The organism is Streptomyces sp. NPDC001634 (assembly GCF_040298185.1).
Taxonomy (GTDB): Bacteria; Actinomycetota; Actinomycetes; order Streptomycetales; family Streptomycetaceae; genus Streptomyces.
In genome coordinates this window covers 3,304-58,656 of sequence record NZ_JBEOZU010000001.1, presented here as the reverse complement: position 1 = coordinate 58,656, position 55,353 = coordinate 3,304, and the positions used below count along the sequence as shown (strand labels likewise).

The following is a 55,353-nucleotide window of genomic DNA, read 5'->3' as shown; positions in this document are numbered from 1 at the left end:
TCACGCTGGGGCGAGGTCTCGAATGGTCGGCGGACCCGTTCTTCCTCGTCGCCTGCCTGGCCGGTCTCGGGCTCTACGGGTGGGGTGTGGTCCGGCTCGTCCGGCGTGGGGACAAGTGGCCGGTCGGCCGGATCGTGGCGTACGTCGTCGGCGTGCTGACGGTGATGCTGGTGATGTGCACCAAGCTGAACGACTACGGCATGGTCATGTTCAGCGTGCACATGGTGCAGCACATGGTGATCAGCATGCTCTCCCCCATCCTGCTCCTGCTCGGCGCCCCGATCACCCTGGCACTGCGGGCGCTGCCCACCGCGGGCCGCGGCCGCAAGGGGCCGCGCGAACTGCTGCTGATGCTGCTGCACAGCCGCTACATGCGGATCATCACGCATCCGGCGTTCACGATCCCGATGTTCATCGCGAGCCTCTACGGGCTGTACTTCACCCCGCTCTTCGACTTCCTGATGGAGTCCAAGGCCGGGCACATCGCGATGATGGTGCACTTCCTCGCCGTCGGCATGGTGTTCTTCTGGCCGATCATGGGCGTGGACCCGGGACCGCACCGCCCCGGCTATCTGATGCGGATGCTGGAACTCTTCGCGGGCATGCCGTTCCACGCGTTCTTCGGCATCGCACTGATGATGGCGTCCACGCCGATGGTCGGCTCCTACCAGCACCCGCCGGCCTCGCTCGGGATCGACGCCCTGTCGGACCAGACCTCGGCGGGCGGCATCGCCTGGGCGTTCAGTGAGGTCCCGTCCGTACTGGTGCTGCTCGCGCTGCTGTTCCAGTGGTACAGCTCGGAGCAGCGGCAGGCCAGGCGGAAGGACCGGGCCGCGGACCGCGACGGCGACAAGGAACTCGAGGCGTACAACGCCTATCTGGCCTCACTCAACGCACGCGGCCGCTGAGTTCTGCCACACCGCTGAATTCCCTTTCTTTTCAGGTCGCCCGAAATGCTCCCCCATTCGGTAATCTGGAGCATGCCGCCCTGCCTCCGCTCGGCAGGGCGAGGGGGACCGCCGGGGGGAGCGGTGATGACGTCTCACGCATTCATGCAAAGGGCCGGGAAATCAGTAGTCCGGAGGATCGGCGTTCTGCTGGTGGCTGCGCTGATCCTCAGCGGCTGCAGTAAAAACGCACACTTGTTCGCAGTGAAGGCCATAGCCGCCGGAGTTCCGTCGCTCGCACCGTTCTTCGACGAGCACAGCGGTCTCGGCCACGACGCCGCGGTCCAGGCCCGGCAGGCGCCCGGTGGCCTGCAGGCGGGCAACACGCCCGGACTCTACGGCGGTTCGCGGAAGCCGACCATCTGTGACGTCAAGCGGCTGAAGGAATTCCTCACCGACCCGAGGAACGACCCGAAGGCCAAGGTCTGGGCGCAGGTCGAGGGAATTAAGCAGGCGGAGATTCCGGATTATCTGGACCGGCTCACACCCGTCCTGCTGCGTCACGACACTCTCGTTGAGAACCACGACTACAAGAAGGGCGAAGCCACCCCCTTCAACTCTTTGCTCCAGGCCGGAATCGCGGTATTGGTCGACGCGCAGGGGCAGCCCACCGTGAAGTGTTCGTGCGGAAATCCGCTGCGCCCCTTCCAGGGCGACACCACACGGATTTCCGTCAAGTTCGAGGAGGGCAACAAGAAATGGGCCGGGTACGACCGTGCCTCCGTGGTGGCGGTCAAGCCCGCGCCGCGGCAACTGACCCGGCTCGCACTCGTCGACGTCGACGACCCGCACCGTGGGATCGACCGGCCCGTCGGCACAACCGGCGGGCATGACAAACCCTTCGACGCCCGGGTGCGGCACAAGGTGCCCGAGCTGACGGGGATGCGGTTCGCCGACGCCAGTCAGCGGCTGGCGGACGAGGGGATCGCGGTCGCCTACGCCGGCCAGGGGGCACCGCCCGACGAGGCCGCGGTCACGGGCTCGGACCCCGGGCCGGGCACGAAACTGGCCTTCGGGCAGTACGTGACGCTGTCGGTGGACACCGGCGAGACGGACGGACCGGGCGGGGGCGGCCCGGGCAAGTCGAACGGGGGCACCGGCAGTGGGACGAGCGGGGGCCCGCACGGCGGGACGTCCACTCCCCCGCCGCCGGGCGGTACGACACCCGGGAAGACTGGTACGTCTCCCGCCACGCCGAGCGACAGCGGAAAGGCCTCCTCCCCGCCGGCGTCGAGCGCGTCGAGCGGCTCGTCGTCGCCCTCGGGAAGCGGTGGAGGAACCGCATCGGGCGGCTCCTCGGCGCCCAGGAGTTCCCGCCCGCCCACATCGAGCGGTGCTCCGACGACCGGTTCACCGCCCACGAGCAAGCCGCCCGCGTCCGGTTCGGCACCCGGCGTAACCGGCTCACCGCCCACGAGCAAGCCGGCCACCAGCCGCGCACCCGTGACCACGGCGCCCGTGACGTCGGCACCCGCGACCAGCGCACCGGCGACCGGCAAACCGGCCACGACCAAGCCGGCAACCGGCGAACCGGCCACCAGCAAGCCGGCAACAGGCAAACCGGCCACCAGCAAGCCCGCCACAGGCAAACCGGCCACCAGCGAGCCGCCGGTCACGCGTGCACCCGTGACGGGCTCACCCACCACCGGCACCACCTAGACCGGGGAGCGACCGGATGGCATCAGGAACACCGCAGTCGGGAGTGGGCCGGGTCATCGCCGGCCGCTACCTGCTGCTGAACCGGCTCGGCAGTGGCGCCATGGGCCATGTCTGGCTCGCCCATGACCAGCGGCTGGACTGCGAGGTCGCCCTCAAGGAAATCGTGTTCCGCGATCCCGCCGAGGCGGCGGAGGAACGGACCGCCCGGGTGGCCCGCGCCCGCGCCGAGGCCCGGCACGCCGCAGGGCTGCGCGGTCATCCGCACGTGGTGACCGTGCACGACGTGCTGGAGGCCGAGGGCCTGCCGTGGATCGTCATGGAGTATGTGGCGGGCGCTCTCGACCTGCGCGACCTGGTGCGCGGGCGCGGCCCCCTCGCCCCCGCCGAGTGCGCCCGCATCGGCCTGGCCGTGCTGGACGCGCTCACCGCCGGGCACGAGCGGGGTGTCATGCACCGGGACGTGAAACCGGCGAATATCCTGCTGGCCCCGGACCGCACGGGGGCACCGTACGCCCGGGTCCTGCTCACCGACTACGGCATCTCGGTACAGCCGGACACGGGCGAGACCCGGTACACGCTGACGTCCGCCCTGGTCGGCACGTCGGGCTATCTGGCGCCGGAGCGCGCAAGGGGCGGACCGCCGACCGCGGCGGCGGACCTGTTCTCGCTGGGGTGCACGCTGTACTTCGCGGTGGAAGGGTGCGGTCCCTTCGAACGGGACACGCATCTCGCCGAGGTCACCGCGGTGGTGCTGGAGGAGCCGCGGCCCATGGAGCGGGCCGGGGCGCTGGAGCCGCTGCTGGCCGCCCTGCTGGTCAAGGACCCGTCACTGCGGATCACGGCGGCGGACACCGCGGCCGCGCTGGCGGCGATCGTCATCCCGCAGTCGCACCCTCGGACCCGGGTGGACCTGGGGTCGCAGCCGCCCTGGGAGCGGCCCGGGGAAGCGACGGAGACCTCCCTTCTGCGGACGGCGAACGGATTCGGCACCGCCACCGGACACGGCGGACCCCGGGAGACGCCCCCCGCCGCGGAGACCACGCCCGGCGCCTGGGCCCAGCCCGCGGCCCCGGTCGTGTCCTCCCCGGCGCACGGACAGGACGTCCTCGCAGGCCCGGCAGCAACGGGTTTCGGCCGGCCGCCGCTCAGCGCCGACGAGCGTCATCCGCGGCGCTCGCACATCCTGCGCGCCGTCGCCGCCTGCGCCCTGGGGCTGCTCCTCGCCCTGGGCGGCGTCTGGTACGCCATGGCGCACCGCTCCTCCGGCGGCACGGCGAAACCGTACGGGGACGCCGTCACCCTCGCCCGGCCCCTCAAGGACGGGGACTGCGTCGTCGCCGACTGGTCCGGGCACCCCTTCCAGGGCGGCACCCCGCGGCTGACCGTGGACCCGACCTGCGCGGAGAAGACCCCGGACGGGCAGGTCATGGCGGTTGTCCAGAGTGCCTCCGCCGACGAGGCGCGTCGGCTCGGGCCCACCGAGTGCGAGCAGCGCACGCAGGAGATCCGCGAGAGGCTCGCGGACGTCCGCAGTTACGCCGTGGTCCCGACCCCGGCGGGCTTCGAGGCGGCCGGGCGGCGCACCGCCTGTCTGGTGCTGGGCGCGCACGGGCCGGTGTACGGGCCGCTCGGGGACCACCGCAAGCCGGGCATGCCGTTCGTCGACACGGCCAACATGCAGAAACGGGACTGCCTGGACGCGCCGTCGCTGCGGGTCGCGCGGCTGGTCTCCTGCTCCGGGACGCACGATCAGCAGGTGCTCGGCTTCACCCGGCTGAGCCGGGCCACCACCCTCACCGAGGCGAAGAGCCTGTCGGACGCGGCGTGCGCACGGAATGTGCCGCCGAAGGACTACGGCTACGCCCCTGCGCGCTACGAGGCCGCCTCGTGGACGGGCAAGGGCGCGTGGACGTCCGGAACTCATCTGGTCGTGTGCACCGTACGCAAGCAGAACGGGGGCACCATGGGAAAGGACGAACCTTGAGGAGGGTGTTGCGATGCCCGGTTCCACGAAGACGATGGGGGTGCTCACCGTGGGTGGGCTCGTCGTGGTGACGGCCTACACGGTGGCGCTCGGCAGCAGTGGCTGGCTGTGGTTCGGCTGGGTCCTGCTCGGCCTGATCACGCTCGGCATGGTGCTCTCCCGCAACACCTGACGCTCACTGCCGGGGCAGCCGTCCCGCCGAGTGCACTCCCGGCTGGTACTTCGGCACCCGGGCGGTGATCTTCATGCCCGCTCCCACCGCGGTCTCGATGACGAGGCCGTGGTCGTCGCCGTAGACCTGGCGCAGCCGGTCGTCCACGTTGGACAGGCCGATACCGCCCGACGGGCTCACCTCACCGGCGAGAATGCGGCGCAGCAGTTCGGGGTCCATTCCGGCGCCGTCGTCCTCGATGACGACCAGTGCCTCGGCGCCCGCGTCCTGCGCGGTGATGCTGATGTGCCGTTTGTCGGTGGTGCCTTCCAGACCGTGCTTGACGGCGTTCTCGACCAGCGGCTGAAGGCAGAGGAAGGGCAGGGCGACGGGGAGCACCTCGGGCGCGATCTGCAGGGTGACCGAGAGGCGTTCGCCGAAGCGGGCCCGGACGAGCGCCAAGTAGTGGTCGATGGCGTGGAGTTCGTCGGCGAGCGTGGTGAAGTCGCCGTGCCTGCGGAACGAGTAGCGGGTGAAGTCGGCGAACTCCAGGAGGAGTTCGCGGGCGCGTTCGGGGTCGGTGCGCACGAACGAGGCGATCACGGCGAGCGAGTTGAAGATGAAGTGCGGGGAGATCTGGGCGCGCAGGGCCTTGATCTCGGCCTCGATGAGCCGGGTACGGGACTGGTCGAGGTCCGCCAGCTCCAGTTGCACGGAGACCCAGCGGGCGACCTCGCCGGCGGCGCGGACCAGGACGGCGGATTCGCGGGGCGCGCAGGCCACCAGCGCGCCGTACACCCGGTCGTCGACGGTGAGCGGGGCGACGACGGCCCAGCGCAGTGGGCAGTCCGGCTCGTCGCACCGGAGGCGGAAGGCCTCGCCACGGCCGGAGTCCAGCGGACCGGCGAGCCGCTCCAGTACCTCCTCGCGATGGTGCTCCCCCGCGCCGTCCCAGGCCAGCACGGCCTCGCGGTCGGTGAGGCACAGCGCGTCGGTACCGAGCAGGCTGCGCAGCCGGCGCGCGGACTTGCGGGCCGTCTCCTCGGTGAGCCCGGCACGCAGTGGGGGTGCGGCCAGGGAGGCGGTGTGCAGCGTCTGGAAGGTGGCGTGCTCGACGGGGGTGCCGAGTCCGCCGAGGCTCTCGGGGCGCGCGGTGCGCCGGCCGAGCCAGAACCCGGCCGCGAGCAGCGGGAGGACGGCCACGCACAGACCGGCGAGGAAGCCGCTCATGCCTTCACCTCCGCCCGCAGTTCCTCGGGCAGATGGAATCGGGCCAGGATCGCCGCGGTCCCGGCCGGTACCCGCCCGGGCGTGGCCAGGGAAACCAGCACCATGGTCAGGAACCCGAGCGGCACCGACCAGAGCGCGGGCCAGGCGAGCAGGGCGTGCAGGGCGCCGGTGCCGGGGTAGCCCGCCATGGTCGCCGCCACCGCGACGAACGCCGAACCGCCCCCGACCAGCATGCCCGCAGCCGCCCCCGGCGGGGTAAGCCGCCGCCACCAGATGCCCAGCACGAGCAGCGGGCAGAACGACGAGGCGGACACGGCGAACGCGAGTCCCACCGCGTCCGCGACCGGTAGCCCGCCCACCAGTACGCTCGCTGCCAGCGGCACCGTCATCGCCAGCAGCGTGCCGAGCCGGAAGTGCCGTACGCCGCGCGACGGCAGCACGTCCTGGGTGAGCACTCCGGCGACCGCCATGGTCAGTCCCGACGCCGTGGACAGGAACGCGGCGAAGGCCCCGCCCGCGACCAGCGCGCCCAGCAGGTCCCCGCCGAGCCCGCCGATCATGCGGCCGGGCAGCAGAAGGACGGCGGCGTCGGCGTCACCGGTGAGGGTGAGTTCGGGGGCGTAGAGCCGGCCCAGCGCGCCGTAGACGGGCGGCAGGAGGTAGAAGGCGCCGATCAGGCCGAGCACAGCGACCGTGGTGCGGCGGGCCGCGACGCCGTGCGGGCTGGTGTAGAAGCGGACGACGACGTGCGGCAGGCCCATGGTGCCGAGGAAGGTGGCGAGGATGAGTCCGTACGTGGCATACAGCGGGCGTTCCTCCCGGCCGGAGGCCGGCGAGGTCGACATGCCGCCGTTGCTGCCGCGGTCGGCGGCGGGAACGGGGTCCCCCTTGGCGAAGGTCAGCCGGGTGCCGCGTTCGACGCGATGGACACCGGCGGCGAGGCCCAGGCGCTGCCCGGCATACCGTCGGCCGTCGACCGTGCCCGTCGCCGTCACGTCGAGCGGGCGCGACAGCTTCAGGTCGAGGCTGTCGTCGATCCGTACGACACGGTTCTCGCGGAAGGTCGTCGGTTCGGCGAAGGCGTCGCGCGGCGCGCCGTCGCTCTGCCAGGCCAGTACCAGGAAGAGAGCGGGGACGAGCAGGGCGGTGAGTTTGAGCCAGTACTGGAAGGCCTGCACGAAGGTGATGCTGCGCATGCCGCCCGCGGCCACGGTCGCGACCACCACGACCGCGACGATGACCCCGCCGAGCGAGTCGGGCGCGCCGGTCAGCACGGCCAACGTGAGCCCCGCGCCCTGGAGTTGGGGCAGCAGATACAGCCAGCCGATCCCGACGACGAAGGCCCCGGCGAGCCGGCGCACGGGCTGCGAGGCGAGCCGGGCCTCGGCGAAGTCGGGCAGGGTGTAGGCGCCGGAACGGCGCAGCGGGGCGGCCACGAACAGGAGCAGGACGAGATAGCCGGCGGTGTAGCCGACCGGGTACCAGAGCATGTCGGGGCCCTGGACGAGGACGAGCCCGGCGATACCGAGGAAGGAGGCGGCGGAGAGATACTCGCCGCCGATCGCGGCCGCGTTGAGTCGGGGTCCGACGGTGCGGGAGGCGACGTAGAAGTCGGAGGTGGTGCGGGAGATGCGCAGGCCGAAGGCGCCCACGAGGACGGTCGCCAGGACGACGAGGGCGACCGCGGGGACGGCGTAGTTCTGGTTCACGAGCGGGCCTTGGCGGTGTCCTGGTTCACGAGCAGGCCTCAGCGGTCCTCGACGAGGCGGACGAAGTCCTTCTCATTGCGTTCGGCGCGGCGCACGTACCAGCGGGCGAACAGGACCAGCGGCAGGTAGAGGCAGAAACCGAGCACGGCCCATTCCAGGCCCTTGTTCCGGGTGGTGGCGAAGACCAGGGGAAGGGGTCCCACCAGGAGCACCAGGACCGTGAACACGGCGAGTGCCGCTCTGAGCTGGCTGCGCATGAGCGAGCGGACATAGGTGTGGCCGAGCGTGGTCTGTTCGTCGATCTCGGTGCGGGGCCGGTAGTAGCCGAAGGACCGGCGGGTGTGCCGGGGCGGCCCGGTGACGACGACACGGCGTTCGCTGGGGTCCTGGGGCACGGCGTCCTCCCCTAGCCCGCGGTCCGGCGCATCAGCAGGTCCCGCAGCTCGCGGGCGTGCCGTCGGCTGACCTGGAGTTCGACGGAGCCGACGAGCACGCTCACCGTGCCCGCGTCCAGGCGGAGTTCGTCGATGTGGCGCAGGGAGACGAGGTGGCGGCGGTGGATGCGGACGAAGCCGCGCGAGCGCCAGCGCTCCTCCAGCGTGGACAGCGGGATCCGTACGAGATGGCTGCCCTGGGGAGTGTGCAGGCGTGCGTAGTCGCCCTGCGCCTCCACATGGGTGATGTCCTCGACGGGCACGAACCGCATCACGCCGCCGAGTTCGACGGATATGTGGTCGGGGTCGGGTTCGTGCACGGGAATCAGCGATGAGGTCTCCCGTAACCGGTCGGCGCGGCGCACCGCTTCCGCGAGCCGCTCGCGGCGCACGGGCTTGAGGACGTAGTCGACGGCCTTGAGGTCGAAGGCCTGTACGGCGAAGCCCTCGTGGGCGGTGACGAACACGACGAGCGGCGGCCGGGCGAACCCGGTCAGCAGCCTGGCCATCTCCAGCCCGTCGAGCCCGGGCATATGGATGTCGAGGAAGACGACGTCGAGCGCGTCGGGGCCGTCGGGCCCGGACACCAGGGCACGGTTGATACGGCGCAGGGCCTCGGTCGCGTCGCCCGCGCCCTCCGCGCTGTCGATCCGCGGGTCCGCGTTGAGCAGATAGAGGAGTTCCTCGAGCGAGGGGCGTTCGTCGTCGACGGCGAGGGCGCGCAGCATGAACGTGGAGTCTAGGAGCAATCCGTACGTCTGGACATGTGCGCAACATGGACGTTCTCGCTGGATACGGTGGTCCCGCCGCTCTGGATTACAGTGCCCGCATGAACAGCAGGCCGGCCATGTTCGACGAGCTCGACCGCAAGATCATCACAGCGCTCACCGCGAACGCGAGGAGCAGTTTCGCGGAGATCGGCGCGGCGATCGGGCTGTCCGCGACCGCGGTCAAGCGCCGGGTGGACCGGCTGCGCGAGACGGGCGTGATCACCGGGTTCACGGCCACGGTGAAGCCGTCGGCGCTGGGCTGGCGCACGGAGGCGTACGTGGAGGTGTACTGCGAGGGCGCGGCGCCGCCCCGGCGGCTGGCGGAGGTCGTGCGCAACCATCCGGAGATCACCGCGGCGATGACGGTGACCGGCGGGGCGGATGCGCTGCTGCATGTGCGGGCGACGGACGTGGAGCACTTCGAGGAGGTGCTGGAGCGGATCCGCACCGAGCCGTTCATCCGGAAGACGATCAGCTACATGGTGCTGTCCCACCTCCTCCCGGAAAGCCCGGAAGCGGGCGCCAGCCAGCCCGCGCCGGAAGACCCCCAAGGGAACGCACCAGACGTGCGCTGACCCCGGTTACGACGCAGCAATCCTGCGCACACACGCAGCCTTCGTCGCTTGTCGCGCGTCTCGGCCACTTTCTACCGTGGTGTCACCCCTCTTTGACACCGCAGGAAGCGGAGGAGCCTTTCTGTGCCCGAAAGCCGTGTACCGCGTCTGAGGCGCTTTCTCGTCTGCGAACCCAGACACTTCGCCGTGCAGTACGCGATCAATCCCTGGATGCACCCCGATACCCAGGTGGACATCGATCTCGCCCAGGACCAGTGGCGGGCGCTGATCAGCGCCTACCGCGCCCACGGGCACACCGTGGACAACGTCGATCCGGTGGCCGGACTCCCCGACATGGTGTTCGCGGCCAACTCCGCGCTCGTCCTGCAGGGCCGGGTCTTCGGCTCCCTCTTCCACGCCCCGCAGCGCCGCCCCGAGTCCACCGCGTACGACACCTGGTTCAAGACGGCGGGCTTCGACGTGTACCGCCCCGAATCGGTGTGCGAGGGCGAGGGCGATCTGATCCCCACGGGACGGTACGTCCTGGCCGGCACCGGATTCCGTACGACCCGGGAGGCGCACCGCGAGGTGCAGGAGTTCTTCGGGGTCCCGGTGATCAGCCTCCAGCTGGTGGACCCGCTGTTCTACCACCTGGACACGGCGCTGTTCGTCCTCGACGACGACAACATCGCGTACTACCCGGACGCGTTCTCGCCGGGCAGCCGCGAGGTGCTGGCGCGGCTGTACCCGGACGCCGTGCTCGCCACCCGCGAGGATGCGATGGCCTTCGGCCTCAACTCCGTCTCGGACGGCCGGCACGTCTTCATCGCGCCGGGGGCGACCGCCCTCGCCGACCAGCTCGTACGCCACGGATACGTTCCCGTCCCCGTCGACCTCTCCGAGTTCCACAAGGCCGGCGGTGGCATCAAGTGCTGCACCCAGGAGATCCGTTCATGACCGCTCCCGTCCGTACGCGTTCGTCCGCCGAGCTGATCCGCGCCGAGGAACCGGTCCTCGCGCACAACTACCACCCGCTGCCCGTGGTCGTCGCCCGCGCCGAGGGCACCTGGGTGGAGGACGTCGAGGGCCGCCGCTACCTCGACATGCTCGCCGGCTACTCGGCCCTCAACTTCGGGCACCGCAACCCGGTGCTGATCGAGGCCGCCCACCGCCAGCTGGACCGGCTGACCCTCACCTCCCGGGCCTTCCACAACGACCAGCTGGCCGAGTTCGCGGAGTCCCTGGCCGAGGTGACGGGCCAGGACATGGTGCTGCCGATGAACACCGGCGCGGAGGCGGTGGAGAGCGCCGTCAAGGTGGCCCGCAAGTGGGCGTACGAGGTCAAGGGCGTACCGACCGACCAGGCGACGGTCGTCGTCGCCTCCGGCAACTTCCACGGCCGTACGACGACGATCGTCAGCTTCTCCACGGACGAGACCGCACGGTCCGGCTTCGGCCCGTTCACGCCCGGTTTCCGGATCGTCCCGTACAACGACCTGGCAGCGCTGGAGGCGGCCGTCGACGAGACGACGGCGGCCGTGCTGATCGAGCCCATCCAGGGCGAGGCCGGTGTGATCATCCCCGACGAGGGCTATCTCACCGGGGTCCGCGACCTCACCCGCCGTACCGGGTGCCTGTTCATCGCCGACGAGATCCAGTCGGGCCTCGGCCGCACGGGCAGCACGCTGGCGGTGGACCACGAGGGCGTCGTACCGGATGTCGTGCTGCTCGGCAAGGCACTCGGCGGCGGGATCGTGCCGGTGTCCGCGGTGGTCGCGCGCCGGGAGGTGCTGGGCGTCCTGCGGCCGGGCGAGCACGGCTCGACCTTCGGCGGTAACCCGCTTGCCGCGGCCGTCGGCTCGGCGGTCGTCGGACTGCTGAAGACCGGCGAGTTCCAGCGCAGGGCGGCCGAGTTGGGGGTCGTACTGCGGGACGGACTCGCCTCACTCGTCGACAAGGGCGTCGTAGGCTTCCGCTCGCGCGGGCTGTGGGCGGGCGTCGACATCGACCCGGCGATCGGCACGGGCCGCGAGATCAGCGAACGCCTCATGCGGGAGGGGATCCTGGTCAAGGACACCCACGGCTCGACGATCCGGCTGGCTCCGCCGCTGACGATCACGGGTGAGGAGCTGGGGGCGGCGCTGGAGGCGCTGGAGAAGGTGCTGGTGGCGTGACCACGATGGTGCGGCGGGGTTGATTCGCCCCCGCCGCCCCTACCCTTCCCGTCCCCAGGGGCTCCGCCCCTTCAACCCCGCCTGGGGCTCCGCCCCCGGACCCCGGCGGGGACTACGTCCCCTGCACCCCTACCCGGGGCTCCTGCCCCCGGACCCCGGCGGGGACTGCGTCCCCTGCACCCCTACCCGGGGCTCCGCCCCCGAACCCGGGGCGGAGACTACGTCCCCTGCACCCCTCGCGGACTCCGCCCAACCCCGGCAGGGACAGCTTCGCACCCCCGCGGGCTCCCCGTAACCCCGGCAGGGACGGCTTCGCAACCCTCGCGGGCGCCCCGCAACCCCGGCAGCGACTCACCCCTGCCAGGGGATCCACCCGCGAACCCAGGGCCGGGACTACGCCCCCGCCCCCCCCTCGCGGAACTCCACCCCACCCCCGCAGGGACTACGTCCCCTACACCCCCTCGCGGACTCCGCCCAACCCCGGCCGGGACTGCCTCGCACCCCTCGCGGGCTCCCCGCAACCCCGGCAGGGACTGCGCCCCCTGCACCCTGCCAGAGGCTCCACCCCCGAACCCAGGGCCGGGACTACGCCCCCCGCACCCCTCGCGGAGTTCCCCCACCCCCCCGGCAGGGACTACCTCCCGCGCACCCCTCGCGGAACTCCCCCGCAGGGACTACGCCCCCTACACCCCTGCCAGAGGCTCCACCCCCGAACCCAGGGCGGGCGCTACGTCCCCCTCCCCCTCGCGGTGCTCCACCCCGCCCCCGCGGGGGCTTCGCCCCAGATCCCGTTCGCGGTGCCGGCCTCCGCGCCCCCGCTCCGCAAACGCCGGACGGGCTGGATTCCCCCGGGCCAGGGCTGGTTTACGACGCCGGACGGGCCGAATCCTTCAGCCTGTCCGGCGTTTGAGGACGCGGCCGTCAGGCCGATGCCGGGCGGCAGCCCCCAGCCCGGTCAGCCCCACAACCCCGTGAGGTCCAGCGCCTCGGCGGGTGTCCGTGCATGCCGTACGCCGGGAAGTTCCTGTCCGTCGGGGCCGACGGGCCGCCAGCCGTCGCCGAGCTGGACCACGGGCACGCCGCCCCGGCGCATGGCGAGGGCCAGTTCCGAGAGCGTGCCCCAGGATCCGCCGACCACCACGACGGCGTCCCCGCTGTGGACGATGACGCTGTTGCGCGCCTGCCCGAGGCCGGTGGCGATCGCGACGCTCAGATCCACCCCTGCACCGGCGCGATCGGCGCCCGGCAGCACCCCGACGACGAGGCCGTCACGAGACCGGGCGCCCGCCGCCACCGCGGCCATCACCCCGCCGTGCCCTCCGCAGATCACCACGGCACCTCGCTCCGCAAGCAGCCGGCCCAGCTCGTACGCGAGGGTCCACTCCGGCTCGCCGCACTGCGCCGGCCCGCACACCGCCACCTGCACCGCCATGCCGGCCCACCTCCGGCGTGGAAATTACCGCGTCGCGTCGGGCGCCGGTCGTCAACCTCGCCGTATGCCCACTCCCGCATTCGTCCCCGACGACTTCGAGGTACCCCGAGTCCTCCTCGGCGACGGCTTCCGGCTGGGGTGCGTGTACATCTATCCGTCCCGTGAGGACGAGCGCACCACGGACGTGCGTTCCTGCGTGAGCGCGGACCGCGCCGAGCTGGACGGCCCCCTGCGCGAGACGGTGGCCGCCCGGCTGTCGGCACACTGGCCGTTCGCGCCCCTGCGCTACCGCTGACCGGCTGTCGTTCCACCCGTTACCGGTGCCGGCGTTCGTGCTCTTGCAGACTGCGCTGGGCGTCCTGCCGGGCGAGGAGGGCGAGCAGATCGGAGACGGTCAGGTCACCCTCCGCCGGGTGGCGCAGGAGCGTGTCCGGCTGGATGCGGTACATGTTGGAGCGCCCCTCACGGGTGTGAGTGAGATATCCGTCCTGCTCGAGATCGGCAATGATCTTCTGGACCGCGCGCTCCGTCAGCCGGCAGCGGGCCGCGATATCACGGATACGGGTGCTCTGGTCCTCGGCGATCGCAGCCAGCACCCGTGCGTGGTTGGTGAGGAAAGTCCACCCCGTATGCGACTCAGGCACTCCACCCATGGATCGAGATTAGGCGCTGGAGTTCATGAATACAAAAGGGTGAAAGACGATTCATGCATCCCTTGACATAGGAGTATGACGGGCTGAGTCTGGCCTGGGGGGCGCGTACGAGCGGATGAGCTCGGGAGGCTGCCATGGAGAAGTGCGTACCTCCCGAGCCCGAGAGCCCGGACGGTGTCGTTCACGTGGCCTGGGCGCATTCGTCGCAGAACCTTCTGCCGCCCTGTCTGACGGTGGACGCGAACCGCGACGGGGACCGGGTGACCGTGACGGTGTCGGGCGAGCTCGACATCGACACGGAGGAGGCGCTGCTCGACGCTCTGCGCGACGCCCTGCGCAGCTCGGTGAGCGGTGTCGATCTCGATCTGGGTGGAGTGGACTTCTGCGACTGCTCGGGGCTCAACGTCCTGCTCTGCATCCGCCGCCGAGCCCTGGAGGACGCCAAGACCGTCCTCTTCAGCGCGACCGCACCCGCCGTGGACAGGCTGCTCACGCTGACCGGCACCCGGCCGCTGTTCGGCCTGACCGGCTCCGCCGCCGCGACCACGGTGAACGGCTACGCCAAGCCGACTCAAGGGGAGCCCGGCGCCCTGCCGGAGGACGAGCGGCCCGACGGTATCGCCCCGGATCTGCACATCGAACTCGTCCAGCTCCGGCGGGCCATGCAGACCCGGCCGGTGATCGACCTGGCCCGCGGGGTCCTGATGGCGTCCTTCGCGCTGAGCGCCCAGGACGCCTGGAGCGTGCTGGTCACGATCTCCCAGAAGACCAACACGAAGCTGCACCATGTCGCCGAGGACCTGGTGGCGGCCGTCAACGGCGACACCCCGCCCGGACCGGTGCAGCGGGAGCTGGCGGAGGCGGTCAGCGCGGTCAGCGCGGTCAAGGAGCCCTCGGCCGCACCTCCCGGAACCGCCGGGTAGCCCCCCGCCGGCATGCAGGGAAAAGTCACTCATGCCACGCTGATCAGGGGCGGAGCCGCGCCCCTGACTCAGCTCATCGAGGAGTGAGCCGACATGACCGACCGGGGACATGACCGGTACGCGGACGATTCGGGCCACCTCAAGGACATGACCGAGGAGACCCTCGGCGCCCAGGAACAGGCGCGCCAGGAGCGCCAGCACCGGCAGGAACAGCAGCAGCGTGGCCGTCAGAAAAAGGAGGAGGACGAGTCCACCTACCCGAAGCAGGAGGACGAATACTACCTGTGACCATCGCCATCAGCAGTGTTACTGCGCCCTCCTTCGTGCGGTCCGCCCCCATGGACCGCACGAGGCGTTCGGAGGCATCCGGAGCAGTCCGGCGCATCTCAGTCCCTGGCGATCCGTCAGGATCGTTGTGATCAGGCCGTGTCGGCTCGCGCCCGGTTCCGGCCGACCGCGCCTGACCCTACACTGGCACCCCACGACATGCCGGTTGAGCTGCTGGAACGCGCGGTTGAGCCGATCCACCGGAGCGAGGAGCGACCCCTTGTTCTACTACTTGCTCAAATACGTCATTCTTGGACCGCTCCTGAGACTGGTCTTCCGGCCGCGAATAGAGGGTCTTGAGCACGTACCGGCGGAGGGGCCGGCCATCGTCGCCGGCAACCATCTCTCCTTCTCCGACCACTTCCTGATGCCCGCGATACTCAAGCGGCGCATCACTTTCCTGGCGAAGGCCGAGTACTTCACCGGTCCGGGCATCAAGGGCAGGCTCACGGCCGCGTTCTTCCGCAGTGCCGGCCAGATCCCGGTGGACCGTTCCGGCAAGGAGGCGGGGCAGGCCGCGATCCGCGAGGGCCTCGGCGTGCTGCGCAAGGGCGAGCTGCTGGGCATCTACCCGGAAGGCACGCGCTCCCACGACGGCCGCCTCTACAAGGGCAAGGTCGGTGTCGCGGTGATGGCTCTCAAGGCCCAGGTACCCGTCATCCCCTGCGCGATGATCGGGACCTTCGAAGCCCAGCCGCCGGGCCAGGTCATCCCCAACATCCACCCGGTGGTCATCCGCTTCGGCAAGCCCCTCGACTTCTCCCGCTACACCGGCATGGAGAACGAGAAGGCCGTTCTGCGCGCCATCACCGACGAGATCATGTACGCCATCCTGACCCTCTCCGAGCAGGAGTACGTCGACCAGTACGCGGCGGTCGTCAAGGCGGAGGAGGCCGCGGAGGAGAGGGCGGAGAAGGCCCGCAAGTTCCCGAAGATGCCGTTGAGTTGAGCTGACGAGGGGAGCACCCACGACAGGGGGGCGGCCGGAACCCGGCCGCCCCCCTCGCGCGTACGTACGGCTACGGCTTCGGCGTGGCGTGCGGCGTGCACGTCACATCGCTGCCGTCCGTCTTGCCGGTCAGCAGGTACGTGTCCACCCGGCTGTTGATGCACGGGTTGACCAGACCGGTCACGCCGTGGGAGCCCGCGTCCTTCTCGATGATGAGACGGGAACCCTTGAAGCGCTTGTGGAGCTCGACCGCGCCGTCGAACGGCGTCGCGGCGTCACGCGTGGACTGCACGATCAGGACGGTCGGCAGGCCCTTGCCGGTCTTCACGTTCACCGGGGTCTGCTGCTTGACCGGCCACGTGGCGCACGGCAGGTTCATCCATGCGTTGGCCCACGTCATGAAGGGGTAGTTCTTGTTGAGCCGGGTGTTGTCCCGGTCCCACTTCTGCCAGCTCGTGGGCCACTTGGCGTCGGTGCACTCGACGGCCGTGTAGACGGCGTTGCCGTTCTCCGACGTGATGTTGCCCGCGGTGTTCGACATATCGGGCGCGGCAGCGTCGACGAGCGCCTTGGTGTCACCGGCGAAGTACTTGCCGAAGACGGTGGCGACCGGCACCCACGAGGAGTCGTAGTACGGGGCGCTCTGGAAGAAGGAGATCAGCTCGGCCGGGCCGACGACGCCACCGATGGGGTTCTTCTTCGCCGTCGCGCGCAGCTGGAGCCACTTGTCCTGCACCGCGGCGCGGGTGGTGCCCAGGTGGAACGAGGCGTCGTTCGCCGCGACCCAGTCCTCCCAGTCCTTCCAGCGGCCCTCGAAGGCGACGTCCTGGTCGAGGTTGGCCTGGTACCAGATCTTGTCGCGCGACGGGTTGACGACGCTGTCGACGATCATGCGGCGGAGGTGGCCCGGGAAGAGCGTGCCGTAGACGGCGCCGAGGTAAGTGCCGTACGAGACGCCCAGGTAGTTGAGCTTCTTCTCGCCCAGCGCGGCGCGGATGACGTCCAGGTCGCGCACGGTGTTGACCGTGGTCATCTGCTGCAGCATCGCGCGGCCGGAGCGCTCGAGGCAGCCCTTCGCGTACTCCCGGGCGAGCTTGCGCTGGGCGAGCTTGTCCGCCTCGGAGTCCGGGACCGGGTCCGCCTTGGGCGCCTTCACGAACTCCTGCGGGTCCTCACAGGAGATGGGCGCCGAGTGGCCGACGCCGCGCGGGTCGAACCCGACGAAGTCGTACGCCTTCGACACATTGGTCCAGAGCGGGTTCTTGGTGGTGACCCGGCGCGGGAAGCGGAGGCCGGAGCCGCCGGGACCGCCCGGGTTGTAGACGAGGGCGCCCTGGCGCTCTTGCTTCGTGCCCGTGTTCCCGATGTGGTCGACGGCGAGCTTGATCTGCTTGCCGTTCGGGTGGGCGTAGTCGAGCGGAACGGTCACCCAGCCGCACTGGATGGGCTTCTCGAACCCCCAGTCGGCCGGGCAGTCCTGCCAGTCGATCCCGGCCTTGGCGGCCCGCGCGGCGGCGATCGCGACGCCGCGGGCCTCCCGGTCCTGGCCATGGCGCGTGTCGGCGGTGGCCGACGGTGCCGCCACGGCGCCGGCTATCAGCGTCGCCGTGACGAGCGCCCCCGCAGAGCCGAGCGCGGTCGCCCGTCTCGTCGGTCTGATTCCCCTCAAGTGGGTCCTCCCCGTACATCGTTGCGATAGGTCACGGGGATCCTGTCGGCTGTGAGGGGCCTGAGAACAGGGGGTACTTGACTTTCTTTACCAATCCGATAACCGGTCACGACTCTCCGTTGAGCGGAGCGAGCCATTCAACTTAGCTCGTACAGCGCCTCGTTGAGCACGCGGCGCAACCGCAGCGCGTCGGGCGCGACGGCCGTGACCAGCACGGCGGGCCCGGCGAGCGGGCTGAGCGCGGCGCATTCGCCCAGCATCCGCGGCTCGGCGGGCGCCTGGTCGAACTCCGGCCGTACGACGAGCAGTTGCCCGAGTGCCCGGTGTCCCGCCAGTACGGCAGGACCGTCCCAACCGCCGGGAGCGCCGGGTCCGCAGGCCACCTCCTGGTCGAGCAGCGGCCGACCGTCCAGCCGTACGGTGAGACGGCTGCCGAGCCTCCCGGGTTCCTCGCCGGCGCGCCCGAGTACCTGCTCCTCCCGGTACACGAGGCGCGCACCCGGCGCGAGGTCGATGCGTGAGGAAACGTACAGCTCACTGCCCCGGGCCGAGATCAACTGCTCGGGCAGCCAGTGCAGTTCGCCCCCGGCGGCGACGTCGAGCCGGACGTCGTAGCGTGCTTCGCCCTTGGCCTGCCCGGGCAGCGCGATGGTGGCGGCGGCCGATCCCACATGGAGCCGGGCTCGGCTCGCCACCTCGGCCTCGACGGTGAAGCGGTCCCCGCCGAGCGGCCCGCTCATCGCGCCGACGAGCATGACGCGCGCCTCGGTGCCGCTCGCCCGCGTACGGCGCAGGGCCAGCGGCCCCTCGCCCGCCAGCACCGGCAGGGACGTACCGCCCCGGCCGTCGTCCCGGGCCACGATCCGCGCAGTGGCCCGTACCCCCGTGGTCACGCCGTCCACGCGGCGAGCCGCGCCCGCACCCAGTCGGCCACGGCGGTGACACCGGCCTCGGTCCGCAACGACTGGAAGACGACGGGCAGTTCGGCCCGCTGTGCCTTCGCGTCGGCGGCCATTCGGGCGAGGTCGGAGCCGACGTACGGCGCGAGGTCGGTCTTGTTGACGACGAGCAGATCGGCGGTGGTGACACCGGGTCCGCCCTTGCGGGGGATGTCGTCCCCGCCCGCGACATCGATGACGAAGATCTGCGCGTCGACGAGGCCCTTGGAGAACGTGGCGGTGAGGTTGTCCCCGCCGGACTCGACGAGGACGATGTCGAGCGGCCCGACCCCGTCCTCCAGGTCCTCCACGGCTTCGAGGTTGGCGGAGATGTCGTCCCGGATGGCGGTGTGAGGACAGGCCCCTGTCTCGACGGCGGTGATCCGCTCGGGCGGCAGCACGGCCTCACGGAGGAGGAACTCGGCGTCCTCACGGGTGTAGATGTCGTTGGTGACGACGGCGAGGGACAACTCGTCACGCAGGGCGCGGCAGAGCGCGGCGACGGTGGCGGTCTTGCCGGATCCGACGGGCCCACCGAGCCCGATACGAAGGGCCCGGCGGGAGCCGTCCGGACGGTGGGCGTCGGCGCTGACGGCGGAGGGCCCGTCGTGGGGATGGTCGAGGTGCATGGATGCGGCTCCAGTTCAGCCGGGGTTGGTCATCGCAAGCCCGCCCGGCGTTCGAGGACGAGGCCGTTGAGGCCGATAGGGGGTCTGGGGGCGGAGCCCCCGGGGCAGGGGGCTGGGGGACGCAGTCCCCGGGACAGGGGTTCAGGGGACGCAGTCCCCAGGACAGGGGTTCAGGGGACGCAGTCCCCAGGACAGGGGTTCAGGGGCGGAGCCCCTGGCGGGGTCGAAGGGGCGGAGCCCCTGGGGAGGGGACGGGCAAGGGCGGCGGGGGCGAAACACCCCCTACGATGCGAACAGCCGTACGGGCCACGCAGCATGCGCCTCCGCACCGATCTCCAGCAGCGGAGCCGAAGCGGCAGGCAACGCAGCCACCCCCTCGTCGACGACACGTCGAGCCGCATCGCTCGCCCGGCGCGCGAGGAGGTCCAGCTCCGGCGCCAGCCGCGCCAGGACGGCGGTCGCGTCAAAGGGGTCCAGACTCAGCAGCCGTACGACCGCGCTCGCCGGCCCGCTGACACTCTCGTACGCCGAGCAGTACGCCGCATCCTCCGGCCCCAGCCCCGCGGCCCGCGCCGCCAGCCCCAGCACGACCGGCTGGTGCGCCCCCTTGGGGAACGTCCGCGCCACCGCGTCCAGTTCCTCTGAGGGCCACGTGGCCCGAGCGGCCCGCATCAACTGCCGCCCCAGTCTGCGCGCGGCGACGCGCAGTGCGAGCGACGGCGTACGGGCGTCCGCGGCGCCGTCCAGCGCCACCGGATCGACGCCGAGGGCGGCTGCCGCGGCCAGCGTGGCGGACACCAGCCCGGCCGTGTGCAGGCGCCCGCGGCAGAATTCCTCCAGACTGGCGGCCCCGGTGATCCGCCCGGCGCGGACGGCCGCCTCGGCCCCGCCGGAGTGCGCGTGGCCTCCGGCGGGGAAGCGGCCGTCGGCCAGTACGAGAAGCGCTGCCCGGGACATCAGAAGAGGAAGTAGCGCTGGGCCATGGGCAGTTCGGCGGCCGGTGTCGCCTCGACCAGTTCCCCGTCGATATGGACGGCGAAGCTGTCGGGGTCGACCTGCACCCGTGGACGGGCGTCGTTCTCGCGCATGTCCGCCTTGGTGACGCCGCGCGTCGACTCGATGGCCACGAACTTCTTCCCGAGGGAGAGCCGCTCCGGCAGCCCGTCCTCGATCGCCAGGGGGGCCACGAAGTTGACGGAATTGGCGGCGGGCGCCCGCCCGATCGCCCCGTACATCGGCCGCGGCAGAATCGGCTGCGGTGTCGGGATCGACGCGTTGGCGTCGCCCATCTGCGCGTACGCGATCTGTCCGCCCTTGATGACGAGGTGCGGCTTGACGCCGAAGAACGCCGGCTCCCACAGTACGAGGTCGGCGAGCTTGCCGGTCTCCACCGAGCCGATTTCATGGGCGACGCCCTGGGCGAGCGCCGGGTTGATCGTGTACTTGGCGACATAGCGACGTACGCGCCGGTTGTCCGCGCGGCCGTCACCCGGCAGCGCGCCCCGCCGCCGCTTCATCACATGCGCCGTCTGCCAGGTCCGCATGATGACCTCGCCGACGCGCCCCATGGCCTGGGAGTCGGACGAGATGATGGAGATCGCGCCCAGGTCGTGGAGGATGTCCTCCGCCCCGATGGTGGACGGCCGGATCCGTGACTCGGCGAACGCCAGGTCCTCCGGGACCGCCGGGTTCAGGTGGTGGCACACCATCAGCATGTCGAGGTGTTCCTCGGCAGTGTTGACGGTGAACGGCCGGGTCGGGTTGGTGGAGCTGGGCAGCACGTGCGGCTCGGACACGACGGTCATGATGTCCGGCGCGTGTCCGCCGCCCGCACCCTCGGTGTGGTACGCGTGGATGCCGCGACCGTTGATCGCGGCGAGGGTGTCGCCCACGAACCCGGCCTCGTTGAGCGTGTCCGTGTGGATGGCGATCTGGATACCCGTGCGGTCGGCGACGGTCAGCGACGCGTCGATGACGGCGGGCGTGGAGCCCCAGTCCTCGTGCAGCTTGAGACCGAGGGCACCGCCACGGATCTGGGAGAGCATCGCGTCGTGCGAGACGGTGTTGCCCTTGCCGAGGAGACCGAAGTTGAGCGGGTACGCCTCCATCGCCTCCAGCATCCGGGCCAGATGCCAGGGGCCGGGCGTCACGGTGGTCGCCTTCGAGCCCTCGGCCGGTCCGGTTCCGCCGCCGATCAGGGTGGTGATCCCGGCGGCGAGTGCCTCGTCGGCGATCTGCGGACAGATGAAGTGGACGTGCGCGTCGATGGCACCGGCGGTGACAATCCGGCCGTTGCCCGCGATGATCTCCGTCTCCGGGCCGATCACCAGGTCGGGGTGGACGCCGTCCATGGTGTCCGGGTTGCCGGCCTTGCCGATGGCGCTGATCCGGCCGTCGCGGATGCCGACGTCGGCCTTGACGATGCCCCAGTGGTCGATGATGACGACGCCGGTGACGACGGTGTCGGGGGTGCCGTCCGCGCGCGTGGCACGCGACTGGCCCATGGATTCCCGGATGACCTTGCCACCGCCGAACACGGCTTCGTCACCGGCGAGTCCCGGGCCGCCGGAGCGGTCCTCCTCGATCTCGACGATCAGATCGGTGTCGGCGAGGCGGATGCGGTCCCCGGCGGTCGGCCCGAACAGGTCGGCGTACGCGGCGCGCGAGATCTCAGGCATCGAGGGCACCTCCGGTCTCACCACGCAGGCCGGGCACGATGCGGGCGCCGCCGATCGGAACGAGTTCGACGTCTACGGGGATCCCGGGCTCGAAGCGCACGGCGGTGCCGGCGGCGATGTTCAGCCGCTTGCCGCGCGCGGCCGCACGGTCGAAGTCCAGACCGGGGTTGGCCTCGGCGAAGTGGTAGTGGGAGCCGACCTGGACGGGCCGGTCGGCGGCGTTGAGGACGGTCAGCCGGGTCACCTCGCGACCCTCGTTGCAGACGATCGGGTCCTCGGCGAACAGGATCTCTCCGGGAATCATGGCAGCCGCTCCCCCGTCAGACGATCGGGTCGTGGACGGTGACGAGCTTGGTGCCGTCCGGGAAGGTCGCCTCGACCTGGACGTCATGGATCATCTCGGGGATGCCCTCCATGACGTCGTCCCGGGTGAGCAGCTTGCGTCCGGAGGCCATGAGCTCGGCGACCGAGCGGCCGTCACGGGCGCCCTCGAGGATGTGCGACGTGATGAGCGCGACCGCCTCGGGGTGGTTCAGCTTGAGCCCGCGGGCCCGGCGCTTCTCGGCCACGTCGGCCGCCACGTGGATCAGCAGCCTCTCTTGCTCGTGCGGGGTCAGTTGCACGTCCCACCTCACAGTCCCTCGCCCGGACCGTGCGGGGTCCGGTTGCCGCAGCCACGGGGCAAAGTCCCTGGTGGCGTGGATCGGCAGGCTAGTTGGACCGAGTTTCAAGCAAGTTAACCGAGCTGTGATCCGGTCAGCCCCCGGAACGAGGGTCCCGCATGCTCATCAACGCCTGCAGACCCTCCTCGAGGGTCCCCGGGGGCGGCTCGCCGATCACGGCCAGCTGCGCGGCGAACCCCTGGGCGAGCGCGATCATCACCCGCGCCATGGCATCGGCGTCGGCGTCCTCGGAGATCAGTCCCGCGGCCTTGTAGCTCTCCACGACCCTCGCCCAGGCGACGCGGACCCTGTTGTACCCCGTGTGCACCAGCGCGGCCAGCTCGTCGTTGCGCAGGACCTCGGTCCACACCTGGATCAGCAGACGTGGGAAAACCCCCCGGCCGTCGTCCAGCACGCCCGGCCTGACCTGCTTCAGCTGCGCGAGGGCCCGGGCGATCAGCACGTCGGGCAGCGGCGGAGGGGTCTCCACGGCCGCCCCCTCATAGGTGTCGCTCAGCACCTCGAGCACCTCGCCGACGATGGCGGCGATCAGCTCGTCCTTTCCGCTGAAGTAGCGGTAGACGGCGCCTGCGGAGAGGGCGACCTCCTTCAGCACGTCCTGCATCGACGTGGCGTGGAATCCGTTGCGGGCGAAGCAGAGCGCCGCGCCGTCGAGGATCTGGCGGCGGCGGGCGTCGAGGTGTGCCTGGGATACGCGGGCCATGGCAACCAAAGTAAAACGAACATTCCTTCTTTACAAGACGAGCGGATCGCAGCACGGTGGTGCCGCAGCAAAAACGAACGATCATTCTTTTTGAAGTGACTCGCTGAACCCTTCAAGTCCTTCCACCGACATCCCGAGGGGGAACCCATGTCCGCCACGACCGCCGCACCCACCAGGGCATCCACCCCGGCCCTCCCGCGCGGCCGCCGCATGATCGCGGTCGTCGTTCTGATCCCCGCCCTGGCGGCCCTGGCCCTGTGGGCCTTCGCCTGGCCCACCGCCCGTACGGCGCCGCGCCACCTGCCGCTCGGTGTGGCGGGACCCGCCACCGCGACCGCACAGGTGCAGCGGCAGCTTCAGCAACGCGAGGGCGCGTTCGAGATCCACCGCTACGCCGACGAGACGGCGGCCCGTGACGCGATCAAGGACCGGACCGTATACGGCGCGGTGGTCGTGACGGCACAGGGGCCCGAACTGCTGACCGCGTCGGCCGCGAGCCCGCTCGTCGCCCAGCTGCTCCAGCAGGCGGTGGTCCAGCAGGCACCGAGCGGCACCCAGGTCAGGACGGTCGACGTCGTGGCCACCCCCCAGGCCGACCCGCGCGGCGCGACCCTGAACGCCGGCGTGCTGCCGATGGCGCTGGTCGGCATCGCCGCCGGCGCGGTCGTGACCATGCTCGGACTGCGGGGTGTACGCGCCATCGTCTCGCTCGTCGGCGCCGCCGCCCTGGTCGGCGTGGTCGCGGCCGGGATCGCGGACAGCTGGCTGGGGGTCATCACCGGCGACTGGTGGACCGAGGCAGCGGTGTTCGGACTGTCGGCCCTGGCCGTGAGCGGCGCGGTCGCCGGGATGGCAGCCCTGATCGGACAGCACGGCATCGCGCTCACCGCGCTGGTGGTCATGCTGCTCGGCAACCCGTTCTCGGGGGCGTCCTCGGCCCCGCAGATGCTGCCCGAGCCGGTCGGGACGATCGGTCAGTGGCTGCCGCCGGGCGCGGGTGCGTCCCTGCTTCGGTCGGTGGCGTTCTTCGACGGCGCGGCGGCGACCGGCCCCGCACTGACGCTGGCCTGGTGGGCCGCGGGGGGCCTGGGCGCGGTACTGCTCGGAAGCGCGCTGAAGCGGCGCACCGGGAGCGACGAGCCGAACACCACCGCCGAACGGGAGCCCGCCTTCGCCGGCTGACCGTCAGCCGAAGACCCGCCGAAAGAGAACCGCACCGGAACGGACCGTGCACCCCCGCAGTGGCAAACGGGGGGCGCACGGTCTCTTTGCTTCGGCTCTCTCTTCCGTCCTCAGGACGCGCTCGTCTCGGTCCTCAGGAGGCGCCTGTCCCCCGGTGTTCCGCGGTGATGCCGAAGCGGTGCTGCTCGCGTGGGGGCGAGGAGACCTCCCGGACGCTGGAGACCGAGCTGACCACTTGCTCCTCCGCCGCGTCCAGTTCGGCGAGCCTCTCGAGGTCGGCGGCGGAGACCAGGGCGACGAGAGGCTTTCCGTGCCGCGTCACGACGACACGCTCGCCGCCGTACACCACGCGGTTGATCAGATCGGCGAGCTCAGCCCTGGCTTGCGTCACCGGAATCTCGTAGGCCATGTGCTCCAGCTTAGTCCGAGGCCCTGACAGGCCTCTCGGGGCGGAAGATGCGCTCCGGCCCCTTCAGCCGCGCGGTGCTGCCCGGCCGCTGTTTTCGCTCTCAGCATGGTTCACGTCTCCAGCGAACGTACGTCCTGTACATTTTTTACAGGAAGCGATCCCGAGGAGGCGCATGCCATGAACCGACCGACCGCCCGTCACGTCCTGCCCGAGTTCACCGAACGCACCGGATACGGGCACCGGACCCTCGATCCGTACGCGAAGCTGCTGGACGAGCGGATCGTGTTCCTGGGGACCCCGGTCGACGACATGTCGGCGAACGACGTGATGGCGCAGTTCATGCACCTCGAATACCTGGATCCGGACCGGGACATCTCGCTCTACATCAACTCCCCCGGCGGCTCGTTCAGCGCGATGACCGCGATCTACGACACGATGCAGTACGTCAGCTGCGACGTGGAGACGATCTGCCTCGGCCAGGCGGCGTCCGCCGCGGCCGTACTGCTCGCCGGCGGCACACCGGGCAAGCGGTCCGCGCTGCCGGGCGCCCGCGTGCTGATCCACCAGCCGTCCCTGCCCGAGCCCTTGGAGGGGCAGGCCACCGATCTGCTCATCCAGGCCGAGGAATTGACGCGCACCCGCGAGCGGCTGGAGGAGATGCTCGCGCGGCACACCGGGCAGAGCCAGGAGCGGATCGCCGCCGACATCGAGCGGGACAAGATCCTCGACGCACGGGCGGCGGTGGAGTACGGACTGGTCGACCGCATCATTGCGAGCCGCAAGGCCTCGCGTACCGCGCCCGGCGCGAGGTGAGCCGCCGATGCTGCCGCCCGAACTGCCCCCGCTGCCTGCACTGACCCGCGCCGAGGCGGAGTTGATCGACCGTTACCTCGACATCGTCGACCTGCTCGGCCGCATCAATCCGGCGCACTCCGGGGACACGTACCGGGGACTGCGCGCCGCCCAGGCCCTGGTGAGCAAGGCAGCGGCCCTGCGGGACGCGCTGACGCTGATGCACCAGCGCGGGGAGAACGAACTGCATGGCCCGACGCTCGCCCGCGCGCTCCGGGTCCTGGACGGTGAGCGCCGCGCGGCACGAGTCGCGGTTCCGCCGGGACCGGACTGACGGACAGTGACCGTTTCGGCGGAGCAGGACAGTTGACGCGATCGGAATGCTGCTCGTCACGCATGAGGTGACGAACGGCTCCGCCTCCGACTCAAACGAACCAAATGGTGTACCCCCGGTCGGAGTAGGCACCCCTCCGGCCGGGGGCCCGAAAATACTCCGCAACGCGCGTAGCCCCGGGGTCGAATCGGGCGTTTCTGTGCAGGTGGGAGGCTCGTCAGACCCCTCAACCCCCTTCGAACAGGGGGCTGTCCAGCCGAACGGGTGGTTGGTGAGTAACACCACAAACCACCGATTCCATTGTGATTTTCCGACTTCCGTAGGTGAAGATCCCTTCCTGACGACAAGCCCCCGCCACCGCGGCGGGGCGGTCCGGGCGGACGCCGAGTCCTGCCACCGCCCGGATGACCGGTCGACAGGAGTGGATCGGCAGGAGTGGAGGACCCAGCAAGGCGGGCCACCGGAGAGATCCGGACGGTCCTTGGGGTGAAGCCGCGTCAGCGGCCGGGCTACTTCGCCAGCCCGAATCCGACAGGTCATCCTTCACAGGCGGCTGACGAAGGGTTGCGCATGACTGCGCTCAATCGTGTCCCGTCGCTGCTGACCCGGGCCGGTACGGCCTCGGCCCTCACCATCGCCGCCGTCGGCGGCAGCATCGTGGCCCCCGGCGTCGCAGCCGACGCGGTGGCCGCGACTCCGGCGATCAAGGCGCTTCAGATCGCGGCGTCGAAGAAGGGGTCCCCCTACCAGTGGGGCGCCGCCGGACCGCGCCGCTTCGACTGCTCGGGGCTCACGCTCTACGCGTACAAGAAGGCGGGCAAGACCCTGCCCCGTACGGCCGCGGCACAGTACAACAAGACGCACCACATCTCGGCCTCGCAGCGCAGGGCGGGAGACCTGGTGTTCTTCCACTCGGGCCGGAACATCTACCACGTCGGCATCTATGCCGGGAAGGGAAAGATCTGGCACTCCCCGAAGACCGGTTCCGTGGTCCGGCTCGAGAAGATCTGGACGAGGAGCGTGTGGTACGGCCGGGTGAGCTGACACGGCCGGGTGGGGTGACGGCACGGTGCGCCGTCACCCCACCAGGGCGTGAGGAGGGCCGGAACGGTTACTCGTTCACCATGGGCGACCGACCTCCCCACCAGGCACGGCACGAAACACCCCTGGAGCGCGCGGACCGCAACTTCGCCGAGTTGCTGCAGGAGCTGCGCGTCACCCAGACCGGGGTGCAGATCCTCTTCGCCTTCCTGCTGACCCTGGCCTTCACCCAGCGCTTCACCACGCTCGACACGGTCCAGCGCGCCACATACGTCACGACGCTCCTGCTGGCCGTTCTGGCGGCGGCCCTGTTCACCACGCCCGCGGCGTTGCACCGCTCGCTCTTCCAGAAGAACGCCAAGCCCGCCATCGTGCGGATCTCCTCCCGCCTCGCCACGGTCGGGATGGCGGTGCTGATGCTGGCGTTCACCGGGTCGGTGCTGCTGGTGGTGGACGTCTCGCTCGGCCGGACCGCCGGCATCGCCGCCGGGGCGGGGACGCTCCTGGTGTGCTTGGGCCTGTGGCGCGTCCTTCCCTGGCTGGTACGGCGCGCGGTCGTCACACCCCGAGGGGCCCCGGAAGAAGGCGACCGAGAACACTCCGGGCAGTCCCGGTGACCGCCTCCACCGAACGCAACCCGCCGAACACGCAGACCAACCTGCGGCTCGCGCGGCCCGCCATGACCGACTACACCGGCACGGTCCACGGCAGCTCGATCGCGACCGTCTTGCCTCCGTCGCGGGTGGGCCGCACGCTCAGCTTGCCGCCGTACTCCGCGGTCAGCCATCGGATGATCACCATGCCGCGGCCGTTGTCCTGCTGCACGGCCGCGGGCAAGCGCTTCGGAAAGCGCGGGTGACTGTCGGTGACGCCGATGCGCAGTAACTCGTCCCGGTCGAGCGCGATGTCGACCGTGAACGTGGGCGACAGCCCGAAGGTGTGCTGCACGGCATTGGTGGCCAGTTCGGACACGATCAGGCGCACGGTGTCGGCGGCTTCTGTGTCACTCGGCAGGCCCCACTCTGCGAGCACACTCGTGACGTATTGCCGGGCGGCGGAAACCGAGGCGGGATCGCTCGGCAGAGTGACGGATGCTTCCTGATGGTCTGCCATGGCGACGTCGTCCCTTTCCCACGGGACCGGAGTCCGACACGGAGTGGTTGGTTCGAGTACGGTCCCGGACTTGGTGCTGCGCGCCAGACTGCCATCACCAGGGCTCTCTCGGGTGCGATCCCCCGAGATATGCATATATCTGTCGCTCGAAGCGGTGAACTCTCCGACGACCGACCGTATTTGGGCGGCCCCCGGGCCCATCCTCTACCGTCGCCGTGAAAACCGCGCGCCGTGCGGAAGGAGTCGGCCATGCAGTACGGACCAGCGGTACGCCGCCGCAAACTCGGCGCCGAATTGCGCGCCCTGCGCGCCCGGGCCACTCTCACGAGCGGCGAGGCGGCCGCGCTCGTCGGCTGGCACCAGTCGAAGGTGAGCCGGATCGAGACGGGCGCCAGCGGGGTCAAGCCGGCGGACGTACGACTGCTGCTGGACGCGTACGGCGTTCAGGACCCCGAGCTGCGGGACCTTCTCCTGGTGTTGGCGGGCTCGGAGGACGGTGGCGGCCGGCAGAACTGGTGGCACGCCTACCGTGGGGTGCTGCCGCCCACCTACCGGGACTTCATCAGCCTGGAGAGCCAGGCGAGCGGGATGCGCACACTGGAGACGTCGGTGGTGCCGGGGCTGCTGCAGACGCCGGAGTACGCCCGGGCGGTGACGCGGGCCGCCCTCGCCACCTTGGAGGACACCCAGCTGGACGCCCTGGTGGAGGTACGGCTGGCCCGGCAGGACGTACTGCGGGCGCATCCGCCGCTCGAGCTGAGCGCCGTCCTGGACGAGGCGGTGCTGCGCAGGGAGGTCGGCGGGCCGGAGATCATGGCGCGGCAGCTGGAGCGGCTCCTGGAGGCGGCCAGGCTGCCGCAAGTGCGGCTGCAGGTGTTGCCGTTCGCCGCCGGGGCACACATCGGCATCACCGGGCCTTTCGTTATCTTCTCATTTCCGAGCAGATCCGATCTGGATGTGGTTGTTCTCGACCACTTGACGAGTAGCCTCTATCTCGAGCGGAAAGAAGACCTCCAGGCCTACAGCGAGGCCTTCAACTCCCTTCAGATCCACGCCCTTTCGCCCGAGGACTCGTTGGATTACATCGCCGCGTTAACCGGCGGTTCGTAAGGAGGCGCCATGTCAGCACTGCCTCGGCACATCCCGTCCAGCATCTCGCTGCACGGCGTGCGATGGCTTCGCAGCAGCCGTAGTACAGGAATGAACAACTGCGTCGAGACCGCCCGCCCGGACACAGGCCGCTGGTCCGGACTGGTCGCCGTGCGCGATTCCAAGAACGTCAACGGACCCGCTCTCGTCTTCGCCCCCGACGCCTGGGAGGATTTCCTCGCCGGACTGAGCTGATCACTTCCGCGCGACTCGGTCGCATTTGAGCCAATTTCGAGCCCAATTCCAAGTCACTTCCGTACGACGCGCGATGCACGGCCGTTTCGCCGACTTACGGTCGCGTTTCGCCGGTTCGCCGCGTCTCGTGGTTCACGGTCGCGTCTCGCCGATCACGCGTACGGCGTGCTCGATCTGCCCGTCGGTGAGGTCCGCACGGGCGGTCAGCCGCAGCCGCGAGATGCCGTCGGGCACCGACGGTGGGCGGAAGCAGCCGACGGCGACCCCCGCCGCCCGGCAGTCCGCCGCCCACCGTACGGCATGTTCGGGGGAGGGTGCCCGTACGGAGACGACCGCCGCGTCCGGCCGTACCGCCTCATGACCCTCCGCCGTGAGGCGGGTGTGCAGGGCCGTCGCCACCGCGCGGGCCCGGGCGGCGCGCTCCGGCTCGCGGCGCAGCAGTCGCAGCGCCGCGAGTGCAGCGCCCACCGCGGCCGGGGCGAGGCCGGTGTCGAAGATGAACGTCCGGGCCGCGTTGACCAGGTGGTCGATGACGTGCGCCGGGCCGAGGACGGCACCCCCCTGACTGCCCAGCGACTTCGACAGCGTCACCGTGACCACCACGTCCGGCGCGCCCGCGAGCCCCGCCGCGTGCGGGGCGCCGCGGCCGCCGGCGCCGAGGACGCCGAGCCCGTGTGCGTCGTCGACGATCAGTCCCGCGTCGAACTCCCGGCAGACGGCGGCCAGCTCGGCCAGCGGGGCCGCATCGCCGTCCACCGAGAAGACCGTGTCGGAGACCGCGACCGCGGCTCCCGGGTGGGTGTCCAGCGCCTTGCGCGCGGCGTCGGGGTCGGCGTGCGCGACGACCTGCGTGATACCGCGCGCGAGCCGGCAACCGTCGATGAGCGAGGCGTGGTTGCCCGCGTCGGAGACGATCAGAGAACCGTGCGGTGCGAGCGCGGTGACCGCGGCGAGGTTGGCCGCGTACCCGGAGGAGAAGACGAGGGCCGCCTCGAAGCCGCAGAAGTCCGCCAGTTCGCGCTCCAGCTCACCGTGCAGTTCGGTGGTGCCCGTGACGAGCCGGGAGCCGGTGGAGCCGCCGCCCCACAGCCGGGCCGCCCGGGCCGCGCCCTCGGTGATCTCGGGATGGCGGGCGAGGCCCAGGTAGTCGTTGCTCGCGAGGTCGAGGAGCGGGGAGTCGGCCGCGCGCGGGCGCAGGGTGCGGACGAGTCCGGCCCCGCGGCGCGCCCGCGCCTGCTCGTCGATCCAGCCGAACGCCATGGGTCCTCCGGGGCTTTTGTAGGCAGTGCACAGACACTAGCGGGACGACCAGCCGCCCAGGGTGTGGCAATACCCACACGTCGAACGGTGTCTCTTGTGCAAACTCTCCTTGGCCCGGGGCGGTCCCGTAGGACAGGATCGGCTCTCATGGACCTGCTGAACACGCTGGTGGACAAGGGGCTGCGGCGCGAGCTGCCGACCCGCGAGGAAGCTCTGGCCGTCCTCGCCACTTCCGACGACGACGTGCTCGATGTGGTGGCCGCGGCCGGCAAGGTACGCCGCCACTGGTTCGGCCGACGGGTGAAACTCAACTATCTCGTCAACCTGAAGTCCGGCCTGTGCCCCGAGGACTGTTCCTACTGTTCCCAGCGGCTCGGCTCGAAGGCCGACATCCTCAAGTACACCTGGCTCAAGCCTCATGAGGCCTCCGAGGCCGCGGCGGCCGGAGTCGCGGGCGGGGCCAAGAGGGTCTGCCTGGTGGCGAGCGGCCGCGGGCCCACCGACCGGGACGTGGACCGGGTCTCCGACACCATCAAGACCATCAAGGCGCAGAACGAGGGCATCGAGGTGTGCGCCTGCCTCGGTCTGCTCTCCGACGGCCAGGCGGAGCGGCTGCGCGATGCGGGCGCCGACGCCTACAACCACAACCTGAACACGTCCGAGGGGACATACGGGGACATCACCACCACGCACACGTACGCCGACCGTGTCGACACGGTCCACAAGGCGCACGAGGCAGGTCTGTCGGCCTGCTCGGGCCTGATCGCCGGCATGGGCGAGAGCGACGAGGACCTGGTCGACGTCGTCTTCTCCCTGCGGGAGCTGGACCCGGACTCGGTGCCGGTCAACTTCCTCATCCCGTTCGAGGGCACCCCGCTCGCCAAGGAGTGGAATCTGACCCCGCAGCGGTGTCTGCGGATCCTGGCGATGGTGCGTTTTGTGTGCCCGGACGTCGAGGTGCGCATCGCGGGCGGCCGCGAGGTCCATCTCCGTACGATGCAGCCGCTGGCCCTGCACCTGGCCAACTCGATCTTCCTGGGCGACTATCTGACCAGTGAGGGCCAGGCGGGCAAGGCGGACCTGGAGATGATCGCGGACGCCGGCTTCGAGGTGGAGGGCGCCGACCAGGTGACGCTGCCGCAGCACCGGGCCGCGACGGGCGGATGCGGGTCGCACGAGGGCGCCGGATGCGGTTCGCACGGGGACGCCGGGTGCGGGTCCCACGAGGGCGGCGGTCTCTGTGGTTCCGTCGCCGCCTCCCCCGCGCAGGCGGGCGAGCCCCGTACGGACCTGGTCGCCGTGCGCCGTCGTGGTGCCGGAACGGATCTCGCGCCCAATGCCTGACCTGTCCGTGGACGAGCTGCTGGCGCTGGACCGGCAGCATGTCTGGCATCCGTACGGTCCCATGCCCGGGCGGCAGGAGCCGCTCGTCGTGGAGTCGGCGAGCGGCGTACGGCTGCGCCTGGCCGACGGCTCCGGCGAGTTGGTCGACGGCATGTCGTCCTGGTGGTCGGCGATCCACGGTTACAACCACCCGGTGCTCAACGAGGCCGCGCGGGAACAGCTGGCGCGGATGAGTCATGTGATGTTCGGCGGGCTCACCCACAAGCCCGCCGTCCGGCTCGCAAAGCTCCTTGTCGACATGTCGCCCGATGGTCTGGAGCACGTCTTCCTCGCCGACTCCGGCTCGGTCTCGGTCGAGGTCGCGGTCAAGATGTGCCTGCAGTACTGGCGCTCGCTCGGCCGCCCCGGCAAGCAGCGCCTACTGACCTGGCGCGGCGGCTATCACGGCGACACCTGGAACCCGATGTCCGTGTGCGACCCCGAGGGCGGGATGCACGAGCTGTGGCGGGGTGTCCTGCCCCAGCAGGTGTTCACCGACGCACCTCCGGCCGCGTACGAGGAGTCGTACGCCGACCATCTGCGCTCCGCGATCGAACGGCACGCGGACGAACTGGCCGCCGTGATCGTCGAGCCGGTGGTGCAGGGCGCGGGCGGCATGCGGTTCCACTCCCCCGCCTATCTGCGCGTGCTGCGCGAGGCGTGTGACGCGCATGACGTGCTGCTCGTGTTCGACGAGATCGCGACGGGGTTCGGGCGCACGGGCGCGCTGTTCGCCGCGGACCATGCGGCGGTGACGCCGGATGTGATGTGCGTGGGCAAAGCGCTGACCGGCGGCTACCTGACCATGGCGGCGACGCTGTGCACCCCGCGGGTGGCCGACGGAATCTCCCGGGGCGAGGTGCCGGTACTCGCCCACGGCCCCACCTTCATGGGCAATCCGCTGGCCGCCGCCGTGGCCTGCGCGTCGATCGACCTGCTGCTCGGCCAGGACTGGCAGTCGGAGGTCAAGCGGATCGAGAGCGGGCTGCGCGAAGGACTCGAGGAGGCTGCCTCCGTGCCGGGGGTGCGCGAGGTACGGGTCCTCGGTGCCATCGGTGTCGTCCAGCTCGACCACGAGGTGGACATGGCGGCGGCGACACGGGCCGCGGTGCGCGAGGGCGTGTGGCTGCGGCCGTTCCGCGACCTCATCTACACGATGCCGCCATACGTGACCGGCGACGCGGACGTGGCACGGATCGCGCGCGCCGTGTGCGCGGCGGCACGGGAAGGGTGACATGTCGGTACTGGTGATCACGGGGACCGGCACGGAGGTCGGCAAGACGGTGACGACCGCGGCCGTCGCGGCGGTGGCCGTCGCCGCCGGGCGGTCGGTGGCCGTGCTCAAGCCCGCGCAGACGGGCGTACAACCGGACGAGCGTGGGGACGCCGAAGAGGTGGCCCGGCTGGCGGGTGCGCTCACCACACTCGAACTGGCCCGGTATCCCGAACCGTTGGCCCCCGCGACGGCCGCCCGGCGCGCCGGGTTGGCGCCGGTGCGGCCGCACGACGTGGCGGAGGCGGCCGCCAAACTGGCCACCGAGCACGACCTCGTCCTCGTCGAGGGCGCGGGCGGGCTGCTCGTACGGTTCGACGAAGAGGGCGGCACCCTGGCCGATGTGGCGCGGCTGTTGGAGGCGCCGGTGCTGGTGGTCGCGTCGGCGGGCCTCGGCACGCTGAACACGACCGAGCTGACGGCGCGTGAACTCCGCCGCCGGGGCATTGACATGACGGGTGTGGTGATCGGCAGCTGGCCCAAGTCGGCCGATCTCGCCTCGCGGTGCAATCTGGTGGATCTTCCGTCGGTGGCCGAGGCACCGCTGCTCGGTGCGCTGCCCTCGGGAGCGGGGGCGTACGCGCCCGAGGACTTCCGTGCCGGGGCGCCCGGCTGGCTGGCGCCCCGGCTGGGCGGGACGTGGGACGCGGAGGCATTCGCCTCGGCGTTCGCACCGTAGGTCCGAGGGTCCAAGAGGTCCGAGGGGTCCGTCCGAGAGGGCCGAGCGAGCCGAGCGGTCGGAGGAGCCGGTTCCCGCTGCGACGGGGACACGGAACGGGCGTGCGTGGGGCGCACGCGGGGGAGAATCGCTGTACCACCCGTCCTCCGCCACCAGGAGGCCCCTATGCCGGATCGCGCCCCCAAGGACGCCGTTCACCACCCCCTCTTCGCCCGCTTCTACGCCCGCCTCAGCGTGGCCGCCGAACGAACGATGGGTCCGCACCGTGATGCTCTCCTCGCCGGTCTGTCGGGGCGGGTCATCGAGATCGGCGCGGGCAACGGTCTGAACTTCGCGCACTACCCCGGCACGGTGGCCGAGGTGGTCGCGATCGAACCCGAGCGTGCGCTGCGGCAGCTTGCGGCGACCGCGGCTCTGCGCGCCGATGTGCCCGTGGACGTGGTGCCGGGTGCGGCGGAGGCGCTGCCGGTGAAGAGCGAGGCCTTCGACGCCGCGGTCGTGTCGCTGGTGCTGTGCAGCGTACGGGATGTCACGCGCGCCCTGTCGGAGCTACGGCGTGTGCTGCGCCCCGGCGGTGAGCTGCGGTTCTTCGAACACGGCAGGGGCGGCGGGCGCGCGATGGAGGCCACCCAGCGCACCCTGGACCGCACCGTGTGGCCGCGGCTGTTCGGCGGCTGCCACGTCGGCCGGGACCCGGTCGCCGCGATCCGGTCGGCCGGCTTCGAACTCGGGCCCTACCGCCAGGTGTTGTTGCCGGAGAAGGGCCTGCGCCTGCCCACCTCGTACTGTGTGCTGGGCACCGCCCGGCGGCCGGCCCTCACGCAGTAGTCACAGGCTCCACTGCCGCAGCTCCTGGGCGATGTCGTGCACCGAGGCCTCGCCGTTCTTGACCAGCCGGGCCAGATCGCGCACCTGCTCCGGCGAGGTGACCACCTTGACGCCGCTGGCGACGAGATAGCCGTAGGCGACCGCGGACGCAAACAGCGCGTTGGAGCGCTCCAGCGCAGGGACGTGCAGCAGGAGTTGGAGCAGGGCGGCGGCGCGCGCGTGCGGGGTGTCGTAGACGGGAACGCCGAATATCTCCGCCTCGTGCCTGCTGACCGCGGCGACGAGCGCACCCCAGTCCGTGACCTGGGGATCTCCGGGCGTCTTCTGTTCGGCGACCATCAGCAGCCAGGCGAGGTCGATTCTGAGATGGCTCAACGGCTCAGCGACGACCTTCGTTCCGGCGCTCGGACGAGCTGTCGCCCCGCCCCTCGCGAGCGGCGCCGAACTCTTCGGCGAAGACGGACTCGTACTGCTTCATGAAGTCGGTGGCGGCCTCGACAAACGTGTGGCCGACCTCGCCGGTGTCCTGCCGGACCAGCTCTTCTATGTAGCGGTTGACGCTCATGCCGCGCTCCAGGGCACGCTCGCGGGCTGCTCGGGCGGTGTCTTCGTCCACCCGCACGTTCAGCTGGGTCTTCGCCATACCTCGACGCTAGCGCGGGTGTGCTAGCACCGGCAAGGGGGCGGCGGGGTCCATCACAGGGTGGAGCGTGCCCCTTACATCGGTATCAGGGGCACGACCTGTGGTGGAGACGCGCCTGGACTTCGGGGGGATACCGAGTGTGCAGTGCGTCACATTACGCTCGGCGGGACAAGGTAACCATGGACGCCGGGATGTCCACGATCGAGGAGGCGGTCTTGTCCACTGCTGCTGCGGAGCACGCTCCGGGTCGCGCGGAGGCGGACGGGTTCGCCGCCCGCGCCCGGAGCCTGACAAAGGCATACGGCTCGGGCGAGACTTCGGTGCTCGCCCTCGACGCGGTCGACGTGGACATCGCACGCGGCCGCTTCACCGCGGTCATGGGGCCCTCGGGCTCCGGGAAGTCCACGCTGATGCACTGCCTGGCGGGGCTCGACACGGTATCGGCCGGTCAGGTGTGGCTCGGCGATACCGAGATCACGCGCCTGAAGGACCGCGAGCTCACCCGGCTGCGCCGGGACCGGATCGGTTTTATGTTCCAGTCGTTCAATCTGATCCCGACGCTCAACGCGGCCGAGAACATCACACTGCCCATGGACATCGCGGGCCAGAAGCCCGACCGGAAGTGGCTGGACCAGGTGATCGACACGCTCGGGCTGCGGGACCGGCTGGGACACCGGCCGGCGCAGCTGTCCGGCGGTCAGCAGCAGCGTGTCGCCTGCGCCCGGGCGCTCGCCTCGCGCCCCGAGCTGATCTTCGCGGACGAGCCGACGGGCAACCTCGACTCCCGGGCCGGGCTCGAGGTCCTGGGCTTCCTGCGCGAGGCTGTCGACAATCTTGGGCAGACGGTCGTCATGGTCACGCACGACCCGGGCGCGGCGGCCCACTCCGACCTGGTGCTGTTCCTGGCGGACGGGCGGATCGTGGACGAGATGGAGCGGCCGACGGCAGAGGCGGTGCTCGAACGCATGAAGCGTTTCGACACGATCCGGGCGACCTCCGGCGAGACGCCCGCTCACGAGGACTGAAGAACCGAGGACTGGGGCAATCGTGCTGAAGGCGACTCTGCGCAGCTTCCTCGCGCACAAGGGACGGCTGGCGCTCTCGGCCCTGGCCGTCATCCTGTCCGTGGCGTTCGTCGCGGGCAGCCTGATCTTCTCGGACACGGTCACCCGTACCTTCGACCGCCTGTTCGCCTCGACAGCGGCCGATGTGACCGTGAGCCCCAAGGAGGACCTCACCTCACGGGTCCCCTCCGGGGTCACCGCGACGCTCCCCGCCTCGCTCGCCGCACGAGTGGCCACCGTCGCCGGCGTCGCGGCGACCCATGTGGACGCGGCCGTCACCGACATCACGGTCGTCGACCACAAGAACGACCCCGTGGGACCGACGACCGGCGCGCCCACCATCGCCAAGAACTGGTACGTCACCGACCGCAGCCCGGTGAAGCTGACGTCCGGGCATGCTCCGCAGGGCCCCGGCGAGGCGCTCCTGGACGCGGACACCGCCCGGCACAAGCACGTGAGGATCGGCGACACGCTGAGGGTGCTCGCCCAGCCCGGCTCGTTCCCGGTGCGGGTCGTCGGGATCGCCACCTTCACCACCACCAACCCGGGCGCCGCCCTGGTCTTCCTGGACACCCCGACCGCCCAGACAAAGCTGCTTGGCCGGCCCGACCTGGCGACCAGCATCTCGGTCGACGCGGCTCCGGGCGTCAGCGACGCACAGCTCAAGCAGCGGATCGCCGCACAGCTCCACTCCTCCGCCTACGACCTCAGGACCGCGAGCGAACAGGCCAAGTCCAACACCGACCAGCTCGGCGCGTTCCTCGACGTGATCAAGTACGTGATGCTGGGCTTCGCCGGGATCGCCGTGCTCGTGGGCGTGTTCCTCATCGTCAACACGTTCTCGATGCTCATCGCCCAGCGCACCCGCGAACTGGGCCTGCTGCGCGCCCTGGGCGCCGACCGGCGGCAGGTGCGCCGGTCCGTGCTGACGGAGGCGCTGCTGCTCGGCCTGGTCGGTTCGACGATCGGACTCGCCGCGGGCATCGGGCTCGCGGCCGGGCTCATCCGGCTGATGAGCGCGTTCGGCATGAACCTGAAGTCCACCGAGATGGTGATCGGCTGGCCGACTCCCGTCGCAGCGTACGTCGTCGGGGTCGGCGTGACGTTCGTGGCCGCGTATCTCCCGGCTCGGCGCGCGGCCGGCGTCTCCCCCATGGCTGCCCTCGCGGACGCCGAGGTCGCCGGTGTGGGGCGGCCGTTGAGGGTCCGTGCGGTGGCGGGCGCGATCGTGGGCGCCCTCGGCGTGGCCGCGCTGGCGGGATGCGTCCGGGCGGCGAAGACGGCCCAGGCGGCCTCGCTCCTCGGGCTCGGAGTGGTTCTCACTCTCGTCGCCACCGTGATCGCGGGCCCCCTGCTGGTGCGTCCGGTGATCCGTGTGCTGGGCGCCGCCTTCCCCGCCCTGTTCGGTTCGATCGGCCGGATGAGCCAGCGCAACGCCCTGCGCAATCCGCGCCGCACCGGCGCCACCGCGTCCGCCCTGATGGTCGGGCTCGCCCTGGTGGGCGGGATGTCGGTGGCGAGCGCGTCGATGTCCAAGTCGTTCGACCAGCAGATCGACAAGACGCTGGGCGCCGACTTCGTGGTGCAGAACCGCAATTTCCAGCCCTTCCCGCACGAGATCACCGACCGGGTCCGCGCCACGGACGGCGCCGGGCTCGTCGTACGCCAGCGGTTCACACCCGTCGCGGTGCGGCTGCCGGACGGCAAACGGGTCGAGACGACCGCCGCGGGCTACGATCCCCGGCTCGACGACGTCGCCCACATCGCCTACGCCCGGGGCAACACGGCCGCCGCACTCGCGAACGGCGCCATCGCGATGGACGTGAAGTTCGCGAACGACCACGACGTCCGCGTCGGCAGCACGATCCCCGTCCAGTTCCCGGCCGGGCGCCACACCGATCTCAAGGTCGGCGCACTCACCGACCAGGGCGGATCGGAGGGCTTCGGTACGCAGGGCGGACTGTTCTTCGGGATGGCGACGCTCCAGAAGTACGTGCCGGACGGACAGGACTCCGCGCTGTACGTGAACGCCGGGCCCGGCACCTCCAAGGATCAGCTGCGCTCCCACCTCGAGAAGACCCTCGACGCGTACCCCCAGGTCCAGGTGCGCGACCAGGCCGACTACAAGAAGCTGGTGCACGACCAGATCGCGGTGCTGCTCTACCTCGTGTACGCACTGCTCGGCCTGGCGATCGTCATCGCGGTGCTCGGAGTGGTCAACACGCTGGCCCTGTCGGTCGTCGAGCGCACCCGCGAGATCGGGCTGCTGCGCGCGATCGGGCTCGCCCGGCGGCAACTGCGCCGGATGATCCGGCTGGAGTCGGTGGTGATCGCCGTGTTCGGGGCCGTCCTGGGGCTGGCGCTGGGGCTTGTGTGGGGCGTGTGCACCCAGCAGGTGCTCGCGCTGCAGGGCATGAAGGCGCTGGCGATCCCCTGGGGCACGATCATCGCTGTGGTGGTGGGTTCGGCGGTCGTGGGCGTGGTGGCGGCGCTGCTGCCTGCGTTGCGTGCATCGCGCATGAATGTGCTGGCGGCCATCGCACACGAATGATGGAATCGCGTTCACGTACTCAATTCGCCTCAATGTGAGGAGAGTTCATGACGCGGCCCTTCCGCTTCGGCGTCAACCTGCTCGACCCCGCCCCGGCCTACGAGTGGCGCGCCAAGTGCCGCCGGGCCGAGGAACTCGGCTACGACGTGATCCTCGTCCCCGACCACCTCGGCTGGCCGGCGCCGTTCCCGGCACTGGTCGCGGCGGCGGAGGCGACCGAGCGTCCCCGCGTGGGCACGTTCGTGCTCAACGCGGGCTTCTGGAACCCGGCGCTGCTGGCCCGCGAGGTGGCCACCACGGACGCGCTGACGGGCGGCCGCCTCGAACTCGGCCTCGGCACCGGATACGTCCGGGCCGAGCACGAGGAGGCGGGGCTGCCGTACGGCTCGCCGAAGGAGCGCGTGGACCATCTTCTGCGCACCGTGGACGAGTTGGACCGGCTGCTCGGCTCCCAGGAGCACCGGCCTCAGCCCGTGCAGAAGCCACGGGTGCCGCTGCTGATCGGCGGCAACGGCGACCGGATGCTGAGGCTCACCGCCGAGCGCGCCGACATCGCGGCGTTCACGGGGGCACGCTCGGTGCCGGGCAGCACGACGGGGCAGCTCGCGCCGATCACCGCCGAGGAACTGGGCGAACGGGTGACGACGTACCAGCGCCTGGCGGCGGGCCGCAAGGAGCCCGCGGAGCTGAATCTGCTCATCCAGAGGGTCGTCGTCACCGAGGACCGTGAGGCCGTGGTCCGGCCGCTGCTGGAACACGTCCCGCACCTGACATGGGAGCAGGCCCTGGCGCTGCCCATCTTCCTGGTCGGCACCCTGGACCGGATCGTCGAGCAGGTGCGGGCGCAGCGCGAGCGCTACGGGTTCACGTATCTGACCGTCCTGGAGCCCTATATGGAGGCGTTCGCGCCCGTGATCGAGGCATTGCGCGAGGAGTAGGGCAGGCCGGTGTCGCACCGGTGTTCGGGGATGCGGCCGGCCGAGAAAAACGCTTGGACTCCGTGGACGCCGTCGCGGGACACTGCGATTCCTCACCCAAACACACAACAAAACAGGGTTGGGATGGAATCGTCCGAATCGCACAGGCTTCCGCCGCGCAGGGGCTCGGTGCTCCTCGCACTTCGTTACTACGGACGGGAGTTGGCCCGGCTCCGGCGCCTGACGGTGCCGGCGATGCTGCTCCCGGCGCTGGGCAACATCGGCATCAGCTATGTGGCGCCGCTGATCGTCGCGAAGCTCGTCGGCCGAATCGCGGGTGGCACCGGTACCGCCGTTGGCTCGACGCTGCCCTACGTGCTCGGCTTCGCCGGCGTTCTCCTGCTCGCGGAGACGCTGTGGCGCATCGGCCTGCACTGCCTGAACCGGCTTGACGCCCACGGCATCGAGCACCTGTACGTGATCGGCATGGACGAGCTCTTCGCCAAGGATGCCGCGTTCTTCCACGACAACTTCGCCGGCTCGCTGACCAAGCGGGTCCTGAGCTTCGCCTCCCGCTTCGAGGAGTTCGTCGACACGGTGACGTTCCAGGTCGTGGGCAGCTTCGTGCCGCTGGTGTTCGGATCGGTGGTGCTGTGGCGCTACGAACCGCTGCTCGTCGTCGGACTCCTGGCGATGATCGCGCTGACGGCGCTGTGCGTGATGCCCCTGATCCGTCGCCGCCAGGCGCTCGTCGACCAGCGAGAGGAGGCGATCGCCCGGGTGTCGGGCCACGTCGCCGACAGCCTGATGAACATGGACACGGTCCGGGCGTTCGCCGCCGAGGAACGTGAGGCCGCCGAGCACCGGTCCCGCGTCGCCGAGTCGCGGCGGCTCATGCTGCGTTCGTGGGACTACGGCAACCTGCGCATCGACACGCTGGTCGCGCCGATGTCCGTGCTGACCAACGCGCTGGGCCTGCTGCTGGCGGTCGCACTCGGCGGCGGCGAGCACGGCGTGGAGGCGGTCGTGGTCGCCTTCACGTACTACAGCAACGCGACGCGGATCATGTTCGAGTTCAACCAGATCTACCGCCGCTTGGAGAGCTCGATGACGGAGGCCGCGCAGTTCACCGAACTGCTGCTGACGCCGCCGACCGTGCTCGACCCCCCGTCACCGGAGCCTCTGCTGTCCCGGTCCGCCGACGTCCGCTTCGAGGCGGTGACGTTCGCCCACGCGGGCACGGAGCCGCTCTTCGAGGGCCTCGACCTGGATGTGCCCAGCGGGACGAAGATCGGCCTCGTCGGCCGGTCCGGCGGAGGCAAGACCACGCTCACCCGGCTGCTGCTGCGGATGAAGGACATCGACGCCGGCCGGATCCTGATCGGCGGTCAGGACATCAGCATGCTGCGCCAGGCCGATCTGCGCGGCCTGATCGCCTATGTGCCGCAGGACCCGGCGATGTTCCACCGCACGCTGCGGGACAACATCGCGTTCGCCCGGCCGGACGCCACCGACGCCGAGATCCGCCGCGCTGCCGAGGCGGCACACGTCACGGAGTTCGCCGACGCGCTTCCGGACGGCTTCGACACCATGGTGGGCGAGCGGGGTGTGAAGCTGTCCGGCGGTCAGCGCCAGCGGGTGGCCCTCGCCAGGGCGATCCTGCGCGACGCGCCGATCCTGCTGCTCGACGAGGCGACCAGCGCCCTGGACTCCGAGAGCGAGATCCTCGTCCAGGAGGCGCTGTGGCGGCTCATGGAGGGGCGGACGGCGCTCGTGGTGGCGCACCGGCTGAGCACGGTCGCCGGCATGGACCAGCTCGTCGTCCTCGACCGCGGGCGGATCGTCGAGCAGGGCACGCACCAGGAGCTGCTCGCCTCGGACGGCGCCTATGCGAAGCTGTGGCAGCACCAGTCGGGCGGCTTCCTCGACGACGCCCCCGCACGGGCGGACCTGCTCTGAACCCGGCTCGGGAAAACCAGGTGTGACCAGCGGCCTGCCGATGCTGAACTGGTGCGCATGTCCGGAAGCGATCCGCCCCAGCCGCACCGCTGGGATCTGCTGCGCCCTGACCAGCTCGGCACGCTGCTGGACGGCGTCGAACAGCCCGACCTCTGGTACCTGGACGAGCTGACGATGTGTGCGGCGAAGGTCGTCGCCCGCTCCGGTGACGCGGACCTGAGGTTTGTCGGCCGGTCGACGGACAGTGTCTTCGACCTGCTCGGCGGTGCGCTCGCGGAGACCTCCTGGTCCGGGCGGCTCGGTCGGCTGCCGCTGTCGTGCGCCGGTGGCGCGGCGGAGCTGTCGCGGCGTGACCTGGGCCGGATGCGCGAGCACCTCGCGGCCGCGGGTCTGGCCCCGTACGACCTGGCGCGACGGCGGCGCCCGCTGGCTCTCGTCGACCTGGTCTGGGCCGGGCGCACGTTCACCGCCTTGCACACCGTCCTGCGCGACTGGGTCGAGGAGTCCCGGGAGCCCTGGCCGGTCATTCGGCGCAGGCTTCGCTATCTGGGCATCACCGCGCGCACCGAGACGAGCCCCAAGACCTGGCGCTGGCAGCAGCACCACCCTTGGACGGGGGATCTGCCGGCCAGAGCCGTGCGCAATGTCTCCCTCGACCGGAGCGTGTGGCATCTGCTCGGGGACCATGAGCCGAAGACCGCGCCCTCCTTCCCGCCCCGGCGCTGGCACGACGACACGGTCAGCGTGCCCGTCCGCGGGGACGGTCCCACGCGCGCCCTCGCCACCGCCGTCGCCCTGGTCGAGGCCGGGCGGACCCGCACGGTGCGGCGGCGTCTCGTTCGGACCTTCGGCGCGGAGCCCGCCTTCGCCGATCCCTGGCTGCGCAGCCTCTCCCGCGAACTCGGCCGGAGATGACCCCGCGCGCAATGCCCGACCGGCGTGCGGGACGTGTGAGGCTCACCGTGCCGGGGCGGTCTGCCGATGGGCGGTCCCTGGCAGGTCGTGCTCGAACCAGGTGGTCTTCCCTTCCGGCGTAGGTGTGCAACCCCACCGGGTGGCCAGGGCGTTGACCAGGCCGATGCCGCGGCCGTACTCATCCATGCCGGCCGGCTGCAGAAGCACAGGATGACCTGGATGGTCGTCACTCACTTCGCACAGAAGCGTGTCAGCGGTCAGGACCAGGCGCAGGCCCACCGGCCGAGTGGCGTGACGTACGGCGTTGGTGAGCAGTTCCCCGGCGAGAAGCTGGGTGACGTCACGGAGGCGGCCGAGACCCCACTTCGTGAGCATTTCGCCGACCACGCCGCGTGCCAGCCGTACCTCCTCCGGCTGGGGCGTGAAGAGCCAGGTGGCGACGCTGTCACGAGGAAGGCCCGACAGCCGGGCCATCAGGAACGCGATGTCGTCGTGGTGACCATCGGGGTGCTGCCGTCGCAGGAGAACGTCACACGCCTCGTCGAGTGAGGAATGGCGCTTGGTCAGCTCGTCCCTCAGGACGGCGAGACCGTCCTCGATGTCCCGGTCCCGGCTTTCCACCAGACCGTCGGTGTAGAGGACGAGCAGACTGCCGTCGTCAACGGACACCTCCAGCGTGTCGAAACCGACGCGGCCCACACCGATCGGTGCGCCGATCGGTACGTCGAGGAATTCGCTCTTGCCACCGGGATCAACAAGAAGGGGCGGCAGGTGGCCGGCGCTGGCAAAAGTGGCCCGGCGGGCGATCGGATCGTAGACGCCGTACAGGAACGTGGCCAGTTGCGAAGGGTCGAAACGCTGCACGAGCTCGCCAAGGCGGGCCAGTAGCCGGCCGGGCGGCAGTCCGAGCAGGGCCAGGGTCCGCACGGCCGTGCGCAGCTGGCCTATGGCGATGGCGGCATGAAGCCCGTGCCCCGCCACATCACCGACGACCAGCCCTACCTTGCGACCCGGTAGCGGTATGGCATCCAGCCAGTCGCCGCCCACCTGTGTGGTACGGCTTCCCGGGTGGTAACGATGGGCGAGCTCCATTCCGGGCAGACGAGGCGGCAGGACGGGCAGCAGGCTGCGCTGAAGCGCGGCGGACGTCCTGGTCTCCTGGCTGAACAGACGGGCGTTGTGCAGGGACAGCCCCGCCCGGTCGGCCATGTCCCGGCACACGGCCAGATCGGCCGTAACGAATGCGCGGCGGCCCGGTCGGCGTCCGAACGCCACGAATCCCAGCGCCGAGCCGTGTGCCGACAGCGGCACCAGCACGACGGAGGAGTCCCGCAGAACCGATCTCGTCGCGGGACCGTCAAGCGCAGCAGGAAGCCGTGCCAAGACCTCTTCGTCCACCCGGGGGATGAGTACGGGTTCGATGTTCGTGAGAAACGCGGCCATGGCTGTGCCGGGCTGGTAGACAAACGTCCTTCCAGCACGAAGCTCTTCGAGGCGTCCCGCATCGTCGTGGTGTGCGGTGGCCACGCGGCGCATCACCGCCGAGCCCATCGCCTCGTGCCGGGTGCGGTCCTCGTCTCCCGCGGCCACCTGCTCGTACAGATGGACGGAAGCAAAGTCGGCGAAGCCCGGCACGGCCACAGCGGTCAGCCTGCGCACCATGTCGTCGAGGTCCAAGGTGGTACCGGTCTCGCGGACCGCCTCCTGAAGAAAGACCAGCCTGGCCGCGTCACCCTCTCGGTTCTCGTCGGTCGGCCCTTGCCGAGCAGGACTGAGACGTTCCCGATCGAATCGCTGCTCGTGCAGTGGCAAGGGGCCCCCTTGACGCTTCCACCCGGCTTGGCGCCCGCATGACAGCCAGGAAGTACGGCGGCCGGCGCAGACACCGCGACCGCCACAGAACCCTGAAGCTCGACCCTATCGCCTGCACTCATCCTGGATGGTCACCCGCAGGGGTGAACACACGCTGCGGACAGGTCGTTTCCCCCGGTCCGGCTGCGCCCGGAAACTCATTCGCCAGGCCGGCCGACGCTCTGCTTGGCTCGCCTCATGAGCGATCTCCACATCCGCTGCGCCACCCTCTCGGACGTCGACACGGTGCTCCAGTTCTGGCGCGAAGCCGCCGAAGGAAGGAGCATCAGCGACGACCACGACGGAGTGGCCCGACTCGTCACAAGAGATCCCGAGGCCCTGCTCCTCGCGGAGCGCGACGGCATCCTCGCGGGGACCGTGATAGCCGGATTCGACGGATGGCGATGCCACCTCTACCGGCTCGCGGTGCACCCCGAGCGGCGGCGGCAGGGCATCGGCGCGGCATTGCTGGCCGCCGCGGAGGAGCGTTTCGTACGACTCGGAGGACGCCGTGGGGACGCGATGGTGCTTCAGCGCAACGAGACCGCGCACCATGCGTGGCGGGCGGCGGGTTATGCACCGGAGGAGCACTGGCGGCGGTGGGTGAAGCCCCTCGAAAACTGAACCACTTTACCGATCCTTTACCATGAAGGTGTCATCCCGTCCCACCATGGAAAGGTGAAGCCTCCGCCCATGGGCGAGCCTCCCACCAACCGAGAGCGCGCGGTGCTCGTGTCCCTGACCGACCATGGGACGGAGGTGACCCGATGACAGAAGTGCTCCTCCTGCTGGTGGCGGTCCTGCTCTCGCTGGCCTGCGGCGTCTTCGTCGCGGCGGAGTTCTCGCTCACCACGGTCGAGCGCAGCGAGCTGGAGCACGCGGCGCGGCGCGGCGAGCGCGGTGCGGCAGGTGCCCTCAAGGCCGCACGAAATCTGACGTTCCAGCTCTCGGGCGCCCAGCTGGGGATCACGGTCACCAACCTGGTGGTCGGCATGCTCTCCGAGCCGTCGATCGCCAAGCTGATCGCGGGCCCGCTGGAGGCACTGGGCGTGTCACACTCCGCGTCCACGTCCGTCGCCCTCGTCATCGGCACGGGCCTGTCGACCGTGTTCCTGATGGTGGTCGGCGAGCTGGTGCCCAAGAACTGGGCGATCTCCTCGCCGCTCGCCGTGGCCAAGCGGGTGGGCACGCCGCAGCGCTGGTTCAGTTCCGCGTTCCGCCCGTTCATCACGCATCTGAACAACTCGGCCAACCATGTCGTCCGCCGCTTCGGCATCGAACCGGCCGAGGAGCTGGCCTCCGCGCGGGGGCCGCAGGAACTGGTCGCGCTCGCCCGGCACTCCGCGAAGGAGGGCGCCCTGGAGGCGGACACCGCGGAGCTCTTCGTCCGCACCCTCAACCTCGCCGACCTGACCGCGGAGAACGTGATGACCCCGCGCGTCCAGGTCGTCGCCCTCGACGTCCAGGCGACCTGCGAGGACGTGGCGAACGCGACACGCGCGACCGGACTGTCCCGCTTCCCCGTCTACCGCGGCAGCCTGGACTCGGTCGTCGGCATCGCGCACATCAAGGACGTCGTCGCCGTGGCCGCCGAGGAGCGGCCGGTGCGTTCGGTGGCGCAGGTGATGCGCGAGCCTCTCTTCGTCCCGGAGTCCCTGACCGTCGACAGACTGCTGGACCGCCTGTCGGGCAAGAACACCATCACGGTCGTGATCGACGAGTACGGCGGCACCGCAGGGGTGGCCACGCTGGAGGACATCGTCGAGGAGGTCGTCGGCGAGGTGCGCGACGAGCACGACCCGCACGAGACGCCCGACCTGGCCCCGGCCGGAACGGACAACGCCGGCCGGGAGCTGTACTCGGCCGACGGCTCGGCCCGCATCGACCAGCTCGCGCGCGTCGGACTGCGGGTGCCCGAAGGCCCGTACGAGACGCTGGCCGGTCTCATCGCCACGGAGCTGGGCCGGATACCGGCCAAGAGCGACAGCGTCGAGGTGGCCGGCTGGCGCCTCGACGTGATGGACGCGTCCGGGCGCCGGGCCGCGCGCGTGCTCATGCACGCGCCGGTCGCCCGGAAGGAGGGGGAACAGTGACTGTCGTCCAGTTGCTGATCGGTCTGCTGACGCTCGTCCTGAACGCCTTCTTCGTGGGGGCCGAGTTCGCGCTGATCTCCGTGCGCCGCAGCCAGATCGAACCGCACGCCGAGGCGGGTGACCGGCGTGCGCGCAGTGTGCTGTGGGGCCTGGAGCATGTGTCGGCGCTGCTGGCGGCCGCGCAGCTCGGGATCACCCTGTGCACCCTGGTCCTCGGTGTGGTCGCCGAGCCCGCGATCGAACACCTGCTGGAGCCGGTGTTCCACGCGCTGGGCATCCCGCAGGACGCGGGACGCGCCGTGTCGTTCGTGATCGCGCTGGCCCTGGCGACGTATCTGCACATGCTGCTCGGCGAGATGGTGCCGAAGAACATCGCGCTCGCGGAGCCGGTGCGCCTCGCGCTGCTGCTCGGCCCGCCGCTGGTCGGTCTGTCCCGGGCGCTGCGCCCGGTGATCTTCACGGTGAACGCCTTCGCGAACGGGTTGCTCGCACTGTTGCGGGTGGAGACGAAGAGCGAGGTCACGGCCACGTTCTCGGACGACGAACTGGCGCGGCTCGTGAAGGACTCCACTGCGGCCGGGCTCATCGACGACCGCGCGCAGGAGCGCCTGCACGACGCGCTGGAGCTTGGCCGCAGGCCCGTACGCGACGTGGTGGTACCGCTGGAACGCGTTGTCTACACACGCGTCGGCATCACTCCGGAGGAGCTCGAGGGGCTGTCGGCCGAGTCCGGGTTCTCGCGCTTTCCCGTCGTGGACGAGGGCCGGCGGATCATCGGCTATCTGCACGTCAAGGACGCGCTGGACGCGTCACCACGGGACGTACCGTTCCGGCTGCGGGACATGCGCCCCGTCGCGCGGGTACGGGAGAGCACACCGCTGGACGACGTACTCACGGCGATGCGCGGCAGCCGCACCCACCTGGCAGCGGTCCTGGGCGCGGACGGACGGCTGGCCGGGCTGGTGACGATGGAGGACGTCCTGCGGGAACTGTTCGGCCAGACGGTGTGAGCCGGGGCCGGTCGGCGAGCGCCGGGCTTGTCTGTCGGCGTGGAGCCGGACCGGTCTTCGGCAGTGCCGCGGCAGACGGGCCGGAGCAAGCTGCGACCTCACCCGCTCGGCATGTGGTGCGGGCGGCCGGGTCACACCGGGACTGCCCGTCGACGGCCGCGGCCGCTGAGCGCGCCGACGCAAGACGCGGGCGGGCGGTCGGCGTGGGCCGGGCCGGGGACGAGGCCTGCCGGGTCGGGGCGCAGGGCGACCGACCGGCGGGTATGCGGGCCCGATACCATCGACGGCGCCATGCAGACGAAACCCACGCACACCAGCCTGGTCGCGGTCGGCGACTCCTTCACCGAGGGCATGTCGGACCTGCTGTCCGACGGCTCCTACCGCGGCTGGGCCGATGTCCTGGCGGGCCGGATGGCCGCACGGACACCTGGATTCCGGTACGCCAACCTCGCCGTCCGCGGCAAGCTGATCAGGCAGATCGTCGACGAGCAGGTGGACCTCGCCGCCGCAATGCAACCGGATGTGATCACGCTGGTCGGCGGCCTCAACGACACCTTGCGGCCCAAGTGCGACATGGACCGCGTCAAGGATCTGCTGACCGAAGCCGTGGAGCGACTGGCCCCGGCGTGCAAGCAGCTCGTCCTGATGCGCAGTCCCGGCCGTCAGGGCCCGGTCCTCGAACGCTTCCGGCCCCGTATGGAGGAGCTGTTCGCCTGTGTCGACGGGCTCGCGGAGCGGCACGGGGCGGTGGTGGTCGACCTGTACGGGGCGCCGTCGCTCGCCGACCCCCGCATGTGGGACGTGGACCGACTGCATCTGACGGCCGAAGGACACCGCCGGGTGGCGGAAGCCGTGTGGCAGACACTCGGGTACGAGGCGGAGGATACGGAATGGCGTACCCCGTTGCCCCCGAGCGCGCCGCCGAACTGGGTCGCCCGCCGGACTGCGGACGTCCGCTTCACCCGGCAGCATCTGCTGCCGTGGATAGGACGTCGGCTGACGGGCCGCTCGTCGGGCGACGGCCGCCCGGCCAAGCGCCCGGAACTGCTGCCGTACAAGGGGCCGGCCGCCTAGGAGTACCTCACGCTCCGGAGGGAGTCCCGCGTGACGACCGAGGTGATCAATCTGAAGGGCCGCCTCCAGGAGTTCGGCTCCCGGCTGGAACACGCCCCGAAGGAAGTCGTCTACGTCGGCCGCCGTATGACCAGGGGCGGCTGGGACCTTCCCCAGCACCCTCTGCACAACCCGTTCCAGATCGACACCCCGAACAAGAAGCATGACGGGACGCGGGCCGAGGTGATGGCGAAGTACCGGACGTACCTCATGGAACGTCCAGACCTGCTGGCCCTGGTGCCCAAGCTGCGCGGCAAGACGCTCGCATGCTGGTGCGCCCCCCAGCTGTGCCACGGCGACATCCTGGCGGAGGTCGCGGACCGGTCGTAGCCCCCGGGCCGCCGCTGCCGCGCCTCCCTCGGCTTCGTCAGGCCTGCAGACGCCCGGCGTGACGCGGGTCTCGTAGGTTCCGACGAACCGGGCCGTGGCGCTGGCCTGCATGAATCGCCAGTAGAATCCGTACACGTGACAGCTGCGCCCGCAAAGCCCCGTATCCCGAACGTCCTCGCCGGACGCTACGCCTCCGCCGAGCTCGCCACGCTCTGGTCCCCCGAGCAGAAGGTCAGGCTGGAGCGGCAGCTCTGGCTCGCCGTGCTGCGGGCCCAGAAGGACCTGGGGATCGAGGTACCGGACGCGGCGATCGCCGACTACGAGCGCGTTCTCGACCAGGTCGACCTCGCCTCGATCGCCGAGCGCGAGAAGATCACCCGGCACGATGTGAAGGCGCGGATCGAGGAGTTCAACGACCTCGCCGGGCACGAGCACGTGCACAAGGGCATGACCTCCCGCGATCTGACCGAGAACGTCGAGCAGCTGCAGATCCGGCTCTCGCTGGAGCTGATGCGCGACCGCACGGTGGCTGTACTGGCGCGCCTCGGCAAGCTCGCGGCCGAGTACGGCGAGCTGGTCATGGCCGGCCGCTCCCACAACGTGGCCGCACAGGCCACCACCCTCGGCAAGCGTTTCGCGACGGCCGCCGACGAGCTGCTCGTCGCGTACGGACGGGTCGAGGAACTGCTCGGCCGCTACCCGCTGCGCGGCATCAAGGGCCCGGTCGGCACGGCACAGGACATGCTCGACCTGCTCGGCGGTGACGCGGGCAAGCTCGCGCGGCTGGAGCAGCGGATCGCCGACCACCTGGGCTTCTCGCAGGCCTTCACCTCGGTCGGCCAGGTCTACCCGCGCTCGCTCGACTACGAGGTCGTCACCGCCCTGGTGCAGCTGGCGGCCGCGCCGTCGTCGCTGGCGAAGACCATCCGGCTGATGGCCGGGCACGAGCTGGTGACCGAGGGCTTCAAGCCCGGCCAGGTCGGCTCCTCCGCGATGCCGCACAAGATGAACACCCGCTCCTGCGAGCGCGTCAACGGTCTCATGGTCATCCTGCGCGGCTATGCCTCGATGACGGGCGAGCTGGCGGGCGACCAGTGGAACGAGGGCGATGTGTCCTGCTCCGTGGTGCGCCGGGTCGCGCTGCCGGACGCGTTCTTCGCCCTGGACGGTCTGCTGGAGACGTTTCTGACGGTGCTCGACGAGTTCGGCGCCTTCCCCGCGGTCATCGCGCGCGAGCTGGACCGCTACCTGCCGTTCCTCGCCACCACCAAGGTGCTGATGGCCTCGGTGCGCGCGGGCGTCGGCCGCGAGGTGGCGCACGAGGCCATCAAGGAGAACGCCGTCGCCTGCGCCCTCGCGATGCGCGAGCAGGGCGCCGAGCGCAACGAGCTGCTCGACAACCTGGCCGCGGACGAGCGCATCCCGCTGGACCGTGCCGGGCTCGACGAGCTGATGGCGGACAAGCTGTCCTTCACGGGCGCCGCGGCCGACCAGGTCGCCACGGTCGTCGGTCGCATCGAGGAGCTCGTGAAGCAGCACCCCGAGGCCGCCGGGTACACCCCGGGGGCGATCCTCTGACCCGGTTCACCCCGGCGGAGCTGGAGGCCGCCCGCGACCGTCTGGTACCTGATGTGATCGCGGACGGCCTCAGCGTTCTCTTTTGCGGTATCAACCCTGGTTTGATGACCGCCGCGACGGGCCATCACTTCGCCCGCCCCGGCAACCGCTTCTGGCCGGTGCTGCATCTGTCGGGTTTCACCCCGCGGCTGTTCAAACCGTCGGAGCAGGCCGAACTGCTGTCGTACGGGCTGGGCATCACAAACGTGGTGGCACGGGCGACCGCGCGGGCCGACGAACTGACCTCCGAGGAGTACCGCGAGGGCGGACGGATCCTCGGCGCCAAGGTGGAGCGGCTGCGCCCCACATGGCTCGCGGTGGTCGGCGTGACCGCCTACCGGGCAGCCTTTGACGACCGCAAGGCCGTCATCGGTCCGCAGGAGCGGACGATCGGCTCCAGCCGGGTGTGGGTGCTGCCCAATCCCAGTGGCCTCAATGCGCATTGGACGGCCACGACGATGGCGGAGGAGTTCGGGCGGCTGAGAGAAGCCGCGAACAAGTAGCCGGGTCAGGCGTCCCGTCGCTCCAGGCTCCACGCGCCCCCGAGCAAGGCGGCCCCCGCCCACACCGCCGTCACCGCGAGCCCCGACCAGGGTCCGAGCATTCCGTCGGAGGTCTGGTGGAGGATCACCTGGCCCGCCTTGTCGGGCAGGAGGTCGGCGGCCGTGCCCGACACTCCCCCGATCACGAAGGACACGATGAGCAGGAAGGGCACGAGCACGCTCAGCGTGGCTACTCCACTGCGCAGCAGCGCCGCGAGCCCGGCGGCGAGCAGCGCCATCAGCGTGAGGTAGAGGCCGCAGCCCAGAACTCCGCGCAGTTCCTCGGACCAGGTCAGCCCGTTCGTTCTGCTCCCGAGGACCGCCTTCCCCACGGCGAGGCTCACGCACCCGGTGGCCAGGCCGACGGCGAGCACCGGCGCGCCGACGGCCACTGCCTTGGCCGTGAACCACCGTCCGCGGCGCGGCACCGCGGCCAGCGAGAGCCGTAGGGCGCCGCCCTGGAACTCGCTCGAGAGGGCCGTCGCACCGAACGCGATCGCCGCGATCTGGCCGAAGCTGACGCCGAAGAACGTCGAGAACAGCGGCTCGAAGTCCGGGCCCTCGGCGTCCAGTCCGGCGAGCGCCGAGAAGAGCGCGGTGGAGACGACCATCGCAAGGAGGGCGCCGACCAGCGAACGCAGCGTACGGATCTTGATCCACTCTGAGTGGAGTACGGGTGCCAAGGCCATGGCTCAGACCTCCTGGGGCTGCATCGAGGTGGACGTGAACTCGGCCTCGGCGGCCGTGAGATCGAGATAGGCCTGCTCCAGGGTGCCCTCCTCGGTGGAGAGTTCGAGGATCGGGATCCCGGCGGCGGAAGCCATGCGCCCGATGTCCTCCACGCGCGCGTGCCGCACGCTCCACCGCCCCTCCGCCATCTCGGCGGCCTCGTACCCGTGCTCCGTGAGCGGTGCGCCGAGGGCGGCGCCGTCCGTGGTGCGGACCCGGACGCAGGGCTGCACGCGCGCGTCGATGAACTCCCGCATCGGCGTGTCGGCCAGCAGCCGGCCCCGGCCCAGCACCACCAGGTGGTCGGCGAAGGAGGCGGTCTCGTTCATGAGATGGCTGGAGACGAGGACGGTACGGCCCTCGCGTGCGAGGCGGCGCAGCAACTCGCGGATCCAGATGATGCCTTCGGGGTCGAGTCCGTTGAAGGGCTCGTCCAGCAGCACCACGGGTGGGTCGCCGAGGAGTGCGGCAGCGATACCCAGGCGCTGACGCATCCCCAGGGAGTACGTCTTCACCCGGCGCCCGGCGACCGACGCAAGCCCCGTCTCCTCCAGCACCTCGTCCACCCGGCTCCCATGGATGCGGTTGCTCGCGGCGAGCGCCCGCAGATGGTCGCGGACGGTAAGCGAACCGTGCGCGGCCTGCGCGTCGAGCAACGCGCCCACGTGCCGCAGTGCGCTGGATGCCATCGAGGAGACGGGCCGCACCGCGCTGGAGGACCTGGAGCGGGTGCTCGGCATCCTGCGCGAGTCCGAGCGCCCGGCGAGCAGCCGCCCCACCCTGACGGAGGCCGACCGGCTCCTGGAGTCGGCGCGCGCTTCCGGCGCGAAGGTCGACGCCGATCTGTCGGGCCCCCTGGAGAAGATCCCCGGCCCGGTCTCCCGTGAGGGGTACCGCATCCTCCAGGAGTCGCTCACCAATGTGCTCCGGCACGCGGGCGGCGTACCGGTCCATGTCCGTATCGAGGTCGACGCGGACACGCTCGACCTGGAGGTCCGCAACCCGCTGACCGCGGAGGTACCCGGCCCCGGCCGGGGCAGCGGTCTGCGTGGGATACGCGAGCGCGCGGCGCTGCTCGGCGGCCGGGCACGCACGGGTCCGGACGCGGGCGACTGGCAGGTGCACGTCGAACTGCCGCTGAGCTGATCTACGCCGGCCGGATGCCGGTCACCGTCCTGCTCGTCGATGACGAACCCCTGGTCCGCATGGGTCTGCGCGCCGCCCTCGAGGCCCAGCCCGACATCGAGGTCGTGGGCGAGGCGTCGGACGGCGCGGCGGTGATCCCCCTGGTGCGGCAGCTGCGGCCGGACGTCGTCGCCATGGACGTGCGCATGCCGCTGATGGACGGCATCGAGGCCACGCGCGCGGTGCTGCGCATGGTCGCCTCGCCGCCGAAGATCCTCGTGGTGACGACATTCGAGAACGACGAGTACGTCTACGAGGCACTGCGCGCGGGCGCGGACGGCTTTCTGCTGAAGCGGGCCCGGCCGGCCGAGATCGTGCACGCGGTGCGGCTGGTCGCCGAGGGCGAGTCGCTGCTGTTCCCGGCGTCGGTACGGCAGTTGACCTCGGCGTACGGCGACAGCGGCGGGAACCGGGCGGCCCGGGCAGCGATGGAGCGGGCCGCCCTCACCGAGCGGGAGGCCGAGGTGCTGCGGCTGATGGCACGGGGACTGTCGAACGCGGAGATCGCCGGGAAGCTGGTCGTCGGCACGGAGACGGTGAAGTCGCATGTCAGCGCCGTCCTGGCGAAGCTGGGTGCGCGGGACCGCACACAGGCGGTGATCGCGGCGTACGAATCGGGGTTCGTCGCACCTGGCTGATCCTCCCGGTCGGCGCCCGGCTCTCGCGGGTGTGCCCGGTGCCGAGTACGATCCGCCCAACACGCGCACGAGCTGGGAGGACGGACGTTGGGGCGGCTGACCGGCGGGGATCCCTCTCTGCTTCGAAGGATCAATTCCGCGGTGGTGCTGCACGCGCTGCGCGCCACCGACTGTGCGACGCTCACCGAGATCACCCGGGTGACCGGGCTGTCCCGGCCGACTGTCGAGGGTGTGGTCGAGGGGCTGATCGAGGCCGGACTCGTGGTCGAGAAGGCCGCCGAGGAGGGGGCCGCCCGACGGCAGGGGCGCCCCGCACGAATGTTCCGGTTCCGGGCCGAGGCGGGCCATCTGCTGGGCCTGGACGTCGGTGCGCACAGGGTGACCGCGCTCCTCGCCGATCTCGACGGCCGGGAGCTGGGGACCTTCTCCAAGGAGGTTTCCGAGACGGCGTCGGCGGACGAGCGTCTGGAGCGGCTGCGCGGCGCGGTCGCCGAACTGCTGCGCCGGGCAGGCGTGGCCCGTGACTCACTGCGCGCGGTCGGCGTGGGCAGCCCCGGGATCGTGGAGGCGGACGGCACCGTGCGCCTGGGTACGGCCCTGCCCGAGTGGACCGGTCTGAAGCTGGGCGAACGGCTCAGCCGCTCCTTCAAGTGCCCGGTTCTGGTCGAGAACGACGCCAACGCCGCTGCCGTGGCCGAGCACTGGAAGGGCGCCGCCACCGAGTCCGACGACATCGTGTTCGTACTGGCCGGACTGAGCCCGGGCGCCGGCTCGCTGATCGGCGGCCGGCTGCACCGCGGCTACGGCGGGGCGGCCGGGGAGATCGGCGCGCTGCACCTGCTGGGTCGCGAAGCGACCCCGGAGACGCTGCTGTCGACCACGAACGAACCGCTGCAGCCGCTGGACGAGCAGCAGGTCGGCGATGTGTTCGCGCTCGCCCGCGAGGGCGACCAGCGGGCCCGCGCTGCCGTGGACCGCTTCATCCAGCGGCTCGTGCACGACGTGGCGGCCCTCGTACTGGCCCTCGATCCCGAGCTGGTCGTCATCGGCGGCTGGGCGGCAGGCCTGGACGGCGTACTGGAGCCGCTCCGTCAGGAGCTGGCCCGCTACTGTCTGCGCCCGCCGAAGGTGACCTTGTCACGGCTGGGCGAGGCCGCGGTGGCGACGGGAGCATTGCGGCTGGCGCTGGACCACGTGGAAGAGGAATTGTTCGCGGTGGAGGGCACGGTGACGGCGCGGCGCTGAATCCGGTAGCAGCCGACCGGCCCGGAGCGTCCGGGTACAACAACGTCGCGGCGCGGCGGGGCCCGGGGGCGGGGGGGGGGGGGTGGGGCAGGGGCGCGCCGGGCCCCCCCCCCCGGC

At 70.8% G+C, this 55,353-nt stretch carries 57 protein-coding genes, 2 pseudogenes and 1 riboswitch (1 of these 60 only partly in view); of the genes and pseudogenes, 37 read left to right on the top strand and 22 right to left on the bottom strand.

Features of this window, described 5'->3' with window-relative positions:
• From ABT186_RS00310 to ABT186_RS00295, 4 genes are all read left to right on the top strand, one after another.
• On the top strand, window positions 1-908 hold the 3' portion of the coding sequence (locus ABT186_RS00310) for a cytochrome c oxidase assembly protein (RefSeq protein ID WP_351227056.1). It extends 43 nt beyond the left edge of the window; only the last 908 of its 951 coding nucleotides appear in the window; the start codon falls outside the window, past its left edge; its stop codon occupies window positions 906-908.
• 243 nt (window positions 909-1,151) lie between these two features.
• Window positions 1,152-2,606: a DUF6777 domain-containing protein gene (locus ABT186_RS00305; protein ID WP_351227118.1), complete on the top strand. Its 1,455-nt coding sequence runs from the start codon at window positions 1,152-1,154 to the stop codon at window positions 2,604-2,606.
• A 16-nt stretch (window positions 2,607-2,622) separates the two neighbouring features.
• Window positions 2,623-4,590 (top strand): protein kinase domain-containing protein, encoded by a 1,968-nt coding sequence (locus tag ABT186_RS00300; protein WP_351922715.1) that lies wholly within the window; start codon window positions 2,623-2,625, stop codon window positions 4,588-4,590.
• A gap of 13 nt (window positions 4,591-4,603) precedes the next feature.
• The gene (locus ABT186_RS00295) at window positions 4,604-4,762 is read left to right on the top strand and encodes a hypothetical protein (RefSeq protein WP_351227052.1); all 159 of its coding nucleotides are present in this window, start codon (window positions 4,604-4,606) and stop codon (window positions 4,760-4,762) included.
• A gap of 3 nt (window positions 4,763-4,765) precedes the next feature.
• Here the strand turns inward: ABT186_RS00295 and ABT186_RS00290 are convergent, their stop codons facing one another.
• The 4 genes from ABT186_RS00290 to ABT186_RS00275 are packed head-to-tail and all read right to left on the bottom strand — an operon-like array spanning window position 4,766 to window position 8,842.
• Entirely contained in the window at window positions 4,766-5,971 is a 1,206-nt protein-coding gene (locus ABT186_RS00290; RefSeq protein ID WP_351227050.1) for a sensor histidine kinase, read from the bottom strand.
• Window positions 5,968-7,680: a sodium/solute symporter gene (locus ABT186_RS00285; RefSeq protein WP_351922713.1), complete on the bottom strand. Its 1,713-nt coding sequence runs from the start codon at window positions 7,678-7,680 to the stop codon at window positions 5,968-5,970. The genes ABT186_RS00290 and ABT186_RS00285 overlap by 4 nt, the downstream gene beginning before the upstream one ends.
• A gap of 38 nt (window positions 7,681-7,718) precedes the next feature.
• Window positions 7,719-8,075, bottom strand: coding sequence for a hypothetical protein (locus tag ABT186_RS00280; RefSeq protein ID WP_351227046.1), 357 nt, complete (start codon window positions 8,073-8,075; stop codon window positions 7,719-7,721).
• Window positions 8,076-8,086: 11 nt separating this feature from the next.
• Complete coding sequence (locus ABT186_RS00275; protein WP_351227044.1) at window positions 8,087-8,842, bottom strand: LytR/AlgR family response regulator transcription factor; 756 nt, start codon at window positions 8,840-8,842, stop codon at window positions 8,087-8,089.
• 101 nt (window positions 8,843-8,943) lie between these two features.
• Between ABT186_RS00275 and ABT186_RS00270 the strand changes: the two genes are divergently transcribed.
• The 3 genes from ABT186_RS00270 to rocD all read left to right on the top strand — a co-directional run bounded on the left by ABT186_RS00270 (window position 8,944) and on the right by rocD (window position 11,612).
• A complete protein-coding gene (locus tag ABT186_RS00270) occupies window positions 8,944-9,459 on the top strand; it encodes an Lrp/AsnC family transcriptional regulator (RefSeq protein ID WP_351227042.1) in 516 nt (171 codons plus the stop codon).
• A gap of 123 nt (window positions 9,460-9,582) precedes the next feature.
• Complete coding sequence (ddaH, locus tag ABT186_RS00265) at window positions 9,583-10,395, top strand: dimethylargininase (protein WP_351227040.1); 813 nt, start codon at window positions 9,583-9,585, stop codon at window positions 10,393-10,395.
• Window positions 10,392-11,612, top strand: coding sequence for an ornithine--oxo-acid transaminase (gene rocD, locus ABT186_RS00260; RefSeq protein WP_351227038.1), 1,221 nt, complete (start codon window positions 10,392-10,394; stop codon window positions 11,610-11,612). The genes ddaH and rocD overlap by 4 nt, the downstream gene beginning before the upstream one ends.
• A gap of 955 nt (window positions 11,613-12,567) precedes the next feature.
• Here rocD and ABT186_RS00255 read toward each other — a convergent pair.
• A complete protein-coding gene (locus ABT186_RS00255; RefSeq protein ID WP_351922711.1) occupies window positions 12,568-13,044 on the bottom strand; it encodes a TIGR00725 family protein in 477 nt (158 codons plus the stop codon).
• A 64-nt stretch (window positions 13,045-13,108) separates the two neighbouring features.
• On the opposite strand from ABT186_RS00255, the gene ABT186_RS00250 reads away from it, so the two are divergent.
• Window positions 13,109-13,339: a hypothetical protein gene (locus tag ABT186_RS00250; protein WP_351227692.1), complete on the top strand. Its 231-nt coding sequence runs from the start codon at window positions 13,109-13,111 to the stop codon at window positions 13,337-13,339.
• 19 nt (window positions 13,340-13,358) lie between these two features.
• Here ABT186_RS00250 and ABT186_RS00245 read toward each other — a convergent pair whose 3' ends face one another.
• Window positions 13,359-13,697: a helix-turn-helix transcriptional regulator gene (locus tag ABT186_RS00245; RefSeq protein WP_351227690.1), complete on the bottom strand. Its 339-nt coding sequence runs from the start codon at window positions 13,695-13,697 to the stop codon at window positions 13,359-13,361.
• Between the two features lie 134 nt (window positions 13,698-13,831).
• Here ABT186_RS00245 and ABT186_RS00240 point away from each other — a divergent pair, with 134 nt between their 5' ends.
• The 3 genes from ABT186_RS00240 to ABT186_RS00230 all read left to right on the top strand — a co-directional run bounded on the left by ABT186_RS00240 (window position 13,832) and on the right by ABT186_RS00230 (window position 15,896).
• Entirely contained in the window at window positions 13,832-14,620 is a 789-nt protein-coding gene (locus ABT186_RS00240) for an ANTAR domain-containing protein (protein WP_351227688.1), read from the top strand.
• A 93-nt stretch (window positions 14,621-14,713) separates the two neighbouring features.
• Entirely contained in the window at window positions 14,714-14,908 is a 195-nt protein-coding gene (locus tag ABT186_RS00235; protein WP_351227686.1) for a hypothetical protein, read from the top strand.
• 259 nt (window positions 14,909-15,167) lie between these two features.
• Window positions 15,168-15,896: a lysophospholipid acyltransferase family protein gene (locus ABT186_RS00230; RefSeq protein WP_351922709.1), complete on the top strand. Its 729-nt coding sequence runs from the start codon at window positions 15,168-15,170 to the stop codon at window positions 15,894-15,896.
• Between the two features lie 70 nt (window positions 15,897-15,966).
• Here the strand turns inward: ABT186_RS00230 and ABT186_RS00225 are convergent, their stop codons facing one another.
• From ABT186_RS00225 to ABT186_RS00190, 8 genes are all read right to left on the bottom strand, one after another.
• The gene (locus ABT186_RS00225) at window positions 15,967-17,565 is read right to left on the bottom strand and encodes an alpha/beta hydrolase (RefSeq protein WP_351227682.1); all 1,599 of its coding nucleotides are present in this window, start codon (window positions 17,563-17,565) and stop codon (window positions 15,967-15,969) included.
• A gap of 137 nt (window positions 17,566-17,702) precedes the next feature.
• Window positions 17,703-18,467, bottom strand: coding sequence for an urease accessory protein UreD (locus ABT186_RS00220; protein ID WP_351227680.1), 765 nt, complete (start codon window positions 18,465-18,467; stop codon window positions 17,703-17,705).
• Complete coding sequence (gene ureG, locus ABT186_RS00215; RefSeq protein ID WP_351227678.1) at window positions 18,455-19,132, bottom strand: urease accessory protein UreG; 678 nt, start codon at window positions 19,130-19,132, stop codon at window positions 18,455-18,457. The genes ABT186_RS00220 and ureG overlap by 13 nt, the downstream gene beginning before the upstream one ends.
• 282 nt (window positions 19,133-19,414) lie before the next feature.
• Complete coding sequence (locus tag ABT186_RS00210; protein ID WP_351227676.1) at window positions 19,415-20,089, bottom strand: urease accessory protein UreF; 675 nt, start codon at window positions 20,087-20,089, stop codon at window positions 19,415-19,417.
• Complete coding sequence (locus ABT186_RS00205; protein ID WP_351227674.1) at window positions 20,089-21,810, bottom strand: urease subunit alpha; 1,722 nt, start codon at window positions 21,808-21,810, stop codon at window positions 20,089-20,091. The genes ABT186_RS00210 and ABT186_RS00205 overlap by 1 nt, the downstream gene beginning before the upstream one ends.
• Window positions 21,803-22,114 carry an urease subunit beta gene (locus ABT186_RS00200; RefSeq protein WP_351227672.1) on the bottom strand — a complete coding sequence of 104 codons (312 nt, stop codon included), beginning with the start codon at window positions 22,112-22,114 and terminating at the stop codon, window positions 21,803-21,805. The genes ABT186_RS00205 and ABT186_RS00200 overlap by 8 nt, the downstream gene beginning before the upstream one ends.
• A gap of 16 nt (window positions 22,115-22,130) precedes the next feature.
• Window positions 22,131-22,433, bottom strand: a complete 303-nt coding sequence (locus ABT186_RS00195) for an urease subunit gamma (protein ID WP_141310265.1) — start codon at window positions 22,431-22,433, stop codon at window positions 22,131-22,133.
• Between the two features lie 133 nt (window positions 22,434-22,566).
• Entirely contained in the window at window positions 22,567-23,196 is a 630-nt protein-coding gene (locus tag ABT186_RS00190) for a TetR/AcrR family transcriptional regulator (RefSeq protein WP_351227670.1), read from the bottom strand.
• A gap of 147 nt (window positions 23,197-23,343) precedes the next feature.
• On the opposite strand from ABT186_RS00190, the gene ABT186_RS00185 reads away from it, so the two are divergent.
• On the top strand, window positions 23,344-24,378 hold the full coding sequence (locus ABT186_RS00185; RefSeq protein ID WP_351227668.1) for an ABC transporter permease: 1,035 nt from the start codon (window positions 23,344-23,346) through the stop codon (window positions 24,376-24,378).
• 133 nt (window positions 24,379-24,511) lie between these two features.
• Here the strand turns inward: ABT186_RS00185 and ABT186_RS00180 are convergent, their stop codons facing one another.
• The gene (locus ABT186_RS00180) at window positions 24,512-24,787 is read right to left on the bottom strand and encodes a type II toxin-antitoxin system Phd/YefM family antitoxin (protein ID WP_351227666.1); all 276 of its coding nucleotides are present in this window, start codon (window positions 24,785-24,787) and stop codon (window positions 24,512-24,514) included.
• A gap of 177 nt (window positions 24,788-24,964) precedes the next feature.
• Between ABT186_RS00180 and ABT186_RS00175 the strand changes: the two genes are divergently transcribed.
• The 4 genes from ABT186_RS00175 (at window position 24,965) to ABT186_RS00160 (ending at window position 27,571) form a co-directional block, all read left to right on the top strand.
• Entirely contained in the window at window positions 24,965-25,600 is a 636-nt protein-coding gene (locus tag ABT186_RS00175) for an ATP-dependent Clp protease proteolytic subunit (protein ID WP_351922707.1), read from the top strand.
• A 7-nt stretch (window positions 25,601-25,607) separates the two neighbouring features.
• Window positions 25,608-25,913: a hypothetical protein gene (locus tag ABT186_RS00170; RefSeq protein WP_351227662.1), complete on the top strand. Its 306-nt coding sequence runs from the start codon at window positions 25,608-25,610 to the stop codon at window positions 25,911-25,913.
• Window positions 25,914-26,294: 381 nt separating this feature from the next.
• A riboswitch (cyclic di-AMP (ydaO/yuaA leader) is annotated at window positions 26,295-26,479 on the top strand.
• A gap of 4 nt (window positions 26,480-26,483) precedes the next feature.
• Window positions 26,484-26,957, top strand: a complete 474-nt coding sequence (locus tag ABT186_RS00165; protein WP_351227660.1) for a C40 family peptidase — start codon at window positions 26,484-26,486, stop codon at window positions 26,955-26,957.
• 80 nt (window positions 26,958-27,037) lie between these two features.
• Window positions 27,038-27,571 (top strand): DUF6328 family protein, encoded by a 534-nt coding sequence (locus tag ABT186_RS00160; RefSeq protein ID WP_351227658.1) that lies wholly within the window; start codon window positions 27,038-27,040, stop codon window positions 27,569-27,571.
• Window positions 27,572-27,641: 70 nt separating this feature from the next.
• On the opposite strand, the gene ABT186_RS00155 is transcribed toward ABT186_RS00160, so the two are convergent.
• The gene (locus tag ABT186_RS00155) at window positions 27,642-28,067 is read right to left on the bottom strand and encodes an ATP-binding protein (RefSeq protein WP_351227656.1); all 426 of its coding nucleotides are present in this window, start codon (window positions 28,065-28,067) and stop codon (window positions 27,642-27,644) included.
• A gap of 249 nt (window positions 28,068-28,316) precedes the next feature.
• Here ABT186_RS00155 and ABT186_RS00150 point away from each other — a divergent pair, with 249 nt between their 5' ends.
• Both ABT186_RS00150 and ABT186_RS00145 read left to right on the top strand, forming a co-directional pair.
• On the top strand, window positions 28,317-29,177 hold the full coding sequence (locus ABT186_RS00150) for a helix-turn-helix domain-containing protein (RefSeq protein WP_351227654.1): 861 nt from the start codon (window positions 28,317-28,319) through the stop codon (window positions 29,175-29,177).
• A gap of 9 nt (window positions 29,178-29,186) precedes the next feature.
• Window positions 29,187-29,411 carry a DUF397 domain-containing protein gene (locus ABT186_RS00145; RefSeq protein WP_351227652.1) on the top strand — a complete coding sequence of 75 codons (225 nt, stop codon included), beginning with the start codon at window positions 29,187-29,189 and terminating at the stop codon, window positions 29,409-29,411.
• Between the two features lie 132 nt (window positions 29,412-29,543).
• On the opposite strand, the gene ABT186_RS00140 is transcribed toward ABT186_RS00145, so the two are convergent.
• A complete protein-coding gene (locus tag ABT186_RS00140) occupies window positions 29,544-30,671 on the bottom strand; it encodes an 8-amino-7-oxononanoate synthase (protein ID WP_351922705.1) in 1,128 nt (375 codons plus the stop codon).
• A 147-nt stretch (window positions 30,672-30,818) separates the two neighbouring features.
• Here ABT186_RS00140 and bioB point away from each other — a divergent pair, with 147 nt between their 5' ends.
• The 4 genes from bioB to ABT186_RS00120 all read left to right on the top strand — a co-directional run bounded on the left by bioB (window position 30,819) and on the right by ABT186_RS00120 (window position 34,834).
• Window positions 30,819-32,015, top strand: a complete 1,197-nt coding sequence (bioB, locus tag ABT186_RS00135; protein WP_351922703.1) for a biotin synthase BioB — start codon at window positions 30,819-30,821, stop codon at window positions 32,013-32,015.
• Window positions 32,008-33,288 carry an adenosylmethionine--8-amino-7-oxononanoate transaminase gene (locus tag ABT186_RS00130; protein ID WP_351922701.1) on the top strand — a complete coding sequence of 427 codons (1,281 nt, stop codon included), beginning with the start codon at window positions 32,008-32,010 and terminating at the stop codon, window positions 33,286-33,288. The genes bioB and ABT186_RS00130 overlap by 8 nt, the downstream gene beginning before the upstream one ends.
• 1 nt (window position 33,289) lies before the next feature.
• A complete protein-coding gene (gene bioD / locus ABT186_RS00125) occupies window positions 33,290-34,006 on the top strand; it encodes a dethiobiotin synthase (protein ID WP_351227644.1) in 717 nt (238 codons plus the stop codon).
• A 165-nt stretch (window positions 34,007-34,171) separates the two neighbouring features.
• Window positions 34,172-34,834 carry a class I SAM-dependent methyltransferase gene (locus ABT186_RS00120; protein ID WP_351227642.1) on the top strand — a complete coding sequence of 221 codons (663 nt, stop codon included), beginning with the start codon at window positions 34,172-34,174 and terminating at the stop codon, window positions 34,832-34,834.
• Here ABT186_RS00120 and ABT186_RS00115 read toward each other — a convergent pair whose 3' ends face one another.
• Together ABT186_RS00115 and ABT186_RS00110 are read right to left on the bottom strand one after the other, a co-directional pair.
• Window positions 34,835-35,209: a fic family toxin-antitoxin system, toxin component gene (locus ABT186_RS00115; protein ID WP_351227640.1), complete on the bottom strand. Its 375-nt coding sequence runs from the start codon at window positions 35,207-35,209 to the stop codon at window positions 34,835-34,837.
• Between the two features lie 4 nt (window positions 35,210-35,213).
• Window positions 35,214-35,477, bottom strand: a complete 264-nt coding sequence (locus ABT186_RS00110) for an antitoxin (protein ID WP_351227638.1) — start codon at window positions 35,475-35,477, stop codon at window positions 35,214-35,216.
• Window positions 35,478-35,692: 215 nt separating this feature from the next.
• Here ABT186_RS00110 and ABT186_RS00105 point away from each other — a divergent pair, with 215 nt between their 5' ends.
• From ABT186_RS00105 to ABT186_RS00085, 5 genes are all read left to right on the top strand, one after another.
• Window positions 35,693-36,502 carry an ABC transporter ATP-binding protein gene (locus ABT186_RS00105; RefSeq protein ID WP_351227698.1) on the top strand — a complete coding sequence of 270 codons (810 nt, stop codon included), beginning with the start codon at window positions 35,693-35,695 and terminating at the stop codon, window positions 36,500-36,502.
• A gap of 22 nt (window positions 36,503-36,524) precedes the next feature.
• Window positions 36,525-39,092 (top strand): ABC transporter permease, encoded by a 2,568-nt coding sequence (locus ABT186_RS00100; RefSeq protein ID WP_351227636.1) that lies wholly within the window; start codon window positions 36,525-36,527, stop codon window positions 39,090-39,092.
• A 47-nt stretch (window positions 39,093-39,139) separates the two neighbouring features.
• Complete coding sequence (locus ABT186_RS00095) at window positions 39,140-40,030, top strand: LLM class F420-dependent oxidoreductase (RefSeq protein WP_351227634.1); 891 nt, start codon at window positions 39,140-39,142, stop codon at window positions 40,028-40,030.
• A 123-nt stretch (window positions 40,031-40,153) separates the two neighbouring features.
• A complete protein-coding gene (locus tag ABT186_RS00090; protein ID WP_351922699.1) occupies window positions 40,154-41,968 on the top strand; it encodes an ABC transporter ATP-binding protein in 1,815 nt (604 codons plus the stop codon).
• Between the two features lie 57 nt (window positions 41,969-42,025).
• Window positions 42,026-42,883: a hypothetical protein gene (locus ABT186_RS00085; protein WP_351227630.1), complete on the top strand. Its 858-nt coding sequence runs from the start codon at window positions 42,026-42,028 to the stop codon at window positions 42,881-42,883.
• A 42-nt stretch (window positions 42,884-42,925) separates the two neighbouring features.
• On the opposite strand, the gene ABT186_RS00080 is transcribed toward ABT186_RS00085, so the two are convergent.
• Entirely contained in the window at window positions 42,926-44,560 is a 1,635-nt protein-coding gene (locus ABT186_RS00080) for a SpoIIE family protein phosphatase (RefSeq protein WP_351922697.1), read from the bottom strand.
• 372 nt (window positions 44,561-44,932) lie between these two features.
• On the opposite strand from ABT186_RS00080, the gene ABT186_RS00075 reads away from it, so the two are divergent.
• From ABT186_RS00075 to mug, 7 genes are all read left to right on the top strand, one after another.
• Window positions 44,933-45,358, top strand: a complete 426-nt coding sequence (locus ABT186_RS00075; protein ID WP_351227626.1) for a GNAT family N-acetyltransferase — start codon at window positions 44,933-44,935, stop codon at window positions 45,356-45,358.
• 143 nt (window positions 45,359-45,501) lie between these two features.
• A complete protein-coding gene (locus tag ABT186_RS00070; protein WP_351227624.1) occupies window positions 45,502-46,827 on the top strand; it encodes a hemolysin family protein in 1,326 nt (441 codons plus the stop codon).
• Window positions 46,824-47,837 carry a hemolysin family protein gene (locus ABT186_RS00065; RefSeq protein WP_351227622.1) on the top strand — a complete coding sequence of 338 codons (1,014 nt, stop codon included), beginning with the start codon at window positions 46,824-46,826 and terminating at the stop codon, window positions 47,835-47,837. The genes ABT186_RS00070 and ABT186_RS00065 overlap by 4 nt, the downstream gene beginning before the upstream one ends.
• Window positions 47,838-48,128: 291 nt before the next feature.
• Window positions 48,129-48,911 carry an SGNH/GDSL hydrolase family protein gene (locus ABT186_RS00060; protein WP_351922695.1) on the top strand — a complete coding sequence of 261 codons (783 nt, stop codon included), beginning with the start codon at window positions 48,129-48,131 and terminating at the stop codon, window positions 48,909-48,911.
• A 30-nt stretch (window positions 48,912-48,941) separates the two neighbouring features.
• A complete protein-coding gene (locus ABT186_RS00055; protein ID WP_351227618.1) occupies window positions 48,942-49,280 on the top strand; it encodes a DUF4326 domain-containing protein in 339 nt (112 codons plus the stop codon).
• A 135-nt stretch (window positions 49,281-49,415) separates the two neighbouring features.
• Window positions 49,416-50,858, top strand: a complete 1,443-nt coding sequence (purB, locus tag ABT186_RS00050) for an adenylosuccinate lyase (protein ID WP_351227616.1) — start codon at window positions 49,416-49,418, stop codon at window positions 50,856-50,858.
• Window positions 50,855-51,400 (top strand): G/U mismatch-specific DNA glycosylase, encoded by a 546-nt coding sequence (mug, locus tag ABT186_RS00045; protein WP_351922868.1) that lies wholly within the window; start codon window positions 50,855-50,857, stop codon window positions 51,398-51,400. The genes purB and mug overlap by 4 nt, the downstream gene beginning before the upstream one ends.
• 5 nt (window positions 51,401-51,405) lie before the next feature.
• Here the strand turns inward: mug and ABT186_RS00040 are convergent, their stop codons facing one another.
• Complete coding sequence (locus ABT186_RS00040) at window positions 51,406-52,128, bottom strand: ABC-2 transporter permease family protein (protein ID WP_351922693.1); 723 nt, start codon at window positions 52,126-52,128, stop codon at window positions 51,406-51,408.
• 3 nt (window positions 52,129-52,131) lie between these two features.
• Window positions 52,132-52,956: pseudogene (locus ABT186_RS00035) on the bottom strand (DUF8746 domain-containing protein); the annotation flags it as partial.
• Here ABT186_RS00035 and ABT186_RS00030 point away from each other — a divergent pair.
• From ABT186_RS00030 to ABT186_RS00020, 3 genes and pseudogenes are all read left to right on the top strand, one after another.
• A pseudogene (locus tag ABT186_RS00030) lies at window positions 52,841-53,314 on the top strand (sensor histidine kinase); the annotation flags it as partial. The pseudogenes ABT186_RS00035 and ABT186_RS00030 overlap by 116 nt on opposite strands.
• A 14-nt stretch (window positions 53,315-53,328) precedes the next feature.
• Window positions 53,329-53,991: a response regulator transcription factor gene (locus ABT186_RS00025; protein WP_351922689.1), complete on the top strand. Its 663-nt coding sequence runs from the start codon at window positions 53,329-53,331 to the stop codon at window positions 53,989-53,991.
• 87 nt (window positions 53,992-54,078) lie between these two features.
• Window positions 54,079-55,236 (top strand): ROK family transcriptional regulator, encoded by a 1,158-nt coding sequence (locus ABT186_RS00020; protein WP_351922687.1) that lies wholly within the window; start codon window positions 54,079-54,081, stop codon window positions 55,234-55,236.
• The last annotated feature ends 117 nt before the right edge of the window (window positions 55,237-55,353 follow it).

Coding starts and splice junctions, on each gene's coding strand:
- ABT186_RS00300 (WP_351922715.1), top strand. CDS start 2,623: ATGGCATCAGGAACACCGCAGTCGGGAGTGGGCCGGGTCATCGCCGGC.
- ABT186_RS00295 (WP_351227052.1), top strand. CDS start 4,604: ATGCCCGGTTCCACGAAGACGATGGGGGTGCTCACCGTGGGTGGGCTC.
- ABT186_RS00290 (WP_351227050.1), bottom strand. CDS start 5,971: ATGAGCGGCTTCCTCGCCGGTCTGTGCGTGGCCGTCCTCCCGCTGCTC.
- ABT186_RS00275 (WP_351227044.1), bottom strand. CDS start 8,842: ATGCTGCGCGCCCTCGCCGTCGACGACGAACGCCCCTCGCTCGAGGAA.
- ABT186_RS00270 (WP_351227042.1), top strand. CDS start 8,944: ATGAACAGCAGGCCGGCCATGTTCGACGAGCTCGACCGCAAGATCATC.
- rocD (WP_351227038.1), top strand. CDS start 10,392: ATGACCGCTCCCGTCCGTACGCGTTCGTCCGCCGAGCTGATCCGCGCC.
- ABT186_RS00255 (WP_351922711.1), bottom strand. CDS start 13,044: ATGGCGGTGCAGGTGGCGGTGTGCGGGCCGGCGCAGTGCGGCGAGCCG.
- ABT186_RS00250 (WP_351227692.1), top strand. CDS start 13,109: ATGCCCACTCCCGCATTCGTCCCCGACGACTTCGAGGTACCCCGAGTC.
- ABT186_RS00245 (WP_351227690.1), bottom strand. CDS start 13,697: ATGGGTGGAGTGCCTGAGTCGCATACGGGGTGGACTTTCCTCACCAAC.
- ABT186_RS00240 (WP_351227688.1), top strand. CDS start 13,832: ATGGAGAAGTGCGTACCTCCCGAGCCCGAGAGCCCGGACGGTGTCGTT.
- ABT186_RS00235 (WP_351227686.1), top strand. CDS start 14,714: ATGACCGACCGGGGACATGACCGGTACGCGGACGATTCGGGCCACCTC.
- ureG (WP_351227678.1), bottom strand. CDS start 19,132: ATGCACCTCGACCATCCCCACGACGGGCCCTCCGCCGTCAGCGCCGAC.
- ABT186_RS00210 (WP_351227676.1), bottom strand. CDS start 20,089: ATGTCCCGGGCAGCGCTTCTCGTACTGGCCGACGGCCGCTTCCCCGCC.
- ABT186_RS00205 (WP_351227674.1), bottom strand. CDS start 21,810: ATGCCTGAGATCTCGCGCGCCGCGTACGCCGACCTGTTCGGGCCGACC.
- ABT186_RS00200 (WP_351227672.1), bottom strand. CDS start 22,114: ATGATTCCCGGAGAGATCCTGTTCGCCGAGGACCCGATCGTCTGCAAC.
- ABT186_RS00190 (WP_351227670.1), bottom strand. CDS start 23,196: ATGGCCCGCGTATCCCAGGCACACCTCGACGCCCGCCGCCGCCAGATC.
- ABT186_RS00185 (WP_351227668.1), top strand. CDS start 23,344: ATGTCCGCCACGACCGCCGCACCCACCAGGGCATCCACCCCGGCCCTC.
- ABT186_RS00180 (WP_351227666.1), bottom strand. CDS start 24,787: ATGGCCTACGAGATTCCGGTGACGCAAGCCAGGGCTGAGCTCGCCGAT.
- ABT186_RS00175 (WP_351922707.1), top strand. CDS start 24,965: ATGAACCGACCGACCGCCCGTCACGTCCTGCCCGAGTTCACCGAACGC.
- ABT186_RS00170 (WP_351227662.1), top strand. CDS start 25,608: ATGCTGCCGCCCGAACTGCCCCCGCTGCCTGCACTGACCCGCGCCGAG.
- ABT186_RS00165 (WP_351227660.1), top strand. CDS start 26,484: ATGACTGCGCTCAATCGTGTCCCGTCGCTGCTGACCCGGGCCGGTACG.
- ABT186_RS00160 (WP_351227658.1), top strand. CDS start 27,038: ATGGGCGACCGACCTCCCCACCAGGCACGGCACGAAACACCCCTGGAG.
- ABT186_RS00155 (WP_351227656.1), bottom strand. CDS start 28,067: ATGGCAGACCATCAGGAAGCATCCGTCACTCTGCCGAGCGATCCCGCC.
- ABT186_RS00150 (WP_351227654.1), top strand. CDS start 28,317: ATGCAGTACGGACCAGCGGTACGCCGCCGCAAACTCGGCGCCGAATTG.
- ABT186_RS00145 (WP_351227652.1), top strand. CDS start 29,187: ATGTCAGCACTGCCTCGGCACATCCCGTCCAGCATCTCGCTGCACGGC.
- ABT186_RS00140 (WP_351922705.1), bottom strand. CDS start 30,671: ATGGCGTTCGGCTGGATCGACGAGCAGGCGCGGGCGCGCCGCGGGGCC.
- bioB (WP_351922703.1), top strand. CDS start 30,819: ATGGACCTGCTGAACACGCTGGTGGACAAGGGGCTGCGGCGCGAGCTG.
- ABT186_RS00130 (WP_351922701.1), top strand. CDS start 32,008: ATGCCTGACCTGTCCGTGGACGAGCTGCTGGCGCTGGACCGGCAGCAT.
- bioD (WP_351227644.1), top strand. CDS start 33,290: ATGTCGGTACTGGTGATCACGGGGACCGGCACGGAGGTCGGCAAGACG.
- ABT186_RS00120 (WP_351227642.1), top strand. CDS start 34,172: ATGCCGGATCGCGCCCCCAAGGACGCCGTTCACCACCCCCTCTTCGCC.
- ABT186_RS00110 (WP_351227638.1), bottom strand. CDS start 35,477: ATGGCGAAGACCCAGCTGAACGTGCGGGTGGACGAAGACACCGCCCGA.
- ABT186_RS00095 (WP_351227634.1), top strand. CDS start 39,140: ATGACGCGGCCCTTCCGCTTCGGCGTCAACCTGCTCGACCCCGCCCCG.
- ABT186_RS00090 (WP_351922699.1), top strand. CDS start 40,154: ATGGAATCGTCCGAATCGCACAGGCTTCCGCCGCGCAGGGGCTCGGTG.
- ABT186_RS00085 (WP_351227630.1), top strand. CDS start 42,026: ATGTCCGGAAGCGATCCGCCCCAGCCGCACCGCTGGGATCTGCTGCGC.
- ABT186_RS00075 (WP_351227626.1), top strand. CDS start 44,933: ATGAGCGATCTCCACATCCGCTGCGCCACCCTCTCGGACGTCGACACG.
- ABT186_RS00070 (WP_351227624.1), top strand. CDS start 45,502: ATGACAGAAGTGCTCCTCCTGCTGGTGGCGGTCCTGCTCTCGCTGGCC.
- ABT186_RS00060 (WP_351922695.1), top strand. CDS start 48,129: ATGCAGACGAAACCCACGCACACCAGCCTGGTCGCGGTCGGCGACTCC.
- ABT186_RS00040 (WP_351922693.1), bottom strand. CDS start 52,128: ATGGCCTTGGCACCCGTACTCCACTCAGAGTGGATCAAGATCCGTACG.
- ABT186_RS00025 (WP_351922689.1), top strand. CDS start 53,329: ATGCCGGTCACCGTCCTGCTCGTCGATGACGAACCCCTGGTCCGCATG.